A 57,671-nucleotide genomic window follows, 5' to 3' on the forward strand; every position below is an offset into this window, starting at 1 on the left:
GGCGTTTGTCTGCATCTCTGCCTGAACAGGCGACACACCGACGAAAAAGTTGGTTGCGGGGGCCGGATTTGAACCGACGACCTTCGGGTTATGAGCCCGACGAGCTACCGAGCTGCTCCACCCCGCGTCCGAGGTGGCCAATAATATGCGCCAACGCACAGATTGCAAGTAAATCTATCAAAAAAAGTTTATTAGGGGATTAATTGGACAAAAGGTGTGGGCTTTCACGGCATCTTGCTGTTTTTTCAGGCAAACGAGTCCGAGCCAGAGGCAGGCACTACACTAAGCAGGGATCGGTTTTGCCACCTTGGGTAGGTATCTTATGCGTATTTCCGCCGGCCATTGCCGTCAGTTGGGGGCCACCCCCGACCAGCACGGCGTCAATTTCGCCATCTGGGCCCGGCTGGCCAGCCGGGTTGAACTGCTGCTCTTTGCCAGCCCCGAAGACAGCACCCCGGAGGTGATCCCCCTCTCACCCCGACTCAACCGCACCGCCTACTACTGGCACATCCATATAGAGGGCATTGCGATCGGCCAGCGTTACGCCTACCGCATCCAGGGGCCCTGGCGTCCCTACTGCGGCACCCGCTTTGACAGCGAAAAAGTGTTGCTGGATCCTTACGGCCGCAGCATCGAGCTGGAGCCCCATTATGATCGCCGGGCCGCCGCCCGCCCCGGCAGCAATCTGGCCTGCTGCGCCAAGAACCGGGTGGTGGATACCCACGACTACGACTGGGAAGATGACAAGCTGCCGGCCCACTCTCTCTCCCGTTCGGTCATCTACGAGTTGCACCTGGGAGGATTCACCAGATCGCCGCACTCCGGCGTCGACCCTGCCCTGCGCGGCACCTATCTGGGCTTGATTGAGAAGATCCCCTATCTGCAATCTCTCGGCGTCACCGCCGTCGAGCTGCTGCCAGTGTTCCAGTTCGATCCCCAGGATGCCCCCGAGGGACTCTCCAACTACTGGGGCTACAGTCCCATGTCGTTTTTTGCCCCCCACGCCCAATACGCCTGCGGCGATGATCCCCTCACCGAGTTTCGCGACATGGTCAAGGCGCTGCACAGGGCCAATATCGAGGTGATCCTGGATGTGGTCTACAACCACACCGCCGAGGGGGGCGAGGATGGCCCGACCTTCTCCTTTCGCGGCATCGACAACGAGGTCTACTACATCCTCGACAACCAGCACAGGGACACCAACTACTCCGGCTGCGGCAACACCTTCAATGGCGCCCACCCGGTGGTGCTGCGCATGATCATGGACAGCCTCCACTTCTGGCGCCAGGAGATGCACGTCGACGGCTTTCGCTTCGATCTGGCGGCCATTTTGTCCCGTGACGAGTCTGGCCAGCCCCAGGCCAACGCCCCTACCCTGCGCACCATAGACACGGATCCCAACATCGCCGACATCAAGCTCATCGCCGAGGCCTGGGATGCAGGGGGCCTCTATCAGGTGGGCTCCCTGGCTGGCGCCCGCTGGCGTGAGTGGAACGGCCAGTTTAGGGACGATGTACGCAGCTTCCTGCGCGGTGACGAGAACAGCGTCACCGCCTTTGTCGAGCGGCTGTGCGGCAGCCCGGACATCTACCACTACCACCATGCCGATCCCGAGAAGAGCATCAACTTCGTCACCTGCCACGACGGCTTTACCCTCTGGGACTGGACCAGCTACAACGGCAAGCACAACGAGGCCAATGGCGAGCAGAACCGCGACGGTTGTGACCATAACTTCAGCTGGAACCACGGCCACGAAGGGGCCACGGACGATCCCCAGATCAAGGGCTTGCGCGTACGCCAGGCCAAGAACATGATGGTGGCCACCCTGCTCTCGGTCGGCTCCCCCATGATCCTGATGGGGGACGAGGTGCTGCGCAGCCAGCAGGGCAACAACAACGGCTACTGCCAGGACAACGACACCTGCTGGATGCCCTGGCAACCCACCACCAGCGGTCAGGAGATGTTCCGCTTCATGAAGGAGCTGATCCAGTATCGCAAACACCTGTTCCAGCGCCCGGAGCAGGAGAGCATGCCGCTCTCGCTCACCGAGATCCTGCGCCACAGCGAGATCTGCTGGCACGGGGTCAACGCCATGCAGCCGGATTTCGGCTCCCACTCCCACGCCATCGCCATGTCGGCCCTCTCAAGCGAAACCCGGCTGGCCCTCTATGTACTGTTCAACGCCTACTGGGAACCGCTCACCTTCAACCTGCCAAGCCCCCCCAAGGGGGTCGGCGGCTACTGGCGCCGGATCCTGGATACCGCCCTGCCCTCGCCCCAGGACATCTGCACCTTCGGCATGCCGCTGCAGGGACTGACCCGGGAATATCTGGCCCAGCCTCGCAGCAGTTGCCTCTTTATCTGCGGGGCCGATGACTTCTATTGATTGATGAGGACGGCCAGCAACGAAAAAGCCCCCCGAGCCAGGCTCGGGGGGCTTTTTTTGGCCCTTGTTACGCCAGAGTAGCGGTCGCGTCAGACCAGTTGATGCAGCACGCTGGTGGCGGCGATCTGGGCGATGATAAGCCCGCACAGGGAGGTCGAGACGACGACGGGAGCCGTCTCCTTGCGCTGGTAGATAGGGCTGAACCAGAGCAACAGGGAGGCCACCAGCAACACCGCCTGGGTCACCACCGCCGGGATGAGATCATCCAGGTTGGCGGCACTGCCCTGCCAGCCCACCAGCACCGCCAACCAGATCAGGCTGATGAAAGCCCCCACCAGACCCGCCAGCGGCAGCAGGGTGTTGAACGCCTGCAGACGATGGCGGGCCCGCAGCAGCATCAGGTGGGCAAAGGCCGCCCCCAGCATGCACATTTGCATCAGGCCGCTGATCCAGCCCTGGATCTGCAGCAGTCCCACGCCATAGAGGGCCAACGGCAGCGCCGGCAGCCATAACAGAGTGGACGGAACGGAGCGCTTGCCCTCCAGCCGCGACTGGGCCAGCGACAGGCAGATCCCCAGCACCAGGCTCGCGCCGCCACACCAGATGAGCCAGCTGGCGGCATTGGCCTCGACGGCCAGCATCAGGGAGAGGCCGGTGATCACCCAGATGGAGAAGAGTTGCTGGCTGATCCTGGAGCGCTGGCCCGGACAGATATCACCGCGCCACAGCACGATGCCGAGGGCGATCAGCGCCCCCAGCGCCATCAGGCCGGTCAGGGGAAAGAGCCAAAAAGGGAGTTGGACGAACATGATGCCTCCAGCAGAGAGTTGCAACGGGCGCCCTCACGGCGCCAGAGAGGGGGCGAGTATACCCAAACCCGCCCCTATCCCCAATCTCTGTGCATGTTCCGGATGCGCGGCAACCGACTTGGGAGGTGTACGGCCTTAACCCTGGCCGCGAGCCAGCGCCACCACCCGGGAAAACATCTGGCGCAGCACTGGCGGTATGTGATCGGCACCGAGCCGCTCTGCCTCCTCCACCACCGCCAGCGCCATGCCCGGCTTGCTACGCTTGTGGATCGCCTTGCTGATGATGTGGCTGGCACTCAGCATGGTACGCCCGCCCACCCCGGCTTCGCGGCGAAACACCCCCTCAAAGCCGTTGTGATAGAGGTAGTGCTCTATGTCCGCCGCCGGCAGCTGGGTCAGGCGATCCCGCTCCCGTTCCCCCTTGAGCAGCGAGCGGGCCGAGGTGGCATACTTGACCCCCGCCTCGTCGCCGTCGGTGAGCAGATGCCACTCGATGCCAAAGTCGCGGGCCACCTTGATGAGCGGTGACTGGCCGCACTGGGCAAACTCGATGATCCGCACTCCTTCCGCCCGCAGGCTGTAGCCGCAGATCTGGGCCAGTTCCGAGAGCAGCCAGATCTCGGTTTCCCCCTCCACCAGCAGCCAGCAGCGGGCAAACAGCGACATGGGGCGGTTGATCCGTACGTGGAAGGCAATCTTGCGCAGATCGTCGCTGCTGTAGCGCTCGCCGCCAATCTGGTGGCAGACGATGTCCTGCTGCCGGCGCACCAGCCGCCGCACCTGGTTGAGCGGCAGGGAGGAGAGCAGATCCCCCGAGTTGGTGGTGAGCAGTTTCTGGCCCGGCAGCTGCTCCAGCAGGCCCCAGGCCAGCGCCAGCATGGTGGGGTGCAGGCGACTCTCGGGGTCTTCCAGGATCATGATGGGGCGCGCGCCCTCCTCCAGCTCGCGGTTGCCACGCGCCTGCAGCAGGGTGGCCGCCATGCCCGCCATGGCCAGTTGCAACGCCCGGTTGTCGGCATGGCGCAGCAGGGTGTGCAAATTGCCCGGGTTGCGCAGGGTCATGGGGCGATTGATGATGTCCCGCTGACTGCGCGGCTTGTTCTTCTTGATGGGGGCCAGGGCGTTGAAGTAGTGATCCATCAACTGGCGCACCGCCTGCAACGCCTCTTTGAGCTCGGGCTCGCCAATGCGCTGGGGCTCGTCGATCAGCTTGTCGGCCAGATGACTCAGGCGGTTCTCCGACAGATCCCCCCACTGCAGCGTCTCCACCCCGTGGCGGGCGCTGCGGGCATCACGCAGACGAAACACCGGGTTCATGGTGATGAGCAGGCAGATAAGCTCCCGGCTATTGTCGATGGGCAAGCTCTTGCCGATGCCGTCGAGAAAATCGTGGGTGGTCACCACGGCGCCGTCATCCAGCAGCTCGGCGCTGGCACGATAGTGGATGCGGTTGAACTTGTCCTTGTGCAGCACCCAGGCGGGGCACAACCGTGCCAGGCGGCGCGAATGCAGACACATCTGGGGTCTGTGCTCACTGAAGGTGAGCACCAGTTGCAGATGACGGGCCGGTTCGAGCTCGGGATCTTCCGGCTGGTGAAAATCCTCGGCGGTGAATTGGTAGGGCTCGGCATCCTGCCCCAGCAGGCACCAGAGTGCCCGCAGCAGGCTCGATTTGCCCCAGGTGTTTTCGCCGATCAGTACCGTGGTGTGATCCAGCCCGAGCGAGAGCCGATTTATGCCACGAAATCCTTTGACTTCAATACGTTCCAGAAACATGCAGCCATGTCCACTTCATCCTGATGGGGCAATAGTGGCAAAGTTGCCGCAAAAAACCTATCGGCGAGTCGGGATTTTCAACGGGAACTGTGAGGCACTGCAGGTTCGGGCGGGGTGGGCGCGGCGATACGCCCCTCTGGGGCATTCCAGTGATTGAACCACAGATGACGGGTACGGATCTGGCGTTTGCGATGATTCATGGCGACTCCTGTCAACATGAAGAGGGAACGCCCCTCTCCTGACCCCGAGTCTCACGCATGTCTGTGACAGACGGATGACAACTGGGCCCGCCACTGGCCGGGGGAGAGGCCAAAGGCCTCCCGAAAGCGGTTGCCAAAGTGGCCCTGGGAGGAGAAACCGCACTGGATGGCGATGCTGGCCAGGGGCTCGTTCCCTGCCAGCAGCTGCTTGGCCCGCTTGAGCCTAAGCTCCAGCAGATAGCGATGGGGAGGACAACCCAGGCTCTGGGCAAACATGCGGGCAAAATGGTATTCGCTGAGCCCCGCCTCTTGCGCCAGCTCGGCCAGGGTCACCGGCTCGGCCAGATGGGCCAGCAGATACTCCTGCACCCGCCGGATCACCGCCGGGGCCAACCCCCCGCGCAGGGGCGGCAGGCCCGGCGCCTCCAGGGTATGGTGGCGGTAGGCGTGCAGCATCAGCATCCAGGCGCCGTGGGAAAGGGCCATCTTGTCGATGCCATGCTGCCACTCCAGCTTCATCAGCTGGGTCTGGACCAGGGCCGCTGCCAGGGGATCGTCGATGAAGGTCTTGTCCACCAGCTGCAGATGACGGCCCTCCTTGTCACATACCTCTTCGGCAATGCGGGTGAGGTGGGCCGGGGTGAAGTAGAGGTGGAAGAAGCGAAACTCCTCGCGCACCAGCCACTCGGATCTGTGGTGATCCGGCATGATGCACACCTTGCCGGTGCCGCCGTGGCCGCCCGGCCCGTCGAGCCGCTCGGTCTGCTCACCCCCCTGCAGATAGACGCTCACCGTGTGGTGCCCCGGCTTGTGGTAGCGGGTCTGATCGTAGCAGTTGCGCCAACTGGCGACGCCAAGGCCGGGCTCCAACCAGCAGGCATCCTCCAGCCGGGCGCCAGTGCTCACCAATGCATCGAATACCCCTGCCCTCTTCATCTCTTCCCGTTACCCTCGTTAGCCCACAGCGCCGGTGCGCATGCCATCCATCTTACCGACAGCGCCCCGGGATGACAGCCAGGGGCGATGAAAAACCGCAAGATGATGCAAGCCAGCTCCCTCGAGCGGCCGTCATGCTGATCTTCACTTCTTCTGACAGCGGGATCCCCCATGAATCTGATGCTCTACCTTGCCACCGTCCTTATCTGGGGCAGCACCTGGATTGCCATCGCCTGGCAGCTCGGCCCCATCCCCATCGAGGTGTCGGTGCTCTATCGCTTCATGCTGGCGGCGCTGGCCCTGTTTGTCCTGCTAACCGCCAGCGGCCGCTTCCCGCGTCTGCCCTGGCACGGCCAGCGTTACGCGGCCCTGCTCGGCGCTCTGCTGTTCTCCACCAATTTTCTCTGCTTCTACCACGCCACTCTCTACATCCCGAGCGGCCTGTCGGCGGTGATCTTCGCCAGCGCCAGCATCTTCAACGGGATCAATCTCTGGCTGTTCGAGGGCAAGCGGCCGGGCCTGCGCTGGCTGCAGGGGTCGCTGCTGGGTCTGCTTGGCACCTTACTGCTGTTCTGGCCCGTGCTGGCGGATGCGCAACTGGGTGCAAACGGTTGGAAGGGGCTCCTGCTGGCCTCTGGCGGTACCCTCTGCTTCTCGCTGGGCAACCTGGTGTCGGCCCGGGGCCAACGCCAAGGCTATCACGTGCTGCAGCTGGTGCCCTGGGGCATGGTGTACGGGGTGGTACTGCTGCTGGGCTGGGTCACCCTGCTCGGCCAGTCGTTGGTGATCCCGACCGATGGCCACTATCTGGCCGCCATGGTATATCTCGCCCTGTTCGGTTCAGTCATCGCCTTCACTGCTTATCTCACCCTGGTGGGCAGAATTGGCGCCAGCAAGGCGGCCTACGCCACCGTGCTGTTTCCTCTGGTGGCCCTCACCCTCTCGACCTTCTACGAGGGCTTCGTCTGGCAGACGGTCTCAGTGGTGGGCGTGGTGGTGAGCCTCATCGGCAACCTGGTGATCTTCGCCCCGCCCCTGCGGGAATGGCGCCTGCGCCCGGCCAGGGCGGTGAAGGGTGCTTGATCCCGACCCCGCCTGCCCCTAAGGTAACGCCTTCCAACGGAGATGACGGGAGGCGATATGTTACTGGAAGGGCTGGAGACGCTCTGCCTGCTGGCAAGCGAGGGCACCATGGCCAAGGCGGCCAGCCGGCTCTACATCAGCCAGTCGGCGGTGAGCAAGCGGATCGCCCAGCTCGAGCAACGCCTTGGCAAGAAGCTCATCGAGCCGGACGGGCGCCAGACTCGCCTCACCCCGCAGGCGCTGGAACTGCTCGCCCGGGTGGCGCCGAGTCTGGCGGAGATCAAGGGGGTGCTGGCGGACAACCAACCCCTGACGGATCAGACCCCGCTGCCCATCGCCTGCTCCGAGACCCTGCTGGCGGGCTACCTGACCCGCTTCATGCACGACTACCTGCGCCGCGATCCCCATCTCGCCCTCTCCACCCACCACACCCCGGTGATCCTGGCGCGGGTGCGCAGCGGCGACGCCCTGCTTGGCATCTGCGCTGGCCGACTGCCTCCCGGCCACGGGCTGGGGGCCGAGCTGCTGCTGGAGGAGCCCTTCTATCTGGTGGGTGACGATCAGCAAGCGGCGTCAACGCCGGATCAGGGAAAAGGAGAAGCGGGAGCCATGCGCAAGATCCTGACCATGGATCTGGAGAATCCCTCCAACAGCTATCTGCGCGAACCGCTGGCTGAACTCGGGCTGGCACCTGTTATGGAGCTCGACTCCTATCTGGCGCTGATCGAACTGGCCAAGGCGGGCATAGGCCCGGTGCTGCTGCCGGCGGGCCTGCTGACCCTGGTAGGCGAACAGGGTCACAAGGCGCGTCCCCTGCCGGGGTTGGGACGCCCCCTGCACCTCATCTACCGGCCAAACAGCCTGAAGCGGGCACGGATCGCCCAGCTGGTGAGCGCGCTGCGCGCCCACTTTCAACCCCTGTCAGGGGTGATTCAATAGACCCAGGCGAACAGCTCGGGATACTGGCTCCAGACCAGTTTGGCGGACATCAGCAGGGAGACGGTGACCAGCAGGGGCTTGATCAGCTTCACCCCTTTTTGCAGCACCATCTTGGAGCCGAAACGGGCGCCGATGAACTGGCCAAGGGCCATGGCAAAGCCGACGCTCCATACCACCTTGCCCCCCAGGGCGAAGAACAGCAGGGAGGCGATGTTGGAGGTGAAGTTGAGCAGCTTGGTGTGGGCCGTGGCCCGCGCCATGCCAAAACCGGCCAGCGCCACGAAGCCGATGGCAAAGAATGACCCGGTGCCGGGCCCGAAGAAGCCGTCATAGAAACCGACCCCGCCCCCCACCAGCAGGGCGAACACCATGGGAGTGAGCCTGCGGGTACTCTCCGCATCGCTCACCCTGGGAGAGAAGAGGAAGTAGCAGGCAAACGCCATCAGCAGGAAGGGCAGCAGCCGCTCCAACACAGCGGCATCTATGGTCTGCACCGCCAATGTGCCCGCCGCCGCCCCGATGAAGGTGCAGATCACCGCAGGCCAGATCATGGACCATTCCAGCAACCCCCGACGGGCGTAGAACCAGGTGGCGGAGAAGGAACCGAAACTGCTCTGCAGCTTGTTGGTGCCAAGCACCAGGGCCGGCGGCATGCCGGTGGCCAGCAGGGCGGGTACCGTCAGCAGACCGCCGCCTCCGGCGATGGCATCGATAAAGCCGGCGACAAGGGCCACGCCAAACAGGGCGACCAGGGTTAACAGTTCCAATTCCATCCTTAGACCTCGTGAGATGATGAGCAAGCGCCACGGTGCCGAACAAAGGGCGTTTGGCGTGGCGATCAGCCAGATACTGGGTACAGGACGCTATCCTAGCGAGGGTGAGTCCATGAATCTAACGAAACAGTGTCAGACAACCCATTCCTGATTTTCATCAATATATTCCCTGCCCCATGGCTGGCTGCGGTGGCCTTATGGCTCCTGCGGTCTCTCCCGAATTGTTGACAGAGCCTGTAGCAGGGGGGCTTCATCCTCGCCGGGGGCGCGGCTCACCCGCCCCGCCATGTAACGACTGCTGAACAGGTTGAACCAGAGCTGCAGCGCCTGACCCACCGCGGGCTGGCCCGCCACCTCCAGCACGCAGGCCGCCACCTCGGCGGTGCAGAGGTGTTCGTCGCAATTGGCCACCCGCATGCCATAGGTGGAGAGCGCATCCGGCCTGATGGCAAGCACGGGGAAGCCGTCCAGATAGGGGCTCTTGTTGAACATCTTGCGCGCCTCGGGCCAGGTGCCGTCGAGCAGGATGAAGAGCGGCTTCTTGCCCGGTACCAAGACCACCTCGCCGGTCACCCGCACCGGATCTTTCTCGCAATCGGGGAACACCACATAGGGCTGCCAGGCGGGATCCGCCAGCAAGGTCAACAGCTCCGGATGAGGCCGCGTACGGGACCAGAGAAAGGCCCAGGTGGAATCCGGCAGCACATCGGCAATCAAACGCCCCGTGTTGGAAGGCTTCATCGGCTCGCTGTCATACATCAGCAGACAGAAGCCGGCCTCGGCTTTGAGTTCGGGGCGCCAGGCGCAGGCACACCAGTCATGGCGCAGCTGGCAGGCAGGACAGCGGGGCAAGGTGCCGCCACGGGCGAGAAACGGTCGGGTAGAAATACTCTTGCGCCAGGCCCGCAGGCGATTGACGGCATGATCGGGAACAGGGGTCATCTTGCTTCACTGAATGGAGTCACACGCTGAGGGCCGCGCAGGCCCCCCGAAAAGCGCAGGATTGTACCCAGTTGTGCGGTCTCAGAACAGCACTCCCTGCCGTTTTCAGCCCCGCAACAGCTCCAGCAAGAGGCTGCCGTCGCGCAGCGCCTTGTGCACCTGCACCGAGGTGGGCTTGGTGGGATCTTCGTAGAAGTGGGTGGATTCGATCTGCAGGCGCACCAGATAGTCGGTGGGGAGCTGGCTGGCCAGCGACTGGTGCAGCATGGGGAACAGCAGCCGATCGGCGCGGGTGATCTCCCCGCCCAGCAGCAGCTTGCCCGGATTGAGCAGGCAGATGAGGTTGGAGAGCACCCGGGAGAGGCGGCCCGCCGCCTTGTGCAGTATGTCCTGGCAGAGGCTGTTGCCCGCCAGCGCCAGCTCGCACAGCTCGCGAATGTTGACGCTCTCGGGCAGATCGTACTCCTGCATCCGCTCGCGCAGGTCCCGGTACTGCGCCTCCAGCGCCTGGTTGGTCACCAGGGTGCAGGCACAGCCAAAGCCGCCGCAGTAGCAGCGCTGGCCATAGGGTTCGAGCTGAAGATGGCTGAGATCCCCGAGCAGCGCACTCTCGCTCTCGATAAGCTGGCCGTTGACCACCATACCGACACCGATGTCGTTGTGGACGAACACCAGCACCGCATCGGAGCAGTTCTTGGCCGCCCCCCACTCCCGCTCGGCCTGGATCCAGGTACGCACGTCGCCACTGACCAGCACGGTCACCCCGAACGCCGCCTGCAGGGTGGGCCCCAGCGGCCAGTGGTGCAGATCGTAGTAAGGGAAGTGCTTGACCATGCCGGAGTGGCGTTCCACCTGCCCCGGCAGACAGAGGGCAATGCAGGCCAGGCTCAGGGCCTTTTTGGGCAGAAACGCCTTGATGGCATGCACCAGGCTGCCCAGCAGATCGCCGCGCTCCTCCTCGCTGAAGAGGTGGCGCTGGCGGGCCAGGGAGCGACCGGTGAAGTCGAACAGCGCCATGTCCACGTAGCCACGCCCGAGACGCATGGAGAGAAACTGGAAGCGGCGCTCGTTGATGCGCAGCAGGGTCTGGCGTCGACCCCGCCCCACCGAGCTCTCGCCACAGGGCACCACCAGACCGCCGTCGAGCAGCTCGCGGGTGATCTTGGTGATGCTGGCAGGAGAGAGGCCGGTCAGGCGGGAGAGATCGGTGCGCGACAGCTCCTTGTGCTCTTCCAGACTGGCATACACCAGGCCGTAGTTGAGCTGCCGGATCAAGTCGATACTGCCTTTCACGATCTCATTCATAGGATATGGGTCAAGCACGGAAACAAAGGCCCTGATTTTCACACATTATTGGCCAATTCCCAAATAAACTGCGGCCTGCACGGGAGCAGGCCGCCCTGAACTGACGCCGGTTTGGGGCCAGAGAGAGTCAGTAACGGAACTGGGAGACCAGTTTGCGCAACTTATCACCGGTATCGGCCAGTTCGCGAGTCGTGTTGTTCGACTCCTCCGCCCCGTTGGCCAGTTCGCCGACGATGTGCTGAATGGCCACCAGGTTCTTGTTGATCTCCTCGGAGACCGCATGCTGCTCCTCGGCCGCCGCGGCAATCTGGATATTCATGTCGTTGATGGTGCTGACCGCCGACACCATGCTGTCCAAAGAACTCGCGATATGGCTCGCCTCCTGCACCGTCTCCTGGCTGCGGTCCTCGCTCGCCTGCATCACCTCCACTGCCTGTTTGACGCCACTTTGCAGCCGCTGCAGCATCTCGTTGATCTCCTTGGTGCTCTGCTGGGTGCGGCCGGCAAGCGATCGCACCTCGTCCGCCACCACCGCAAAGCCGCGCCCCTGCTCTCCCGCCCGGGCCGCCTCGATGGCCGCGTTGAGGGCCAGCAGGTTGGTCTGCTCGGCAATGCCGCGGATCACTTCCACCACTGTGCCAATCTTGGCGGTCTCCTGAGCCAGCTGTTCGATGACATCGGAGGCGGTGTGCACCTCGTCGACCAGCCGGTTGATGCTGTTGATGGCCCCCCCCACCACACCACGGGCAGCATCGGATTCACGCGCCGCATCGCTGGTGGCATTGGCGGCATTGGAGGCACTGGACGCCACCTCCTGGGCGGTCGAGCTCATCTCGGTCACGGCGGTGACTACCTGATCCGTCTCCCGGCTGTGGCCCTGCATCTGGTGATCCACCTGCTCGCTCAGATGGTGCAGCTTGTCGACGGCCACGAAGAGATGATTGCTGGTCTCCCCGACCTGGCTCACCACCGACTGGATCCTGGTCACGAAGCGGTTGAAGGCGGTGGCCAGCTGGCCGATTTCATCCTGACTCTGCACCTTGAGGCGCTGGGTCAGATCCCCCTCCCCGTCGGCGATGTCGTTAAGGGCCGAGACCGCATCCACCAGCGGCCGGGAGACCCGGTTGCCGATCACCACGGTCACCGCCAGGGTCACCCCCAGCACCAGCAGGATCAGCAAGACGCTGTTTCGCACCGACTCGTGCATGCTCTCTTCGCGCTGGGTGCGCAGCGCCGCCAGTTCGGTATCGATATCGTCGATATAAAAACCGGTGCCGATGATCCACTGGTATTTGTCGAGCACCACATTGTAGGAAAGCTTGGGCGCATCCCGTCCGATGGAGGGCTTGGCGGTCCAGTATTCGGAGAAGCCATCTCCCTCACGGGCCGCCTTGACGATCTCCTGGATCAGCAGCTTGCCCTTGGCATCCTTGTCCTGCCAGCGGTTCTTGCCCTCCATCTCGGGACGGGGGGGCAAGAGTATCACCGAGCCCTGAAAGTCGTAGACGAAGAAGTAGCCGTCGCTGTTATAACGCAGCGGGCGCAGTATGGACTTTACCTTCTCGCGATTCTCCGGGGTATCGGGCTGGGCGTAGACATCGGCGATGGCGGTTTTCGCCAGCATGATGTAGCTGTCGAGCAGGGCCTTGCGCTCATTCATCGCCCGTTCTCTGGCAACCACCAGGCTGCTCTCCAGATCGCTTTTTGACAGCAGGTAATTGCTCAGGTTGACCACCAGGGCCATCAACAGAACGGGCACGGCCCCTAACAGCAGTATTTTCTGTTTCAGCGTCATCTTTATCATCCTTGCGACATATTGTTGTAGTGATGTGTTCCCACCTTGAGAGTGTAGACAGGCCCCATTGGAAGTGGTTGGCGGGCGCCGGTTTTGGCAAAATGCCCCCATTGATGTGTTACCGGCCCCGGAGCCCCTTTTTCATGAACAATTGTCCTTGCGGTTCAACCCTCTCTCTCGATGTCTGCTGCGGTGCGCTCCACCATGGCGCCCCCGCCGACACCCCGGAGCAGCTGATGCGCTCGCGCTACAGCGCCTTTGTGCTGGGTCTGGGGGAATATCTGGTCCATAGCTGGCACCCTGATTATCTGAATGGACTGACCGCGACCGAGCTCTCCCAAACCGACACCCGCTGGGATGGCCTCGAGATCCTCGCAAGCCAAGGAGGTCCGGATGATGAAACCGGGATGGTGGAGTTCAAGGCCTGGTTCCTGGAAGGAGATGAGCGCCACTGCCTGCACGAGCGATCCCGCTTCGTGCGCTACCAGGGGCGCTGGGTCTATACCGATGGCGAGCAGGATCCGGCGCAGCCAAGGGTCGGGCGCAACGATCCTTGCCCCTGTGGCAGCGGCAAGAAATTCAAGAAGTGCTGCGGCTGACAACGCAAACAGCATGAGCAAGCAGAACAAGGGGCAACAAGGCCCCTTTTTCATATCTGGCTGGCCGGATGGGATCACCACACGGGATACATTTGCAGCGTGACCATTGTCACATAATGCTCATAAATGGCCATCACCATGAGCGTTTGCGAACATTAACTTGGCCAACATCAAACATTTTCACTCAAAAGTGCGCCACACTGGCCTCATCTGGAAGAGATGAGACGGGCACAATGAAAAGAATAACCACACAAGTCGTCATCATAGGCGGCGGCGCCACCGGCGCCGGCATCATGCGCGATTGTGCGCTGCGCGGCATCGACTGCATCCTGCTTGAACGGGATGATATCGCCGCCGGCACCACCGGCCGCAACCACGGTCTGCTCCACTCCGGCGCCCGCTACGCGGTGACGGATCAGGAGTCCGCCCGCGAGTGCATTCAGGAGAACCGCATCCTCAAGCGGATCGCCAGCCACTGCGTGGAAAACACCGGCGGCCTGTTCCTGACCCTGCCGGAAGATGACATCGGCTTTCAAAAGACCTTCATGGACGCCTGCGCCCTGGCCGGTATCGAGACCCGTCAGCTCGATCCCCGCGAGGCGCTGCAGCTCGAACCCAATGCCAACCCGGCCATGATAGGGGCTGTTCAGGTGCCGGACGGCACGGTCGACCCCTTCCGCCTCGCCGCCGCCAACGTGCTCGACGCCAAGGAGCACGGCGCCCGCATCTTCACCCACAGCAAGGTGCTGGGGCTGCTGCGTACCCAAGACAGAGTGCACGGGGTCAAAGCCATCAACACCCGCACTGGCGAGGCGTTCGAGGTGGAGTGTCAGGAGGTGATCAACGCCGCCGGCATCTGGGGCCAGCAGATCTGCGAGTACGCCGATCTCGGCATCCGCATGTTCCCGGCCAAGGGCTCCCTGCTCATCATGGATTACCGCATCAACCAGCTGGTGCTCAACCGCTGCCGCAAGCCGGCGGACGCCGACATCCTGGTGCCGGGCGATACCATCTCTCTCATCGGCACCACCTCAAGCCGCATCGATTACAACAAGATTGATCAGCTCACCGTGGAGCCGGAAGAGGTGGAAGTGCTGCTGCGCGAGGGGATAAAACTTGCCCCCATCATGGCGCGCACCCGCTTGCTGCGTGCCTACGCCGGGGTGCGCCCCCTGGTGGCGGTGGATGGCGACGAGTCGGGCCGCAACATCAGCCGCGGTATCGTGCTGCTCGATCACGCCGAGCGGGATGGTTTGCAGGGCTTCAACACCATCACCGGCGGCAAGCTGATGACCTATCGCTTGATGGCGGAGTGGGCCACCGATCTGCTGGCGAAAAAACTGGGCAACAGCAAACCGTGCCGCACCGCCGAGCTCAACTTGCCCGGCTCGCGGGATCCGGAGAAGGTCTCCGCCCCCGGCCTCTCGGCACCGGCCGAAGGATCTGCCCAGTATCGCCATGGCGAGCGGGTCATCGCCTTCTTCCGTGACAATCCCAAGGCCAACGCCCTCATCTGCGAATGCGAGATGGTGACCGCAGGCGAAATCGAGTATGCCCTGCGCGAGCTCGACGTGGACAACCTGGTGGATCTGCGCCGTCGCACCCGTCTGGGCATGGGCCCCTGTCAGGGTGAGCTGTGCGCCTATCGCGCCGCCGGCCTGATGCAGGAGTACGGCAAGGCCGATGGCCGCCAGGCCTGCGTCATGCTGCGCCAGTTCCTGGAGGAGCGCTACAAGGGTACCCGTCCCGTGCTGTGGGGAGATGCCCTGCGCGAGGCGGAATTTACCTACTGGATCTATGAAGGCTTGTTTGGCCTGAGTGAATGGACGACGCCCCGTCTGGTAAGCGACGCCGCCCCCCAGAGCCATGCCACAGAGACAAACGAGGAGACGCCCCATGAAATTTGACACCATAGTGATTGGCGGCGGCATGGCAGGCCTCTCGGCGGCCCTGCGTCTGGCCGAGGCTGGCCAGAAGGCGCTGCTGATGGCTTCCGGCCAGAGTGCCTTGCATTTTTCCTCCGGCTCGGTCGATCTGCTGGAGAGCGAGGGGGATCCCCGCGCCGCCCTGCCCGCCTTCATGGCTGCCAACCCTCATCACCCCTACGGCAAGGTGGGGATGACCCATATCGAGGCGAGCCTCGCCGATCTGCAGCGCCATTGTGCAGAAGAGGGGTTGTCGCTGTTTCGCCAGGAGCAGAACCACCAGCGCCTGACCCCCATCGGCACCCTGAAATCCACCTGGCTCTCCCCCGAGACCTGCGCCTGCGTCACCGATGCCCCCGTGCCGGATACCCTGCTGCTGGCCACCCTGGAGGGTTTTCGCGACTTTCACCCGGCGCTGGCGGCGGCAAATCTCGCGACCCACCCCCGCTTCGCTCACTGCCGCATCCTGACCGGTGAAATTCGCATTCCCCAGCTGGCCGAGTTCAGCCGCAATCCCCACGAGTTTCGCTCCGCCGACATCGCCCGCCTGTGCGACAAGCACCATCTGCTGGCGGATCTGGCCCGCGAGATCAGCCGCATGGTGATGGAGTGCGGCGAACCCGGCTGCCGCCATATCGTACTGCCCGCCTGTCTGTCGCTGGGGCTGGTCGGCCCGCGCCTGAGCGATCTGGAAAAGCGCACCGGCTGCACCATCCGGGAGGTTGCCACCATGCCGCCATCACTCATCGGCATGCGGATGCAAGAGGCCCTCAAACGCCGCTTTATCGCCCTTGGTGGCACCTTCCTTACCAGCGAGCGGGTGCTGGGCGCCCGCTACGAGGGCAACCGTGTCGTCGGCGTGCACACCCAGAACGGCGATGATCAGCTGTTCGAGGCGGACAACTTCGTGCTCGCCTCCGGCAGCTTCTTCAGCCGCGGGCTGGAGTCGCGCCTGCGCGGCATTCGCGAGCCCATCTTTGATGCCGACGTATTGAGCCTCAAAGAGCGCGACACTTGGGCCGGTCGCCGACTGTTTGACCACCATCCCTTCATGGGCTTCGGGGTCAAGACCGACGAGATGTTGCGGGTGCTGCGCGGCGGCAAGCCGCTTGCCAACCTCTATGGGGCGGGCAGCGTACTGGCGCACTATGACCCCATAAAAGAGGGGTCAGGCTCAGGTGTCGCGGTTGCCACCGGCTGGCAGGCCGCCGGCCACATTTTGAGTTCAGCCCAATGATGATTTCGCCCCATATCCCGTGCCTTCAATCTCGACGGGAGGAGAACTGACATGCTACTGGATCACGCCAACCAAACTTTCGATCAGTGCATCAAATGCACCGTCTGCACCGCTTACTGTCCGGTGGCCAAGGCCAATCCCGCCTACCCGGGCCCCAAGCAGGCGGGCCCGGACGGGGAGCGGCTGCGGATCAAGAGCCCCGAGCTCTTTGACAGCGCCCTCAAGTACTGCACCAACTGCAAACGCTGCGAGGTGGCCTGCCCGAGCGGGGTGCGCATCGGCGACATCATCGCCAAGGCCAAGCATCAATACAGCGGCTTCAAACCCGGGATCCGCGAATTCGTGCTCTCCCACACCGATCTGATGGGCAGCATGTCCACCCTGATGGCCCCAGTCGTCAACTTCACTACCGGCCTCAAGCCGATGAAGCTGGTGCTGGACAAGGCGCTCGGGGTCTCCTCCCACCGGGACCTGCCCAAATACTCCCAGGGCACCTTCCGCGGCTGGTACAAGAAGCAGAAGGAGACCCAGGCCAGCTTTGCGCGCCAGGTCGCCTACTTCCACGGCTGCTACGTGAACTACAACCACCCTCAGCTCGGCAAGGAGCTGGTGCAGGTGCTCAACGCCATGAACATCGGCGTGCAGCTGCTTGAGCGAGAGAAGTGCTGCGGCGTACCGCTGATTGCCAACGGCTTCATGGACAAGGCCAAACAGCAGGCGGCCTTCAACATCAAGCAGCTGGAAAACAGCCTGCTTGGCAACGAGATGCCGCTGCTCACCACCTCCTCCACCTGCGGCTTCACCCTGCGGGATGAATACCCCCACCTGCTGGAGCAGGACAACCACAAGGTGCGCGATCGCATCTCCCTGGTGACCCGCTTCCTGTGGAACGAGTTCTACAAGGGCAACAAGCCGGCCATGAAGCCGCTCGGGCTGCACATCGCCTACCACACCCCTTGCCACATGGAGAAAATGGGGGGCGTCATCTACACACTCGAATTGCTGCGTGCCATCCCGGGGGTCAAGGTGACCGTGCTGGAGTCCCAGTGCTGCGGCATCGCCGGCACCTACGGCTTCAAGTCGGAGAACTACGAGACCAGCCAGACCATCGGCGAGGGGCTGTTTGATCAGATAAACCGCCTGAGACCGGATCTGGTCATCACCGACTGCGAAACCTGCAAGTGGCAGATCGAGATGAGCACGGCGTTTCGCTGCGAGCATCCCATCCATCTGTTGGCTCAAGCGCTGGCCTGACGGACGATCAGATACTGAATAAGTCAGACAAAGAGAAAACCAAGAAGATCAAAAAGATAAAAAAGAGCCGGCACTTGCCGGCTCTTTTTATGGCTGCTCCCCCGCTCAGGGGTGCTGGGTGATCAGGCTATGGTTATCCAGCATGTTCTGCAGGATGTCGTGGGACGTTGTCCCCGTCAGACCCCAGTTACCGAGATCCACATCCTTCAAGGTGATCTGCTGGGTTACCTGGCCATCCCCGGCTGGCGAGACCGAGAGATTCACATTGCTGAGGCCATTGCTGCCGGCCGTCACCGAGGCCGAGAGGTGGCCAAGCAGGCCATCGACACTGTTGCTGCTGACTCCGCTCAGCATGTCCGCCAGATCGATCCTGTCCCCCTCCTCCGGATGGAAGTCGGTGATGGTGTCGATGGCGGGCAGGCTGGCGCTCCCCTCATCCCCCTTCTGCCAGACGAAGAGATCACTGCCAGCCCCCCCGGTGAGGATGTCATTGCCCTGTCCACCCAGCAGGCGATCATCGCCGGAGGCACCGAACAACCAGTCCCCCTGAGCCGAGCCCAGCAGCTCATGGCCACTCTGGGTATGGATAGTGATGGTGTCGAGCTGGGTGCCAAGGGTGGTGCCACCCGCAGTGGACTCGGCGCTGACTCCCAGCACCTGATCCCCCGCCGTCAGGCCGCTCAGATAAAGCGGCACCGAGTGATCCCCGGGGATCAGCCAATCCCCCTGACCGTCGGCCTGACCGACCATCTGGCCCTGTTCATCCTGTACCTGGGCGCTGCCCAGGCCGCTGATGCGAATGGCGAGCTCGCCGTCGACCGGGTTTACCACGCTGGCGTTGAGGCCAAGGGGGATCACCGCTCCCTGCAGGGCGATGATCTCGTGGGCTCCCACGGTCAGGGTCGGCATATCCGGCTCGGCCGTCACCGTGATGGGGACCTGATCCGTGTCGCTCATGGCGCCGCCAAGCCCGATGTTGCCCTGATCCGTGGTGGTGATGGTGAGGTTGTCCTGGCCCCAGAAATCCGCCGCAGGTTCATAGTGCAGCTGGCTGTCGAGTAGCTGGTTGATGTCGCTCAATGAGCCCACCAGGAGGATCTCGTTGCTGCCCGCCCCCTGCACCGAGACGGCGCCGGCGCTGCCCAGCAGGGTCAGGATGCCATGCTCGACCCGCAGCGCCATGGAGATGGGGGCACTGCCCGCATCCACATCCTTCACGCTGATGCCAGAGAGGGAGAGAGCGCCATCCTCTTTGACCGACAAACTGGCCGGCACCTGGTTGACCGGGGCATCGTTGACCGCCTGCACCTCGATGGGCAAGACATCGGTATCGCTCAGGGGCCCGCCACTGCCGGTGTTACCAAGATCATCGGTGACCATGGTAAGCCGATCCTGGCCATTGAAGTCTTGGACGCCTTGATAGGTCACACCACCACTGAGCAAGGCGTTAAGATCGGCCAGAGTGCCGGTCAGCACCAGGGAGCCGGTGCCATTGCCGACCACGGTCACCCCGCTGCCGGCCGGCAGGTTGAGGGTGCCGTGTTCGACCAAGAGGCGCACCTCGATGGGGCTGTTACCCGCATCCACATCCTTCACCTGCAGTCCCCGGATGACAAAGGGGGTATCCTCCTGCGCTACCTGGGGATCCGTCGGCAGTACATTGACCGGCGCATCGTTGACCGGGCTGATATCCAGATGGATGTTGCCGCCCACCTCGGGGCCGAGGGCGCCGTTGTCCAGACTCTGGGCCGTCACCTTGAGATCCACAGTGCCATTGATGTCGTTGGTCACCAGCTCCACCGCATCGAGCTTGCCGCCATCCGTGGTGATCTGCCAGACGCCGCCCCCGAGATCCACCACCGTGCCGGCGATCCCGTTTGGCAGACGCACCTCTGCTCCATCGGGGACCCCTTCGATAGTCACGCGTACCTGCTCCGTCCCGTTTTCGTGCACATTGCCGGCACTGCCACCGGTGGCCTGGGTATCCCGGGTCTCCAGACCCAGGTTCAGGGTGATCACGTCCCCCTCCGTACCGCTCGCCTTGTCCTGAATATCGGCAACGATGGGATCCCCCACCGGGTTGACAGTGACGGTGAAGCTGCCGCGGGTTTCAAGGGGCAGAGTGAGCCCCTGATCCAGGGTAAAGGCGCTCAGGGTGAGATCCACGCTGCCGCTGAAATCCGCTGGCGGGATCAGGGTCAGTTTGGCGAAATCTGTGCCCACCGGCACCTGCCAGACGCCGCCGCCATTGTTGACCGCGGGGGCCGAGAGGGTGAAGCCATCGGGCACCCCTTTTATCTGCAGCGCCACTATCTGCTCGGAGCCGTCGTTGTCCACCAGGGCGGCATCGAAGCCTGCGAGGCTGACGCTGCCATCCTCATCACCTGTCACGTCGTGCACGGTGAGCGCCGCCGGATCATTGACCGGCTTGACCTCGAAATTCACCTGGCCACTCCAGCTGCCGCGATCCGTGCCCGTGGTGGCGGTGTCGAGAATATCCACCGTCACCACGAGCGGCACCTGACCGCTGAAGTGCTCTTTGGGCACAAACACCAGCTCCTTGAGACCATTGGCATCCACCACCAGCGACTGGACGGAATTGCCGTTGCCATCGAGGAAGTGGCCGTACCTGGCATCGACGGTCACGGTCACCCGCTCCACCGTCTCGAGACCGCCATCGGTCACCGAAGGGCTGATATCGGCGAGTTTCACCGAAAGATCGAGGTGGATCTCGGTGTCTTCCAGATTGTCCGGCTGGCCGTCGCCGTTCACATCCTTCACATCCAGCTGCAGGCTCGGCATGCCATCACGACCACCGTTGACGTCCACCTCGGGGGTGATGGAGAGCGACACGTCCTTCTCCACCACCTTGGTGTCGCCACTCACCGTATCCGTGTTGACCAACCGCACATTGAAATGCAGGCCATCACCGGCGTAGTCCTCTGGCAGGGTCAGGGTCAGGCTGTCAAGATCGCTCAGGCCATTAGGTAATTTGATCAGATACTCGCCGTTGACAAAGTCAAAGGTGAGCCCCTGCACATTGACGCCGGCTGGCAAGCCGGTGATGACGATGCTGAGCTCGTCATCGCCGTTGTCCGTGTTGCCCAGGGTCGCCAGTTGCCTCAGCTGGGCGCCAAAATCGACGCTGTGGTCTTCGACACCCGTGATGGGTTTGGTGTTGTCAAAATCGATAGTCGCGGCCACCTGACTGCCGTTGCTCGCGACATGGAACTCGGCGCTGGTGTTGAGCTCCCGGTACACAGGCACACTGATATCCCCCTCGCCGTTGTCGCCAAGATCGATCACCCTGGCGCTGACCTTGAAGGTGACGGTACCGGTAAAACCGTCCGGCGCGTGCAGCGCATAGCTGCCAAGAGCGCTGTTCGGCACTGTCCAGTTGCCCTTGCCATCGCTGATGCCCCCCACCACCACAAAGCCCGGCGGCAAGTCGCTGATGACCAGATAGTCGATGACCTCACTGCTGCTGGGATCGAGATCCTCGAAGGTGAACACGTCCTTGAGCGGGATATCATGCCCGTCCTGGCTATCCAGCTGGCCGGTTTGTACCAGCTGGCCATCGGGCTCCACCACAGCCCGAATATCCACGTGCAGGGTGCCATCGATCACCTTCTGGGCCGTGGCACTGGAGTCCACATCATGCTGGGTGATGGTGACATGGCTCTGGATGCGGGTGTCCCTGTCGCTGTCTTCGGGGGGTTTGACCAACAGCTGGCCGCCATTGAGCAGGTTCTGCAGGTCGGCGTCGCTCAAGTCCACGGCACCACCGTTCACGGTTAACTGGGTATCCACTCCCCCGACCCGGATCCAGATTTCATAACCGGGTTCGATGCCGGAAAGGCTGAGGTGAGTGACATGCTCGGCGCTGTCGCTCAGGTCCGGATGCCAGTTCAGCACCACAAACTCATCTTCCAGACCATGGCTGGTCTTGGCATAGTCGCCGGCATCGATCTCGGGCTCCACCTTGATGGTGAGCGGCACATCGAAGCGCTTGTGATCCCCGTCATTCTCGGTCACTACCACATGACCGATAAGGTGTATATCGGCGGTGCTGTTGGGAGGCGGCTGGATCTGCAGATTGCCAAGGGATGACACATTCACCTGATAGAGGGGATTGCCCTGGCCATCGAGCCCGGCAAAGGTCAGGGTCAGCTCCTTGCCGCTGCCGTCAAACACCTTGGCCCCGGCCGGCAAGCCTTCCAGCACCAGGTTGAGGGTCTCCGAGGTGTCCAGCGGCGTGTCGACCTTCTCCCCTGACTCCAGCCGGAAGTCGAGCGGCGCCCGGCCATCTTCCTTGATGGTGATGGTGTAGCCGTCGCCCTCCTGGGTCCAGTCCGTGGTATTGAGATCAAAATGCGGTTTATCCACGACCCCGACCAGATCCACGTGCAGGCTCTGGCTACCGGTCTCCTTCTCGTTCACCACGGTATGGGTCTGGCCGTTGGCATCGGTCAGGGTGGCGGTGTCCTTCACCACCCCCTTGATGGTCAGATCAAAATCGACGTTGCTGTTTTTTGGCGGCAACAGCTTGAGGTCATTGATGCGATCGTAGGGCACCTCGTAGTAACCATTCGCATCCAGGGTCACCACTACCCCGCCCAGCAGCAGGGTGGCACCGGCGGGCAGGCCGCTGATACGCACAAACAGCTGCTCGGAGCCATCGGTTGTGTCCCCCAGATGGCCGAGCACTATCTTGCTACCAAGGTTGAGCTGGGTGTCTTCCTTGCCCTGGATCTCGCGCACGGTCAGCTTGGCGTCATCGGCGAGCGGATTGACGTTGATCACCACCTCCAGCGGATCGCCGAGGGCCGTCTCCTTGCCGGTCACCACCGGGGTCTTCTCCGTGCTCACCGGGGTCACCACCAGCTTGATGTCACCGCTGTAGTCCTTACCGGGCACCACGGTCACCTTGTTGATGTCGCCACCGGCCACCGTATAGAGGCCATTCGCCCCCGGAGTGAGCACCTTACCGTTCAGGGTCAGAGCCCCTTGGCCGGAGGCCCACTCGATCTGGTAGCTCAGGGTCTCGGAGCCATCGATGTCGGTGAGGTTGGCATGCACGTTGAGAGCAACGCCACTGTCATCCTCATTGATGCTGTAATGCTTGTCGCTACTGCCATCCCATACCGGCTTGTCGGCAATGCCCTGTACCGTGATGTCTAGGTTGCCGTTTAGCACCGGAGGCTTGCTCCCCTCAGTGACACCTACCTGCAACTTGACCGGGAAACTCAACGGACTGCCTCCGTTGTTGTAGCTCGAGTAGTCGTGGTTTGGCACGAAGGTGACACCGGTGAGCTGGAACTTGTCATCGGTGTTGGCCACCACCACCATGGCCGCGGGCGGCACCTGATACCAGGTCTTGCCACCCTGGGTGATAGTGGTCAGTGCGACGCCGTTAAAATAGAAGGTGCCCTGGGCATTGGCAGGCGCCTGGATAAGCAACTGCTCCACATGTTCGCCCCTATCAAAATCGCCGATATCGAGCGCCATGTTGATGGAGATCCCCTGGCCCGGATCGCTCGCCCCAGCATCCTCCTGGCCGGTGACCGCGCTCACGGTGAGCTTGCCAGCCTCGTCCTTGATGGTCAGGGTCAATACCCCATCATCGGTGTCCCCATCCCCATCCACCAGATGGAACGCTATCTGCTGCACCAGGGTACTGTTGCTGTGATCGATGCCGGATTTCGCAGTGAAGCTGTAGTTACCCTCAGCCTTGATCACCAGGGTACCGATGATTTGCCCCGTACTGTCGGTAACCGCAATGGTGGTGTTACCGCTGGCGGCGATGGGGTGTTCGGTGCCATTGATGGTCACCGATCTCACCACCGCATCGTCCGCCCCCTCACTGGCGGGGGCCAGAAGATCGCCGGTCACTTTCGCACCTTCATACAGGGTCTTGCTCGCATCCACGGCCACGGGAACATCGTCCTGCACGCTCACATGGCCAATCACTTCGGCACTGAGGTCCCCGTCACTGTCCCGCGCCTGCAATGGCAGCTGGATATCCAGCAGATCCTTGCCCTGGACACTGTGATCCAGATTGCCGGTGAGCTCGAAGGTGTAGCGGCCGGACACATCCAGGGTCAGCTTGAAGATGAGCTTGCCTGCGCTGTCCTTGCCAAGGTAGACACCCGGCTGGCTGTCTGCGCCCAGGGTGACCGCCTTGCCCCCCGACGTGAGGGTATTGAGGGCGTTGAAGCGGGCCACATCCAGTTGCAGGGAGGCAACCCTGTCACTCCCGGCGGCGATCGTCACTTGGCCGATGGCAACCTCTCCCGTGCCTGACGGGCTGGTGCCCCCATGCTGGCCACTCCCCCCGTTGAGATCCGACTCCTTGACGGTCACCCCCTCAATGGCGCTAATGACGGGATCGGCGGCATCGGTGATCACGGCGGTGGTGCTGCCGGTGATCACCGAGCCATCGCTGTCGGTGACCTGTACCGGCAGGGTCAGATTGAGAGTGTCGCTCGTCTTGTGATCCAGGCTGGTATGGACCGTCACCTGATACGCCAGGGTAGCCTCGGTATGGGCTTCGATGCGCCCCGGCACGCTCGGCAGGGTCACGCTCAGCACCAGGGAGCCGCTGGCGGTGACCGCCTGGAAGCTGTGGCCGTTGCTGCCCGGCACCTCTTGCCAGGTGAGCGTCTCCCCGTTGTGGGTCATGGCCTTGCCGCTCGCATCCACCACCTGGCCAGCGAGCGTCAGCCGCACATCCGTCACGGGATCGGAATCCGCCTTGATGGTCAGGGTCCCGCTGGCATGTTGATCGTCGCCGGTCTGGTTGCTGGCGGCACCATCGAAGCGCCCCTCGCTCAGAGTCACGCCGGTGAGATTCAGGGTTGGATTGTCCCCTTCCGCAATGGTGACGTTGAGGGTGCCCGTGGTGCTGTCGTTGTTGCCAGATCCCTTGTCGCTATCAATGACATTGACCTTGAATGGCAGCTCGGTGGCGTTGCCACCGCTCTGATGTACCCCTTCGAACAGGGTCACCTTGTAGTCGAAACCGTTGCTAGTGGCGTTGTCGAGCTTGCCAACCAGTTCCACCTGCAACACCTCAATGCGCTGACCAGCCACCTCCACATAACCCTTAAGGATCTGACTGCCCGGGATGGCAGGATCCCCATCCACCAGTTCGTATTTCACCGGCTGACCCAGGGCTGTCAACGCCGGTTGTTCGGAAGGATCGGCAAACGACACCTCGCTCACCCGATCCGAACCGGCGCTGATCTGAAACTGGCCCGTGCCGGTGAGAGGATTGTGACCATCGAGGTTGCCCTCATCCAGGCTGACGCCGCTACCCGCGACAAAGGCGGGGGCACCACCATCCTTGATGACCAGTGGCAACTGGGTAGAGACCCTGTCGCCATCTTTATCCGTGAGCGTCACCGCCAGCGGCAGATCCAACGACTCGTTGCCCTGATGATCCAGCTCGCCGCTCAGGGTGACTTTGCTGGTGACGCTCCAGTTGCCATTGTTCTCCACCAGATCGAGCTCGGCCCGCAATACCTCGCGACCGTCCGCACTGGTGCCCACCAGATCGCCGTTGGCATCCAGGGTGAAGGTGACTGGACTGCCGTGGCTGCTGTACTTGCCATCCAAAGTGCTCTGGATCGCCGAGAGGTCGAACTTCAGGCTGCTCGCATCAAGCGCATCTGAGCCATGGCTTACGGTAAAGCTCATGGTGCTGACGGCGGCGGCCTCCCCTTGCGCCATCTCTGTGATGGCGGTGCCGGTCACGGCGCTGATGACCGGATTGGCCCCGTCACCGATGGCGACGCTCAAGCTGGAGGAGACGGTATCACCGTCGCTGTCGAGCAGGGTAAACGCGGCTTTAAGCAGGCTGTCAGCACTACCCTGATCGAGCGGCTGATGGAGGGTGAAGTTATATTTGCCGTCGTTGCCAAGAGTGAGGGTGAACACCAGCTGGCCATCCGGCGTGCGCCCTTCGATAAGGTGATCGGCCACCGTAACGGCCACACTCTGCTTGCCGGAGGTCAACCCCTGCAGCCCGGGCTGGCTGGCATCGAAGGTAATGCTGCTGAGCGGATCGCTGCCCGCAGTGATATTGAGATCCCCCGAAAGGGTCTGGGCCGCGCTCCAGTCGCTGTCTTCCGTCAAGGTCAGGGTGACCGGATCGACCAGGGGCAACACACCATCCGTGATATGAATATTGAGGGTGCCGAGGTTGCTCTTGTCTCCGTCAAAGTCGCTGCCCTGCACCTGCAATCCCAGGTTGACGCTGTTGGTACCCACCGGCTGATCCAGCACGCCATCGAGCGTGAGATGGTACTTGCCATCGAGATCCAGGGTAACGGTCAATATGCTCTTGCCCCCCGCATCGAAGAGGGTAATAACGTTGCCGCTCACCTGGTAACTGGTCGGCTTGCCGCCGCTGGTGAGGCCGTCGAGCCTGGGTTGGCTTGCCTCGAAGTTGAGGGACACCAGGCGATCGCTGCCCACATTGACCGGCAGCTGACCATCCAGAGTCTGACCTGCCGACCCCTCTTGCAGCGTCACACCACTGTCGATGCCAAGACTCGGGTCGACACCATCGTTGACGGTCACTACCAGATCGGCGCGGGTCTCGTCCCCATCTATCTCTTTGGCCGACACGGTGAGCCCCAATGAGAGCGCATCGCTCCCCTGATGATCCAGCGGGTCGGTCAGGGAGACGGTCACAGTGCCATCGACATCGCTGCCGGACTGACTGGCGCTCAGCTCGGCCTTGAGCACCTCGACCCGCTTGCCATTGCCATCCAGGTAGTAGCCGGTCAGCAGGCGATCCCCGGAAAATTCAAAGGTGAGAGCATGGCCGTCGCTGCTCATGCCGCTGCCGTTGAGGCGCGTCAGGGTATCGCCCTGATTGGCGAAGATGACAGAGTCCGCCAGCAGGGGGTCGGCCTGGTGACCAACCACAAAGTGGCTCTGCCCCACCACGGCCCCGGCGTCGGTAAAGGCATCCTCGGTCAGGGTGATGGATGGCAGGGTAAAATCGGGGGGCGTGCTGTCCACCAGATTGACATCAAGGGTGGCGCGAACCAGATCCCCGTCGCTGTCGCGATACTCGAGGTTGAAAGGCAGGCTCAGGTTGTCCTGGCCGTGATCCAGGCTCTGGTTCCAGACGATGCGATAGCTGCCGTCATTGGCCAACGTCAGAGTAAAGACGGTGACCCCGGCGGCACTGGCCGTGAGGGTCTGGCCGCTGGTCTGATAGCTCAGGGGTGAGCCATGGCTGCTGAGGCCAAGTCCCTCAAGGGCGCTCTGACCGACGGCAAACCCGACCTGCAGGTTGCCATCCAGGCCGGCGCCGGTATGCAGGGAGCCGGTGGCGCTGACGGGCCCTTTGGCCAGTTCCGCCTCGGAAAGAGTCAGGGTATCGCTCTGCCCGATAAGGGGAGCACCATCTATCACCCGGTTTCCCGCCAGATCGGTCACCTCGGCGCGCACCTCATAGGATCCGGTAATGCCGGAGAGATCCAAGCCCGCGAGTTGCCAGCGCCCGTCACTGTCCACCAGGGCGCTGCCGCTCAAAAGCGTCTCGCCACTCTGGCCGATGAGGGTGATGGTGACGCTTTGACCGGCTTCCACTTCCGTGGTGGTTCCGCTCAGGGTGACACCGCCCTGACCCAGAATAAGCCCCGTGTCGAGATCGTCGATATCGATGCCGGCCCGGGTGTCGACGGTCACGGTCAGGGTATCGCTGGCCCGGTTGCCGGCGATGTCCACCGCATTGACCTCAAAGGTATGCTCGCCATCGGCCAGAGTATTGGGGATCTGGTACTGCCAGTTGCCCGCCGCATCTACTGTCAGCACGGTGAGTACATTGCCGCCAAGAGAGAGAGTCACGGTAGCGCCGGGCTCCCCCTTGCCTTGCAACAGTGGCGTATTGTCGCGAGTCAGATCGTCGGTCTGGCTGGCGCCCGTGTCACTCTCGTCCGCCAGATCCAGGGTAATGGTGGTGATGGTATCGAGCAGAGTCTGGCCGAGATCGCTGGCACGGTTGCCCGATACATCCTGGGTGTCCGCCTGTATGGTGAGCGGGCCATCCACCAGCTTGCCGGTCAGATCGCCAAAGTTGGCCTCCCAGACCAACCCGGGCAGTACAACCGTGGTCACCGTCAGCGAGTTACCCGCCTGATCAGTCAGGGTCACGGTCACCGGCTGGCCGACCTCTACGTCGTCCACCGTACCGCGGATGATGACCCCGGTCGCCTCGGCGCCGTTGATGATGTTGTCGTCGGTCTGGGGTTCTGTGATGGTGATGGCCGCGAAGAAATCGCGCGCCTCGGAAAAAAGCAGCTCATCGGTCGCAATACTGGCCCCATGATCCGTATCGAATCCGGCCTCGGCCAGGGTGGCATCATTGATGCGATCGACGATGACGAAGCCACCCTGGCTGGAGCCGGCAACCCCACCTGCGTTGCCAGCCCCTGCGGCGGCATTGCCCGCGGCCGTCTCCTGAAACTGTTGCGTCGGGTCTATCCCCTGACGAATGGCCTCTTGCAACGAAGCGAGATCCGGATCCAGCGGCTGCTCGTTGCCATTGACTGCGGCGGCGTCGGCACTGGCCTGTGCCTCAGGCTCTGCTGGCACTTCGGGGTCGGCCATCTCGACCTGCGCCCCTTGCGCCGTTTGCAGGCGATCACCGGGAACCAGCGCCATCCCGGCCTTGGCTGGTGTGACAGAACCATCTGCACTGATGACAAACGCGGGGCCCTCGACTCGAGCGATCACCGTGGATTTTTCAATTTGCAACTCTGCCATACCACCTCCGGCAAGAATGGAATCAAGCACACGGGTGTTAACAGGGTGCTCATCTGGTGAGCGATCATAAAGCAATCGCCATCACGCTTCTTTTCACTATTTTCGACATAAACCCCTAAAAAATGGCCGTTACTTACTATGTTGTGCATATGAGGGACCTTGAACCACCATGCGGGTCTCAAATGACACATTTAGCGCGCCATTACTGACTGAACTGTTCATTGCCATGCGATCATATTTGTCGTCAGATTGGCCAGATTCCAGGCGTCCAATGCTTGAAGATAGTGCTGTTTCAACCCGTCTCCACCATGGCCAACTCGGGTCTCATCTACCTAAAAATGAATAAATAAACCACGAGCGGAGATTGGCGCTCCAACCAGGCATGAGTGTCAAAGACACATTGGAGTCGTGTGACTCAGAAAACGAGTGCCCCTGATCGGCCCTTGTGCCTTCACCACCAGAGCGGGTAACCCCCTGACAAGCCATGGAGTTTCCAGCAAAAATTTAACCGAGATCTCATTTCGACCGATTGCCTCCCGCGACGATTGATCTAGCGCAAACCCACTCCCGATAAATCATCATTGCCTATACCTATTTGGTAATGTATTCGGCGAGCAATCGCATAAAAAATCGGTTTATTCACCGTCAACAAGAGATTGGTCTGCCCACTCCCGCGCCCTGCGGGTGTTGATGTCCACGCAACAAGATGGAACGGGTCAGACCGCACCAAGACATTTATCTGGGAGTGATGATCGTGGGTTCACATAACAAACAAACCAGGCTGGGGCTCGCCGCCCTGCTACTGACCGGTCTGCTTGGCAGCAGCTGGGCTCAGGCCGAAGAGAGCACCAAAGGCAAGATAGAGGCACGCAACGAACTGTTTGCCAAGGATCACGCCGATCAGTTCAGCAGTTGGAAAGCCACCAGCGACAGCAAGGAGCGCAGCGACGCCCTGGCCGAGGATCCCAACATGGTGGTGCTCTGGGCCGGCTACGCCTTTGCCAAGGATTACAACAAGCCCCGCGGTCACTTCTATGCCCTGACCGACGTGCGCGAGACCCTGCGCACCGGTGCCCCGAAAACCGCCGAAGATGGCCCCCTGCCCATGGCTTGCTGGAGCTGCAAGAGCCCGGACGTGGCACGGGTGATCGACGAGCAAGGCGAGGATGGTTACTTCAAGGGGATGTGGGCCAAGGGCGGCCCGGAAATCGTCAACACCATCGGCTGCGCCGACTGCCATGACACCGCCTCGAAAGAGTTCAAGGAGGGCAAGCCTGCCCTGCACCTCTCCCGTCCCTATGCCGATCGGGCCATGACCGCCATCGGCAAGCCGTTCAAGGAGCAGGGCCGCTTCGATCAGCAATCCCAGGTGTGCGGTCAGTGCCACGTGGAGTACTACTTCACCGGCCCCACCAAGGCGGTGAAATTCCCCTGGGATGATGGCACCTCGGTCGAGCAGATGGAGGCCTACTACGACGAACTGGGCTTCTCCGACTGGACCCACGCCGTCTCCAAGACCCCCATGCTCAAGGCCCAGCACCCCGAGTACGAAACCTGGCGCGCCGGCATTCACGGCCAGAACAATGTGGCCTGCGTCGACTGCCACATGCCCAAGGTGCAAAACGAACAGGGCAAGGTCTACACGGATCACAAGATTGGCAACCCGTTTGATCGCTTCGAGCAGACCTGCCGCAACTGCCACACCCAGAGCAAGGAGATGCTGCAAGGCATCGTCAAGCAGCGCAAAGACGCCGTTGTCGAGACCAAGCTGAAAGTCGAGAAGCAGCTGGTACGCGCCCACTTTGAAGCCAAGGCCGCCTGGGATGCCGGTGCAACCGACGCCGAGATGAAAGATATCCTGCAAGACATCCGTCACGCCCAGTGGCGCTGGGACTATGCCATCGCCTCCCACGGGGTACAGATGCATGCCCCGGAAGTGGCCCTCAAGGTCCTGGGCAGTGCCCTCGACAAGGCCGCCGACGCCCGCACCAAGCTGGCACGCCTCCTGGCCGCCAAGGGGATCAGCCAGGAGATCGCCATTCCTGACATCTCCACCAAGGAGAAGGCCCAGGCCGCCCTTGGCATGGACATGAAGCAGTTCAACAGCGACAAGGCCCAGTTCCTCAAGACCACTGTTCCCGCCTGGGATGCCGAGGCCAAAGCGGCCGGCCGGCTGGCACAGTAACCGATGGCTGCGGGCCCGCCGGTCGGGCCCGCAGCAGGATGGAGGCTTCATATGGGTGATTTGACGATGGATTTCTTACGACTGATGCTGATGGCGGCCATGCTGCTGACCAGCGTACAGGGCCAGGCCGCCGAGCAGACAACCGCTCCCGCTGCCGTGCCCCCCACCCACGAGGTGGAATTCTTGCGCAGCGCCGACAAGGCCTGTACCGACTGCCACAAGGATCAGGACGACGTCATGCACGGCAAGCATGGCAAGGCGACCAATCCCAACAACCTCAAACCGGTGACCTGTACCAACTGTCACGGCCAGCCCTCGCCCAAACACAGGGAAGGGGTCAAGGATGTGATGCGCTTTAGCAACAGCTTTAGCGACAAGAAGAGCACCGAGGCGTACCCCATCGTGGAGCAGAACAGCGTCTGCATGAGCTGCCACGAACCCAAGCCCCTGCGCGAGGCGCTTTGGGCCCACGACGTGCACGCCACCAAGCTCACCTGCACCAGCTGCCACGCTCTGCACCCGGCCAAAGAACCCATGGTGGGGATCCCGGAAAAATCCCGCATCAAGCTCTGCGTCGACTGCCACAGCAAACAGCATGAGGCGGCCAAGGCCAAGGTCGAGGCAAACCAGGCCAAAGTGGCCCCGGGCAAGGAGGCATCATGAGCTGCTCTCGCCGTCAATTCATGGCGGGGATGAGCGCCGGGGCCCTCATCATGATGACGGGGCCGACCCGCTCGCTCGCCAGCTCCCTCGCCCACACCCAGACCATCGACGGGGTGCGCTACGGCATGCTGCATGATGAGCAGGCCTGCATCGGCTGCACCGCCTGCATGGACGCCTGCCGGGAAGTGAATCAGGTGCCGGAGGGGGTCTCGCGCCTCGAGATCATCCGCTCCGGCCCCGTTGGAGAGTATCCCGACGCCGAGTACCACTTCTTTCGCAAGTCCTGCCAGCACTGCGACAACGCCCCTTGCGTCCACGTCTGCCCGACTGGCGCCTCCCATATCCGTATGGAGGATGGCATCGTCGATGTGAACCCGGATCTGTGCGTCGGCTGCATGTATTGCCTGGCCGCCTGCCCCTATCAGGTGCGCTTCATCAACCCGGTCACCCGGGTCGCCGACAAGTGCGACTTTTGCCGCAAGACCAACCTGGCCCAGGGCAAGGAGCCGGCCTGCGTGGAATCCTGCCCCACCAGGGCGCTGGTGTTTGGCAACCTGGATGATCCCAACAGTCCGCTCTCCCAACGGCTGGTGAAGGAGACCACCTATCGCTACAAGCAGGCGCTCGGCACCTCGCCCAAGATGTACCGCGTGCCCAAAGGGGAGATAAAGTCATGACGATGCAAGAGGCATTTCACTTCCCTTCTCTCGTTTGGAACTGGCCGATCGCCATCTACCTGTTCCTGCTCGGCATCTCCGCCGGGGCCGCCACCCTGGCTGTGCTGCTGCGCCGCAAGGGGGCTGGCAGCGAGAGCGGTATCATCAAGGCGACCGCCATCCTGGCACCCGCGAGCGTGATCCTGGGCTTGTTGATCCTCATCTTCCACCTGGCCCGTCCCTGGACCTTCTGGAAGCTGATGTTCCACTACCAGTTCGACTCCGTGATGTCGATGGGGGTCATGCTGTTCCAGCTCTATATGGCAGTGCTGTTCGCCTGGCTGGCAGTGGTGTTCAGAAGCGAGATCGAGGGGCTGCGCGTCCGGTGGTTTCAGGATAAGTTCGCCTTTGTGGATAGCCTGATCGCCTGGCTCGCCCGCCTTGAGCGGCTGCTGGCCCCCGTCCTGCTGCTGCTGGCGGTGCTGCTCGGGGCCTATACCGGCTTCCTGCTCTCGGCGCTCAAGACCTATCCGCTGCTGAACAACCCGGTATTGCCGGTGCTGTTTCTGGTCTCGGGCATCAGCTCGGGCATCGCCTCTACCATCTTGCTGGCGGTGACCCTGTTCAAGGAGAACCACCACAGCCAGGGGGTCAGCTTCGTGCACCGCTTCGAGCGTCCCATGCTGGCGGTAGAGATCCTGCTGCTGGTCTGCTTCTTTACCGGCCTCTACTTCGGTGGCGGCCAGAAAGAGGTGGCCATGTGGGCCGCCATCGGCAGCGGTTTCTGGGCCCAGGTGTTCTGGGTAGGGGTGGTGGGTATCGGCATGGTGTTGCCCCAGCTGATCGCCTTCCTGACCCCGGCTCCCCTGCGAGAGAAGAGCGGCCATCTGGTGCTGGTGTGCAGCCTGACCCTGGTGGGGATCCTGCTGCTGCGCTACTTCGTGCTTTATGCCGGCCAGATGACGGTTGTTTAAAGGTATGATCACCAGCGCCAGCCGCCCCTCGGGCGACTGGCGCTGGTTTGTTGTTGGCCCAATGGATTTCTGGTGATGCCACACCCGCTGCCTGCCGAGCCCCCGCCAAACGGGAGACGACGCGGCGTGTGTGCCATGACATGAATGACATCGAAGAGTGAACCTGGAGGTTGTGTGCTGGCGGAGTTCGGCTATCTCTCACTGTTGCTGGCAACCCTGCTCTCCCTGATGCAGGGGTTACTGCCCTGGCTCGGGCTGCGGCTCGCCTCCCCCCCCTTGCTCGGCTGTGCCAGGCCATTGGCACTGCTCAATGCCGCCCTGCTTGGCGCTTCCCTGGTGCTGCTCGGGATCTGCTTTGCCCAGAATGACTTCACCCTGACCTATGTGGCCCAGCACGCCAACAGCGCCCTGCCCCTGGGCTACAAGATAGCGGCGGTATGGGGCGGCCACGAGGGCTCCATGCTCTTCTTCGTCTTCGCGCTGGCCCTGTGGGGGGCGCTGGTAGCGCTGTGCTCCAGGCGGGTCGACCCGCTGATCCTGGTGCGGGTACTGGCCATTATGGGACTGATTGTGGGAGGCTTTGCCCTCTACACCCTGGTTTTCTCCAGCCCCTTCGATCGGATTTTTCCGGGGCCGCAGGAGGGGCGCGACCTCAACCCCATGCTGCAGGATATCGGCCTGATCCTGCACCCGCCGCTGCTCTATCTGGGTTACGTCGGTTTTGCGGTCAACTTCGCTTTTGCCATGGCGGCGCTGCACTCGGGCCGGCTCGACGGGGCCGTGGCCCACTGGAGCCGCCCCTGGGCGCTCGGCTCCTGGGTGTTTCTCACCGCCGGTATCGTGCTCGGCTCCTGGTGGGCCTACTACGAGCTCGGCTGGGGCGGCTGGTGGTTCTGGGATCCGGTGGAAAACGCCTCCCTGCTGCCCTGGCTGCTCGGCACAGCCCTCTTGCACGCCCTGGTGGTATGCGAGAAGCGCGGCGCCTACGGTCACGCCGTGCTGCTGCTCTCCATTTTCACCTTCTCCCTGAGCCTGCTCGGCACCTTCGTGGTGCGCTCCGGCGTGCTCACCTCGGTGCACGCCTTTGCGGTGGATCCGGATCGCGGTCTCACCCTGTTGCTGCTGCTCGGCCTGCTGCTCACAACAGCGTTGACCCTGTTTGCCCTGCGGGCCGACACCCGCGCCCCCTACGCCCGCTTTGGCTTACTGTCCAAGGAGGGGCTGCTCGGCGCCGCCATCCTGCTGCTCTGCGTGGCCTGCGCCAGCGTGCTGCTCGGCACCTTCTACCCCATGGTGTTCAAGTCCCTCCATCTGGGATCCCTCTCGGTGGGCGCTCCCTACTTCAACACCATCTTCGTGCCGCTGGCCCTGCTGCTGATGGCCTTGATGACCCGGATCCCGCGCCTGCGCTGGCAAGGCTTGAGTATTGACACCCGCCTTACCCGCTGGCTGCCGCCGCTCTTTGGCCTGCTGGGCGGGGGGCTCTTGACCCTCGCCTATCGGGAGTTCGGCCCCTTGAGCTGGATGGGACTGGTCGCCAACGTGCTGAGTCTCTGGCTGGTGGCCAGCCTGCTGATGAACTTCTCGTTCAGACAAGGACATGGAAGGGCCAGTCGGCTGGGTAGCCTGCTCGCCCACCTCGGGGTGGCGGTGTGCGCCCTCGGCATCGCTCAGGTGAGCCACTACAGCCAGGAGGGTGGCACTGTGCTTGAAGTAGGCAAGCCCTACCGGCTCGGTGCCTATGAGTTTCGCTATGAGGGGAGCGAGCCGCTGCTCGGCCCCAACTACACCGCCGAGCGCATCACCCTGAGCGTGCACAAGGGGGGCCAGGAGGTGGCACGCCTGATGCCGGAGCGGCGCCACTACAGCGTGCGCACCATGAACATGAACGAGCCCGGCATCGCGTGGGGGCTGTTTGGCGATCTCTATGTGGTGCTTGGCGAGAAGATGGGGCCACACGCCTACGCCATGCGCCTGCACTACAAGCCGCTGGTACGCTGGATCTGGCTGGGGGGCATGTTGATGATGGCGGGTGGCGCCCTGCGCCTGCTCGCTCGCCGTCCCCTGCTAGCCTCTCGCCCGGCTGCGGCTACCTCGCCTCGCCCCCGTCTCGAACAGGAGTCCCTATGAGATCCCGCCTGCTCCTCTTTCTGCCCCTGATCCTGACTCTGGGCCTCGGCGCCCTGCTCCTGCTCGGTCTTGGCAACAACCCCTACAGCCAGGATGAGGCTACCCTGGGCCGCACCCTGCCGGCCTGGCAAAGTGAGAACTTGCTGGGAGGGGCGGCCATTGACACCGCCAGCCTGAAAGGGGAGCCCTTTGTGCTCAATGTCTGGGCCAGCTGGTGCCCCAACTGCCGCACCGAGCATCCGTTGCTGGGCGAGCTGGCACGCGCTGTGCCCCTCTACGGCCTCAACTATCGGGACAAGGGGAATGCGGCCCGTGCCTGGCTGATGGAGGCGGGCAACCCCTATCGCGCCGTGCTGGCCGACCCGGACGGCAAGCTGGCCCTGGAGCTCGGCGTCTATGGTACGCCGGAGACCTATCTGTTCGATGCCGACGGCACCCTGCTCACCCGCCACACGGGTCTGCTCACCCAGGAGATCTGGCAGCGCCAGTTTGTGCCCCTGCTCGACCAGGCCCGCGCCAACGCGCAAATAAAGGCTGCCGGGCCTGCCCCATCGACCCGGGAGACACAGTCATGACGTGCCGTCCTCTTGCCGCTGCCCTGCTGCTCCTCGGCATGTGCCTGAGTGCGAGCTCGTTTGCCAGCGGGGTCGATACCTATGAGTTTCGCCACCCCGAGCGGCAGACCCGCGCCCAGGAGCTCGCCCGCGCCCTGCGCTGCCCCCAGTGTCAGAACCAGAATCTGGTGGAGTCCAACTCCCCCATCGCGCGGGATCTGCGCCTCGAGGTCTACCGCTGGGTCGACGAGGGGCAGAGCGATAAAGAGGTGATAGCCCGCATGACCCGCCGTTTTGGCGACTTCGTGCGCTACGATCCCCCCTTCAAGGCCAGCACGGCGCTGCTGTGGGGCGGTCCTGCCCTGCTGCTGGGGCTGGCACTGCTGACGCTCGGCCGCCGCCTGAGGATCAAGGGGGCTCAAGCCATTGCCATTGAGGGCGACACAGGCCGCGCCAGTGTCGATCATCGCGGCGCGCTGAACCGCCGGATCATGGCCGAGCAGCAAGCCGGGCTCTCCCCCGATCTTCCTCTCTATCGGGAGCTGACCGCCGCCAATCTGGCCAATGCCACCCCGACCTCCGAGCTGGCGCTCAAGGCCCGGCTGGCCCTGGCCCCCAGAGCCCACCATGCCCGCTACATCTGGCTGCTTGGCGCTCTGCTGCTGGCAGGGATCGCGAGCTTTTACGCCAGCACAGGCCGCTATCAGGCGTGGCAGGCGCATCTGTCTCGCCCCGATCCCCTGGGGGGCCTGAGCCCCCGGGATCTGCAGGACAAGGAGCTGGGGGCCCTGCATCAGAAGCTGCAGACCAATCCCGCCGATCTCGACAGCTGGGCGGCGCTCGGCCAGCTCTATCTCTATCGGGATGAATACGACAATGCCTGGCTTGCCTACCAGCGACTGGCGCTGCTCGAAGGGGGAGCCAGCGCCGCCACCCTGGCCGCACAGGCCACTGTGCGCTACTACCAGGCGGGCCAGCAGCTCACGCCCGAGGCCCGTCGCCTGCTCGATGCCGCACTTGAGCTCGACAAGGGGGAAGTGAGTGCCCTGATGCTGCTCGCCTCCGATCACTTCCTGCACGCCCGCTACCGCGAAGCCATCGCCCTGTGGCAACAGCTGCTGGATGAGGAGCGCCCCCGCATCAACCGCGCCGCCCTTATTCAGGCGATCCAGACCGCGAGGATGATGGGGGGATGACCGTCAGATTGGGGGAGCGACAGGAGATAAACCGCCATCCTCTGCGGCCACCTATCGTCCCCTCCCCTTTACGCTGGATACACACACGCCCCCATACGGGGGCGTGTTGCTTTTCAATACCAAGTTTTTTGCCAAGGCCCGCTTATGGTCGCTCGCCGGCCGCCAGACGGCGGTTGATATCGGCGATGACCGGGGCGATGTTGGCCAGGGTATCAATCACATAGTGCGCCCCCGCCGCCCGCAGTTTGGCCTCAGCCGGTGCGCGCCGGGCGGCGATCTCGGCTTCGCTCATGGCGACGAACTCTTCCCAGGTGGCACCAAACTCGTTGCCGGAAACCGACAGGCCCACCGTCCACATGCCCGCGTTCAACCCCTCGCTGATGCCCGGCACGGCATCATCCACCTTGATGCAGCGATGCACCGCGCTCACTCCGAGCTCAATCACGTTGGCCAGTGCCATCCAGGGGCCGGGGCGGCCGCCCGCCTTGAGATCGTCGGTGGCGACCCAGTGATCCGGGCGATAGCCGTGATCGGCCGCAGCTGGCACCAGCGCCTCCATCACCGGGCGGGGGTAGCCCGAGCAGGAGCCGATGCGCAGCCCTTGTGCTCGCAGCCCATCCAGCACCGGCAACACACCCGGGATGGGGGCGGCGAAGCGGGTCACCGCGGCAATCTGCAGCGGCATAAAGGTGTGATAGAGGTGGTCCACCTCGGCGTGGCTCATGGGGTGGCCGAAGCGGGCCTGCCAGCGTTCATCCACCGAGGGCAGACGGCCAAGCGCCGCGATATGATCCCACTTGCCCAGCCCCATGGGCTGGCGCGCCTCATCCAGAGTCACAGAAAAGTCATAGGCACGAGCAAAGGCCTCGACGAAGATGGAGGTAGGGGCGAAGGAGCCGAAATCGACGACGGTACCGGCCCAGTCGAGGATCAGCGCCTCTACGTCGGTGGTCGGGTGGATGGCAATCTGCAAGTCAGTCATGGTGATCTTCCTGTTTCGGTGAAGACGTGATCTCGCCGAGGGCGCGATCGAGAATGGCGATAGCGCGCACCAGATCGGCGCGGGCGATATTGAGCGGGGGCGAGAGCTGGATGACGTTGCCCTGGGAAACCTTGAAGCTGAGCCCGAGCTCCAGGCAGCGGTAGAGCAGCCGCTCAGCGGCCTGGCTGTTTCGAGCTCGACTCTGGTGATCGACCACCAGATCGAGGGCCCACAGAAGGCCGATACCGCGTACCTGGCCGATCAGCGGGTGGCGCTCGGCAAGCTTTGCCAGTTCGCACTCCATAAAGCGGCCATCTTCCCGCGCTTTTTCCAGCAACCCCTCTGCACGGATGGTGGCGATGGTGGCGAGCGCCGCCGCGCAGCCGATGGGGCTCTTCTCGTGGGTGTAGTGACCGAGCGAGATGGCCGCTGCCTGATTGAAACGATCGCGGGTGATGAGCGCGGCAAACGGCACCACCCCACCCCCCAACCCCTTGCCAAGACAGATGATATCGGGCTCGATGCCGAACTCTTCGAAGCTGAACCAGTGGCCGGTGCGACCCAGGGCATTGGGGATCTCGTCGACGATCAGCAGCACCTTGTGGCGATCGCAGATCTCCCGCACCCGCTGCCAATAAGCCTTCGAGGGCACCTGCACGTCGGTGCTGCGAATGGGCTCGGCGATAAAGGCGCCAATGCCCCCCTCCTTCTCGATGACGTACTCCAGATAATCGGCGTAGTGCAGGTCATCCCCCTCCCCGCGATACCAGACGCCGCGATAACGGGTGGGGGGAGGAATGCGCTCCACTCCGGCCATCAAGGGGCCCATACCGGCGCGAAAACAGGCCTCGCCACCGACCGAGATGGCATCGAGGGAGGCGCCGTGAAAGGCATCCCACAGGGACACCACCTTGCTGTTGCCGGTGATAAAGCGAGCGAGTTTCAAGGCAATGCCCACCACTTCGCTGCCGCCGGGGGCGAACAGCACCCGGTTGAGATCGCCGGGGGCCAGCTCGGCCAGGGTGCGGGCGCAGTCGATGGCGACCCGATGGGTGTAGCGGCGGGGCACAAACGGCAGATCGGCGAGTTGCTGCTGCAGCGCGGCCACCACCCTGGGGTGACCGTGGCCCAGCTGATGGACGCTGTTGCCGTGAAAATCGAGGTAACGCGCACCAGATACGCTGGTCAACCAGCTCCCCTGCGCCCCCTCAAGCAGATCGAGACAGGGGGTGGAGAGCGCCTGATGGAGAAAGTAGCGGCTATCCTCCGCCAATCCGGCCTGTACCTCTTCGCTCTGACCTGCCCACCAGCGCGCCCGACCCTCGCCAAGGTTGATATCCCCTTCGCTGTCGGCGCGGCCGCTGCCGTGCAGCTTATGGTCACGCTGCTCGCGACCCTGAGCCAGCATGCTGGTCATCGCATGTTCTCCTGCCAGTAGCAGGCGCTGGCCATGGCGGCGAGCAGATCGCGCACCCGCGCTGGGGTCACGTCACCGATATTGCCGATACGAAAGCAATCGGCCTGGGAAACCTTGCCCGGATAGATGACAAAGCCCTGCCCCTTGAGCCGCTGGTAGAAGTCGGCAAAGTGGTAGTCCGGGTGGGCCGGAGAGTAGAAGGCGGTGATGATGGGGGATTGCCATTTTTCTGGCAGCAGCGGCGCAAAGCCGAGGGCGACCATCCCCGCTACCAGGGTGCGCTGGTTTTCGCGGTAGCGCCGATGGCGGGCGGCGATGCCCCCCTCTTCTTCCAGCTCGCGCAGGGCCTGGGCAAAGGCCAGCACTGTGTGGGTGGGAGAAGTAAAACGCCACTTGCCCCCCTGCTGCTCCATGGTCTGCCACTGGGCATGCAGGTCGAGGGAGACCGAGCGGGCGCGACCTGCGCAGGCCATCAGCGCCACGCGGCGGGCGATGACGAAACCAAAGCCCGGCACCCCCTGGATGCACTTGTTGGCAGAGCTGATAAGAAACTCGATGCCAAGGCGGCCCATGTCGATGGGGATGCCGCCAAAGCTGCTCATGGCATCGACGATCAGGTGGATGCCGCGGCGCTGGCAGAGCGCAGCCACCTCGTCGAGCGGGTTGAGCATGCCAGTGGTGGTCTCGCAGTGCACCATGGCCAGATGGGTGATCTCGGGGTGGCGCGCCAGCATGGCCTCAATGGCAGCGGGTTCGGGGCGGGTTGTCTCGCCGCAGTCGAGCTCATGGTGACGCAGGCCAAGGCAGCGGGCCATCTCCCCCATGCGGGCACCGTAGGCACCGTTGTTGATGATCAGCAGACACTCGTCGGCGCCGATGGCCGAGCCCAGTACGCTCTCCACCACATAGCTGCCGCTCCCCTGCAGCAGCACGGCGCTGTAGTCGCTTTGATATTCAGGGCCAGTGGCGAGGCGCACCAGCTCGCGGCGGATGGGCTCCACCACACCCTGGTTGTAGTCCGCATCCCAGGTGCAACTGTCTTGCAGCATGGCGGCACGCACCGTGGCTGTGGTCGAGAGGGGGCCCGGGGTCAGCAGCAGGTAATCGACAGCGGCAGGGGCCGCAGGAATATGGGTCATGACGTTGCTCCTTTTGGTATATACCAGAATGAGCGCATTGTGGGTAACTGCCCCGCCAAGGTCAAAGGGGTAGCCCTACGTGCAACAAAAAATTCATTTACGGCGCCGGGATCGCGATAATCTAGGAAGCCTGAACAACAGGGGGCAAACTGGTATCTACCAATGTATGTTGATGCCGCCGTTTAACGGCCGGGCAGATGACCAGTACTGTACCCAACCCATTGCACAATTCATTGCAAAACCAGGGATTTTCATGAGCAAACCCCAATACCTGCAGATCAAGGATGCCCTCGCCAACCAGATCCTGGCGGGGGGCCTGACCCCCAACGACAAGCTCCCCTCCGAGCGGCTGCTGGGGGAGCTCTATGGCACCACAAGGGTCACCATTCGCGAGGCTCTGGTGCAGCTGGAGGCGAACGGCCTTATCTATCGGGAGGATCGCCGGGGCTGGTTCGTCACCCCGCCCCGCTTTCGCCTCAACCCAAGACGCACCTCCAACTTTCACCAGATAGTGCGGGAGCAAGGGGGCGAGCCGCGCACCGAATTGCTGGAAAAAAGCCGCCAGGCGGTGCCCCCGGCGCTGATGGCACGGCTGCAGCTCAAGCCGTTCGACAGCCTGTTTCTGCTCAAGCGGCTGCGCTACGCCAACGGGCGCGCCATCTGCTATTGCGAGAACCATTGCCTGCCAGAGCGGGTGCCCGGCCTGCTGGAGCTGGATCTCAACGGCAGCCTGACCGAGATCTATCAGGCCCATTACGATCTTCACTACGCCCGCATGCAGGTGCGCTTCTTCCCCACGGCCCTGCCGGACGAGGTGGCCAAGGCGCTGGGGGCCACCGCCGGTCTGCCCGCCCTGCGCCTTGAGCGGCTCAACTTCGATCAGCACGGCCGGGTGCTCGACTTCGATCTGGAGTACTGGCGCCACGACAGTCTGGAGATAGAGGTGGATACCCAGGATTAGTCACGAACAAATCAGGAACGGGAAATCGCACACGGCAAAACGTCACGGGGCCGTCACGGTCACGTCATAAAAATCCCCTAGCCTCTCTCTCGACCAATCTGGTTTATACCAAGCCAACTTATATGGAGAAGAGGATGAAACAGGGAACCCATCTGCTGGCCGCCGCCGTGTTGGCTGCCACGACAGCCCCGGCACTGGCCGCAACCGATCTCACCGTCTACACCGCCTTCGAACCGGAGCAGCTCAGCGAGCTGAAAACCGCGTTCGAGCGCCAGCATCCGGACATCAACATCAAGTGGGTGCGTGACTCCACCGGCGTGGTCACCGCCCGCCTGCTGGCAGAAAAAGCCCAGCCCAAGGCAGACGTGGTATGGGGACTGGCGGCTACCAGCCTGATGCAGCTCGATCAGCAACAGATGCTCAATGCCTATGCCCCGAAAGGGCTGGAAAAGCTCGACAGCCGCTTTCGCGACAGCAAGGCCGAGCCGCACTGGATCGGTCTGGACGCCTTCTTCAGCGCCATCTGCTTCAACAAGGTAGAGGCCGAGAAACAGGGGATCCCGGCCCCCACCAGCTGGGCCGACCTCACCAAGCCCATCTACAAGGGCAAGGTGATCATGCCCAACCCCAGCTCCTCCGGCACCGGCTACCTGAGCGTCGCCGGCTGGCTGCAGACCATGGGCGAGCAGCAGGGCTGGCAATTTATGAACGGCCTGCACCAGAACATCGACCGTTACACCCACTCGGGCTCCGCCCCCTGCAAGCTGGCCGCCAGCGGCGAGACGGTGATCGGTATCTCCTTCGACTTCCCGGCTACCAGCCTCAAGGCCAAGGGGGCCCCCATCGAGGTGGTGTTCCCGAAAGAGGGTTCGGGCTGGGACATGGAAGCCGCCGCCATCATCAAGGGCACCCCCAAGCTCGAAGCCGCCAAGCAGCTGCTCGATTTTGCCGCTACCGAACAGGCCAACGCCCTCTATAACAAGTCGTTTGCCGTGGTCGCCATCCCGGATGTAGCCAAGCCCAGAGCGGGCTATCCGGCGGATATCAAGGGTCAGATGATCGACAACGACTTTGGCTGGGCAGCCCGCGAGCGCAACACCATCCTGGCCCAGTGGAGCGCTAGCTTCGACGGCAAGACCGAAGCCAAGCAGTAAGCGTCAAGGGCTGCGGTTTGTTCACGCCCCACAAACCGCGCCCAATAAACTGCTTGTCGAAGGCCAACAAGTGTTGGCCTTCGCTTTTTGGCATCGCCCCCATCCACACGCTGCCAAGCCATCTGCTGATGACCAGGCGTCATCTGACTGTCATCAAGCCGTCATCCCGCCATCACCCAACCGTCATATTTCATCCGCAAACTGGTATATACCAAATCAGTAGCGAGTCGCACCATGACCCAGCCCTATCTGGACATCCAACACCTCAACAAGCAGTTCGGTGCTTTTCAGGCCCTCAAGGGGATCTCTCTGACCATTGAGCCGGGGGAGTTTATCTGTTTTCTCGGTCCCTCCGGCTGCGGCAAGACCACCCTGCTCAGAGCCATCGCCGGGCTGGATCTGCCGGACAGCGGCGAGATCTGGCAAGGGGGGCGCAATATCTCCCGCCTACCGCCCCAAGAGCGCGATTTTGGCATCGTGTTTCAGTCCTACGCCCTCTTCCCCAACCTGACGGTGGCCCAGAACATCGCCTTCGGCCTTGAGAATCAGGGACTGGCGCGCGATGCCATCAAGGAGCGGGTGGATCACTGGCTGGGGCTGGTGGATCTCACGGCCCAGTCCCACAAATACCCGAGCCAGATCTCCGGCGGCCAGCAGCAGCGAGTGGCGCTGGCCCGGGCCTTGGCCCTCTCCCCCGGTCTGCTGCTGCTGGACGAACCGCTCAGCGCACTCGATGCGCTGGTGCGCACCCACCTTCGCAGCGAGATCCGCGCCCTGCAACAGCGCCTCGGCATCACTACCATCATGGTGACCCACGATCAGGAAGAGGCGCTGACCATGGCCGATCGCATCGTGGTGATGGAGGGCGGCCGCATCGTGCAGGTGGGCACCCCGCAGGCGATCTACCACCAGCCTGCCAACCGCTTCGTGGCAAGCTTCGTCGGCACCATGAACTTCCTCGACACCCTGGTGCTGAGCCCCACTCAGGTGCGCCTCAACGAACAACCGCTACAACTCGCCAACCGGGCTGCGGCCGGCAGCAAATTGCAGGTGGCGATCCGCCCCGAGGCAATCACCCTGAGTGCGCCGAGCGAGCCCTATCTTGGTCAGCACGGCGTTGAAGCAACCATCGATCAGGTGGAGTTTCTCGGCGCCGCCCAGCGCCTTATCTGCACCGCCGACACCTATCTGGGCCCGCAGCAAATTCTGGTGGAGCGCCCGACCCACGAGCGGCCCCGCCACGAGCAGAGTGGCTGGCGCAGCGGCATGCGCTGCTCGCTGCACTGGCCCGCCGGGGCGATGCAGCTGTTTGAAGGAGAGCGCCCATGACAGCCCCCCTTGCGACCTCCTCCCTGTTGCCGCCAGCGACAGCCCGCCAAGACTCTCGTTGGTCGCGGCTTTGTCGCGGCTGGAGCCGGGATCAGCTGCTGCAACTGATCCTGCTGGTGCTCGGCATCACCCTGCTCACCGGCGGCTTGCTGCTGCCGCTGCTCACCATGCTGCAAAAGAGCCTGCAGGATGAGTACGGCCTCTGGGTGGGTCTTGCCAACTTCAGCGCCTACTTCGACTCCACTCATCTGGGGCGCACCATCGGCAACACCCTCTGGCTCGGGGTGCTGATCACCGCGCTCGTGGTGACCATCGCCTTTGGCTACGCCTATGCCCTCACCCGCACCTGCATGCCGGGCAAGAGCCTGTTTCGCCTCATAGGTTTGATCCCGCTGTTGATGCCCTCCCTGCTGCCCGCCATCAGCCTGGTCTACTGGTTTGGCAATCAGGGGATCGCCAAGGGGTTGCTCGGTGGCGAGAGTATCTACGGTCCCATCGGCATCGTCATTGGTCTGGGCTTCTGGTGCTTCCCCCACGCCCTGATGATCCTCATCACGGCACTCGGTCAGAGCGACGCCCGCCTCTATGAAGCCTCCCGGGTGCTCGGCAGCAGCGGCTGGCGCACCTTTGTCACCGTCACCCTGCCCACCGCTCGCTACGGTCTTTTGAGCGCCGCCATCGCGGTCTTCACCCTCACCATCTGCGACTTCGGGGTGGCCAAGGTGATTGGCGGCCAGTACAGCGTGCTGGCCACCGATATCTACCGGCAGGTGATCGGGATGCAGAACTTCTCGCTGGGCGCCGTTGCCAGCGTCACCCTGCTGCTGCCGGCGCTCTTGAGCTTTGCGCTGGAGCACAGGGTACGCAGCAAGATGCAGGAGCAGAGCAGCACCAAGGCGGTGCCCTATTGCCCCAAACCCCATCGGCTGCGGGATCTGCTGGCGCTCGGCTGGTGCACTCTCTGGGCCCTGCTGTTTCTGGCGCTGGTGGGCATGGCGGTTTACGGCTCCCTGGTGCAGTTCTGGCCCTACAACCTTGGGCTGACGCTGGATCACTACGCCTTTGACAGCAACAGCGTCTACGGCTGGCAGCCCTTTACCAACACCCTGCAGTTGGGTCTTTTTACCGCACTTATCGGCACAATGCTGGTGATGGTGCTGGCCTGGGCCCAGGAGAAGGGGCGCCACTTCCCATGGCTTCGCCAGTTGTTGCATCTGCTCGCAATGCTGTCGCTGGCGGTGCCCGGCATGGTGCTGGGGCTGGGTTACATCTTCTTTTTCAACGGCAATCCGCTGTTTGGCGGCCTCTACGGCACTCTCTATGGCACTCTGCCGCTGATGGTGCTCTCCTGCGTCATCCACTACTACACGGTGGGTCATATGACGGCGCTGACCAGCCTGAAACAACTGCCCAAGGAGCTGGAGCTGGTGGCCATCTCATTGCGCATTCCGCTCTGGAAAGCGTTCTGGCGCGTCACCCTGCCCGCCTCCCTGCCAGCGCTCTTGGAAATCTTTATCTATCTGTTCGTCAACGCCATGACCACCACCTCGGCGGTGATCTTCCTCTATTCGAGCGACAGCGTGCTCGCCTCCATCGCCGTGCTCAACATGGAGGACTCCGGCGATACCGCCGCAGCCGCCGCCATGGCCACCCTGATCCTGCTGGCCGCCGCCACCGTCAAGCTGCTCCAGCTCTTTTTGAGCCGCACCCTGCTGGATCGCACCCAGCGCTGGCGCCACCCATAACCTTATCGAGGAGTCATCATGCCCACTCTCCCCTTCTGGCTGGCCGAAGCGCTCGCCGCCGAACAACCCGCGCCACCCACGCCCCTCGTCGGCCACCACGAGGCCGATGTCTGCATCGTCGGCGGCGGCTTTACCGGGCTGTGGAGCGCCATCGCCCTTAAACAGGCCGAGCCACACTTGCGCATCCTGGTGCTGGAGAAAGATCGCTGCGGCAGCGGCGCCTCCGGGCGCAACGGCGGCTGTCTGCTCACCTGGTCGGCCAAATATTTGACGTTAAGGCGCCTCTTTGGCGAAGAGCAGGCCGCTTGGCTAGTGCAAAGATCCGAGCAGGCGGTGCACGAGATCGCCCGTTTCTGCGAAACGCACAACATAGAGGCAGAGCTGAGGGTCGAGGGCACCTGCTACACCGCCACCAGCGAGGCCCAGCGCGGCCTGATGGATCCGGTATTGCAGGCGCTACAGCGAGCCGACCTTAACCAGTGGCAGGCGATTGAAGAGGGTGAACTGGCGAGCCAGAGCGGCTCCCACGTTCATCTGGAGGGGCTCTACAGCCCCCACGCGGGCTCGGTGCAACCGGCCCTGCTGGTGCGCGGCCTGCTGCGGGCAGCGCGAGAACTGGGGGTCGAGGTCTATGAAGGCTCCCCCATGCAGCGCCTCGAAGGGGGCCAGCCTGCACGGGTACAAACACCACGGGGTGAGGTGCGTGCCCGCAAGGTGGTGCTGGCCCTCAACAGCGCCATGGTGCAGCACTTTCGCGAGTTTCGACGCAGTATCGTGCTGGTCTCCTCCGATATGGTGATCACCGACCCTGCGCCACAGGCGCTTGCCGCCCAGCAGCTTGAGCACGGCCGCTCCGTGGTGGATGGCCGCACTTTTGTCCACTACTACCGCTCCACTCCGCAAGGGCGGCTGATGCTCGGTAAGGGGGGCAACACCTTTGCCTTTGCCAACCGCCATCTGGCCGAGTTCGATGCCCCCAGCCGTTATCTTGCCCCCCTCACCCGCACCCTGCGCCGCTTCTTTCCGGCCCTTGCAGAGGTGCCCATTGCCGCCAGCTGGTGCGGCGCCTCCGACCGCTCGGTGGATGGCCTCCCCTTCTTCGGCCACTGGCGAGGGCAGCCCAACGTGGTCTATGGCCTCGGCTATTCCGGCAACGGGGTGGCCCAGAGCTGGATGGGCGGCCAGATCCTGGCGGCCCTGGTGAGAGATGAAGTACAGGAGGAGGACAAACCGTGGCGTGACTGCGCCCTGGTAAGCGGCCCGCGCGGCTATTTCCCACCGGAGCCGTTTCGCTGGCTGGGGGCCATGGCGGTGCGCAATGCCATCCGGCGCAAGGAGCGGGCGGAAGATGAAAACCGCCCGGTGGCCTGGTATGACAAACAACTGGCCAAACTTGCCGATGCGGCGGGCAAGGCGGACAAATAGGCCCCTCTATTCCCATTGCTCCATTGGCCCATTTGTCACGCAGCCAATACGGCCCCAGGTGCAAATGGCAAAGCCCGTTCGAATGCGCCCCGGTTAGAAGAATTGTCAACCCCCCACCATGCCGGCCCCAGGGTCGGCATATTGCGTTCAGGCCAATAGGCTGGCAATGCGAGCCCACCACCAACGCCTCCTGAAACTGTCGTAGCCAGCACTGGATGACCGCCATCTCTCCTCGCCCCTGACAACCCTCCCTTGACATTGGATATAGCTCCAACGTTTAGCTTCTCTCACGCGCCCTAAGCCATACAGGGCCATATCCCACCCTATTCGAGATCTGGAGGAGCAATGAAGAATGTGTGGAAAATAACCTTGGTCACGCTATGGAGTGGGCTCATTTGGGGGATTTACTGGCTACTACAAGTTCTGCCTCAATGGGTGTCTGCCGCGCTGGACAAGGTGGCAAGTCTCGAGTCAGGGGAGCTGGCGAGTACTACGGCGACGTTTTGGCCCGAGGGAGGGTTACCTATCCCCACTCAGTGGGTCAGCTGGGCGATGGAGATTTACCCGATGCTGCTGCCATTTGCTTCTGCCCTGTTGTGGGTGATTTGGGGGATAGGCGTGTTGTGCTTGTGGGGAGTGTTGCCACGCCTCGTATCCTGGAGGAAGGGGCCATGAGATCCATGAAGAAATACGTGAGGCACGCGCGCTCATCGCTGTCCTTTATGAAGCAGTTCGTTCGCTCACCCCGGGACGTAGGGGCTGTCTGGCCATCCTCCCAGTGGCTCTGCGACGGCATGATGGCAGGCATTGATCTGCAACGGGCCAGGTATGTGGCGGAGCTGGGTGCGGGGACCGGGGTGCTCACCCGCACGCTGTTACAGGCGCTGCCTGACAATGCCAGGCTCGATGCCTACGAGATCCACCCAGGCTTTATCTCTGTGCTGGAAACCATCCCGGATCCCAGGCTGGAGGTCTGCATGCAACCCGCCCAACAGCTGAACAAATCCTATGAGGTGATCTTCTCCGGCTTGCCCCTGCTGGCATTTACGCCCGCCCAGCGGCAGGCTGTGCTGGCCCGGGTCAAGGCATCCCTGCATCCAGGGGGGTACTTTATCCAGTTCCAGTACACCTCGCAGATAGAGCGCGAACTGTCCCATCACTTTGACTGGCAACGCCGCCGTGTCTGGCTCAATATGCCGCCAGCCTGGGTCTATCAATGCAGCTTCGGCTCCCCTGAAGGGAAATAGCCGGCTTGCAATCACACCTTGGACTTGATGCTGGTTCTGCCACTGCGAACGGCTCAGGTTGCTTATGCCAGTAGGCGACCGTGGCAACACCGGCATCAAGTCCAACCTGCGACATAAAGGGTTGCGGCTGCCAATATGCCACGTCCCTCCCGATAGAGGCCAAGCCTGACTAATATCCGCACTGATGCTTGATTGTCAGACGCTATCTCAGCTTCGATGTGGCCAAGGCTAAAGGTGGAATATTTCCGTATTTCATAAATTCAGTGTCTGAAAATCTCTCGAACAAATTGAATATAACCCCCCCCCTAAGCCATGGGGGATTCATCTGTCACATCTTTACGCTTGAACGAGTCAATTATTCTATTCAACAAGTACTGAGACTACGAAAAATATATGCGGTGCTAGATGAGCTTTCCCCCTATTCTGTTTCAGTGATCTTGAATTTACTGTCAAGAGAGCCCAACCCGGATGACCAGTACCAATAGCCATATCGTTGGAATAAACCCATATTAAACCGTCCTTTATCCCCAACTACCAAAGAAAAATTGACATCTTTATTTAAAGCTATTCCGTTTGATTCTTTATCCATTTTGCCAAAATAATCCTTGTTAGGGTATATCTGTTTGAATGTGACATCTACAGGTATCCAGCCAATATTCTCAAGATAAAATTCAGACCACGCATGGAATGTATTGTCAGCCCGAATAGCCACAACATGTCTGGCGGGAATTTGCTTTATCCTGAGTAACGTAATATATATACTCGACAAGTTTCCACAATCACCACCACCAGAATCCATAACTTCATTTAAGGGATGTAATCCCGTATTAGCATTTATATAGCTAAAGTTAAGCGGAACATACTCGTACGCCATTCGAGCATAAGTCAAGATATCTGCCTGACTCTTTTCCCATAGTTTATTTGATATGGCTTGCAGTTTCTTATTTGACAGATTGATATATGGTAAATTATCCCTTGTGTAATTAATAAAATTAGCCCCCTTTTTATTGTATGGTTCTATCTTTTTTATCTTTAGTAGATTATAAAATTGATCATAGGTTGTCACCTGATAAGATACCGCAGACAATATATTCTCTCCGTTTTTCGGCGAGCTTTTTTCATCATAGACAAAGGATGCGTAACGCAACTCGCCATCATTAATTACTACCCCATTGTTTGTTTGGATATACTTGACATCCTGAACTCTATTTTGCAGTGGTAGCGGTATATTGACTATTAAATCCGATAAGGCAAGACCATTGTTTTTTGTATTTACACTCACTGTTACCGTGTAAGTTCTTGGATTGCTTTTGCTTAAATATGGTTCTTGCGCAAAAACAAAGCTGAAAAATATAAAAATACTAATGAATGTCATTTTTTTCATTCTTCCCTCTCCCCCAAAATATCGTCCTGCGCCTTGCCAAGAGGCTGACAACGCGCCCCCGTCAATTCAATCGCAACCACCTCTCTCCAAAGAGGTCGCTATCACATACAAGGTAAAAAAGCAATCGGTATCCACTTGTCACAAGGGCTAGCGTCCCGCTGCCTACCCTGCTCCCACTCCCCCATTGGTTGCGCAGTCAATGCTGCTGTCATCCATCATCGATCTTGTTTTGGGCATGACAGACTGGGTGGTATGTGTTGCACACCATCAGGACGTCCAGAAATTGTCGCACAGAGCGTTGCATGACCGTCGTCAATTTCCGGGCGGGCCCCATTCATTCAGTGCCGTATTTTACCCGCCTGTTTGCTGTTATTTCGGCCTCGCAGCTATACAGGGTCATATTCTTTCCCTTAGCAATCTTAAGGTGCGATACAGGATGAATTGGAGACATGGTTGATTAAACCAGGATATGGGTTCATAAGGGGGGTGGCCCCTTCAAAATATGAGACTGCCTGATCATCATCTTGGTCGTTTTATATCGATAGTGGTTGGCCAGAGTGGCCGTTTTTAGTTTTTATGGGTGAATAGAAGTATACGAGCCACATCTATGGGGAAATAAGGCATACGAGTTACATCATATATCTCGGGTGCACTGCTTTAATTCCATGTTTTCTTTCCAACCAATAAAACATACAAGGATGCGCAATGAAACTTTCGTTACTCACGTCTGCCTTGCTGGCAACCTCCTTATTTTCTGCAGCAACACTGGCTTCCGAGCCACCCATTCGCCTGGTGATCCACGGCGGCGCCGGCACGATTGCCAAAGCAACCATTACGCCGCAACAGGAAGCCGAATACAAAGCCAAATTGGATGAAGCATTGCAGGCAGGTTACAAAGTGCTGGAAAGCGGTGGCGCCAGTCTGGAGGCGGTGCAGCGGGCCATCAACGTGATGGAAGACTCGCCGCTGTTCAATGCCGGTAAAGGCGCTGTCTTTACCCATGATGGTCGCAACGAGCTGGATGCATCCATCATGGATGGTAAAACCTTGGCAGCAGGCGCGGTGGCTGGCGTGACCACCATTAAAAATCCTATCAATGCCGCTTATACCGTCATGACGCGCAGCCCCCATGTGTTGATGGTGTCAAAAGGCGCAGAGGTATTCCTGAAGCAAGAAGGGTTGGAGACGGTTGATCCCGCCTATTTCCGCACTGACTATCGCTGGCAGCAATTGCAAGAGGCCATTAAAAAAGAGCAGGTGGTGCTGGATCACGATGGCAAATCGGCTTACACCTACGATCCGCTGATGTATGACTACAAATTTGGAACCGTGGGGGCCGTCGCCCTGGATAAAGAAGGCAATCTGGCGGCGGGTACATCGACTGGCGGCATGACCAACAAGCGTTATGGCCGGGTTGGCGATTCTCCGCTGATTGGAGCAGGCACCTACGCGGACAACAATACGGTGGCCGTATCAGCCACAGGGAGTGGCGAGAAGTTTATCCGCACCGCAACGGCGTACAATATCGCCTCACAGGTGAAATACAACAAAGCCCCTCTGGCAACAGCGGCAGCCAATGCGCTCAATGAAGTGAAAGCCATTGATGGCAGTGGCGGAGTCATTGTGCTGGATGCCAAAGGCAACTACACCATGCTCTTTAATACAGTCGGCATGTATCGTGGTGCAATTGGCAACGATGGCAAAAAAGAGATTGCGCTGTTTGGGGAGTGATTTGGTTATCACACCTTGAGAGTGACTTGCGGACACAATGCTACCTCAAGCCAGGTGCCGCAGGTCATTCACCGTCAAAAGGTGGGAACCTCACGGTTTTCGATGCATGCTGACGATACAGGCTGATCCAAGAACTCCTGCCCCGCTATGCCGATAGACAGGCGTTTATAACAACCATAAAGCGTGCCGACCTAATGGTCGGCATTTGTCGCTCTGGTCTCATTATCAGGGATAATAATACGTCAATGAACTCGTTTCGCATCACGTCACTATTGGTCGCCATCGACTATTTAATTATCTGCCGTCTCTTCGTGCCCGGAAAATAGCGATGCCGGTTTCCGATCATTGTCACAGCTAACCACAGACTATCACAACTTATCACAATATTGAGATTGACCTTGGAGTATAGCCAAAGGTTTAGCCTTCTCTCTGCATTTTAAAAATTCCTATAGAGGGCAGGCATTATATGAAGAAAACGTTATTTATTTCTGTCTGTTTAATCTGGGGCACCACCTGGCTTGCGATGGCCATTGCGGGACAATCTATCCCCTCGTTAACGGCTACTGCACTACGTTTTATGGTGATGTCTCCCTTGTTGATACTTATCGCGCGCAAGGATAATGTGCCACTGCTGTTTCCTAGGGGGAAGCGGCATTATATTCCGATCGTAGCCCTCTTCTATTTTGCCATTCCGTTCTGGTTTATGCTGGAGGGAGAAAAATATATTTCATCGGGTCTTGCTGCCATTATTTTCAGCTATATGCCGATCGCCATCATGCTGCTCTCGTATTTCATCACAAAGCAGCATTTCAGCCTGCGCCAGATCTTGGCCCTGCTGGTAACCTTGTTGAGCCTCGCCAGTATTATCTCGATAGAGTCGGATATCTCGGGTAGCAACTATCTCGTTGGCATTGTGCTGCTCACAGGGGCCGTGCTGCTGCATGCAATCATCTATATATTGAAGCAACACCGACTTGGCCATATTCATGTGCTCACCTTTAGCACCATCCCCAGCGGGATTGCCTCCCTCTTGTTGCTAATAGCCGGTTTGGTGACAGAACCTTTGGTACTCGCCGATATGCAGCTCTCCTCCCTGCTCGCCGTCCTTTATCTTGGCAGCATCGCAGGGGTCGGGGGGATAGTCGCGTATTTCAGGCTCAATGCCCTGGTCTCCCCGTTCAAGGCCTCGCTCTGCTTTCTTATCTTTCCGGTGATTGCCGTGGCGCTGGAGGCGGTGGTCACAGGACGCAGCCTCTCCCCCTATTCCCTGCTTTTTATCCTGCCGCTGGCTGGCGGCATCTACCAGTTGATCAAACCCAAACGTGAAAACCCCAAAACCATCAGCGTAAAGCAAGGGGCAAACTGACTATCAGGCGGGGTATGATATTACTCACCTTGAGCCTCCGATTACGCTCCGCTATTCGAACCGACGCGCCTATTCGACCCCATGCGTTGTCACTCAGGGCGATAGCGTAACTTGTAGGTTGGCGCAGAGCGCAGCGAAGCCCAACAGACGAGCATTATTGCGCCAACCAGAGCGGGATAAACAAGGATGTGGCTAAGCCGTAAAACAGATTTACAGATATATTTCACGGTAAACGTTGGGCTTCACTTCGTTCAGCGCCAACCTACCATTTTTAGCCCAAGATACGAGATGGCTATCAGGCGGGGCATGATATTACTCACCTCGAGCGTCCGAATACGCTGCGCTATTCGAACCCCACGGCCCTTGGTCCACCATCAACAGTGCCGACCCGCGGGCCGGCATTTTGTTACCTGAAATTATTTATTGATCGTTGGTAGTTTTTTGCCCGCCACCGGTTGTACACCCCATCTTATGTTGGTTAATATAGTTCAATTGAAAACATATCAGGCAGTAACCGCAGTAATGTTGGACGGTGTTTTCCACAAAAATGGATAGGCTTGATAGCAGCTTATTAAAAGTCCCGAACGTCAGAATACGCTTCACGACTCGAGCCTAAGCACTGATAATCACTTAATAGGTTACAGAAAAATACTCTTGTTATCTATTAGCTAGCATGGAGGCATAAGTGAAAGATAAAGAAAAAATTGCAGTGTTTATTGATGCTGATAACGCGCCAGCAGGTAAGATAGATATAGTTCTATCTGAATTAGCTCGATACGGTGTTGTTAATATTAGAAAGGCATATGGAAACTGGAAAAATCCAAGCCTGAAGCCTTGGGAAGATGTATTACACGACTATGCTATACAACCCGTGCAACAATTTGACCTTACAAAAGGAAAAAATGCGACAGACATGGCATTAGTCATCGACGTGATGGATGTTTTATACACAAAGGATATAGACGTAATATGTTTAGTATCCTCAGATTGTGATTTTACACCTTTAGTTACCCGAACTCTTGCCGATGGAAAATTTGTTATAGGATTTGGAGAGCGTAAAGCTCCATTGGCATTTGTCAATAGCTGCTCTAGATTTCTGTATTTGGATGCAGAGCCAATCATGGAACAACCCATTCAAAAACAAAGTAAAAATATAAAAGGTGACACAAAGCTTATTAATTTACTCCGACAAGCAATAGAGGCAATTGAAGAAGATGATGGCTGGGCAATGCTCGGTGAAATAGGAAATCATATTTCAAACCATGCCTCATTTGATCAACGTAATTACGGATTTAGAAAACTCAGTGATCTATTCCAATCCATAGATCTCTTCGAAATGAAAAAGACTAATGGTTCAGTTATATGGGTTAGAGACAAAAGAAGATCAAAACAATTAAATAAACCAAAACAAACCTTACAACCTGCAATAGGCCAAGCCTAATAAATATTAGCTCTTCCTATGGGAAAGTTATGCAAGCGTAGATTCGAATCACGAAGTGTATTCGGACGCTCGCGAACAAAAAAATTAAAATATCCCCATAAAAAATGCCGCCCTAAGACGGCATTTTTATTAGAGATAACAGGCTAGGAACAATTACCAGCCGGTCACTTCACGCAGTGCCTTGCCGATATCGGCCAGGGAGCGCACGGTTTTGACACCGGCATCTTCCAGCGCGGCAAACTTCTCGGCGGCGGTACCCTTGCCACCGGAGATGATGGCGCCGGCGTGGCCCATGCGCTTGCCGGGAGGCGCGGTGACACCCGCGATATAGGAGACTACCGGCTTGGTGACGTGGGCCTTGATATAGGCGGCCGCGTCTTCCTCGGCGTTACCACCGATCTCGCCGATCATTACGATGGCTTCGGTCTGCGGGTCGTTCTGGAACATCTCCAGGATATCGATAAAGTTGGAACCCGGGATGGGGTCACCACCGATACCGACGCAGGTGGACTGGCCAAAACCTTCGTCCGTGGTCTGTTTGACCGCTTCGTAGGTCAGGGTGCCGGAGCGCGACACGATGCCCACCTTGCCCGGCTTGTGGATATGGCCAGGCATGATACCGATCTTGCACTCGCCCGGGGTGATGACGCCGGGGCAGTTCGGGCCGATCATGCGTACGCCGGTTTCCTGCAGCTTCACTTTCACGTCCAGCATATCCAGGGTCGGGATGCCTTCGGTGATGGTGACGATCAGCTTGATGCCGGCGTCGATGGCTTCCAGGATGGCGTCCTTGCAGAACGGGGCCGGCACATAGATGACGGAAGCGGTGGCGCCGGTGGCTTCCACGGCGTCACGGACTGTGTTGAACACCGGCAGGCCCAGGTGGGTGGTGCCACCCTTGCCCGGGGAGACGCCGCCAACCATCTGGGTACCGTAAGCGATGGCCTGTTCGGAGTGGAAGGTACCCTGACCGCCGGTAAAGCCCTGGCAGATCACCTTGGTATCTTTGTTGATCAGAACGCTCATCAGTTGGCCTCCGCTGCTTTGACGACTTGCTGCGCGGCATCGGTCAGACTCTTGGCCGCAATGATGTTGAGGCCGCTCTCGGCCAGCTTGATACCACCCAGCTCGGCGTTGTTACCCTCCAGGCGCACTACCACGGGGACCTTGACCCCCACTTCCTTCACGGCGCCGATGATGCCTTCGGCGATCATGTCACAGCGCACGATGCCGCCGAAGATGTTGACCAGCACGGCTTGTACCTTGCTGTCGGAGAGGATGATCTTGAACGCTTCGGTCACGCGCTCCTTGGTGGCGCCGCCGCCGACGTCCAGGAAGTTGGCCGGTGAACCGCCGTGCAGGTTGACGATGTCCATGGTGCCCATGGCCAGACCCGCGCCGTTGACCATGCAGCCGATGTTGCCATCGAGGGCCACATAGTTCAGCTCCCACTGGGCGGCGTGCGCTTCGCGGGGGTCATCCTGAGACGGATCGTGCATCTCGCGCAGCTTGGGCTGGCGATAGAGGGCGTTGGCGTCGATGTTGATCTTGCCGTCCAGGCAATGCAGGTTGCCCTTGTCGGTGATGACCAGGGGGTTGATTTCCAGCAATGCGAAGTCGCAATCCAGGAACATCTGGCCCAGGCCCATGAAAATTTTGGTGAACTGCTTGATCTGATCGCCGACCAGACCGAGTTTGAAGGCCAGTTCGCGAGCCTGGTAGGGCTGCGGGCCCACCAGCGGATCCAGGGTGGCCTTGTGAATGAGTTCCGGGGTTTCGTGGGCGACTTTTTCAATCTCCACGCCACCTTCGGTAGAGGCCATGAAGACCACGCGGCGGCTGCCACGATCGACCACGGCGCCCAGATACAGCTCCTTGGCGATGTCGGTGCAGGACTCCACCAGGATCTTGGTGACCGGCTGGCCGTTGGCGTCGGTCTGGTAGGTCACCAGGTTCTTGCCAAGCCACTGCTGGGCGAAGGCACGGATCTCGTCCTTGCTCTTGGCGAGCTTGACGCCGCCCGCCTTGCCACGGCCGCCGGCGTGGACCTGGCACTTGACGACCCAGGTGTTGCCGCCAATCTTGTCGGCCGCTTCGGCCGCTTCCTGCGGGGTAGCACAGGCATAACCTTCGGAGACCGGCAGGCCATACTCGGCAAACAGCTGTTTTGCCTGATATTCATGCAGATTCATAGATGCTCTATCCGTGTTGTAGGTATTTCCGTCCGGGGCAGAGGTTTCTCAATCCCCTGTATGGGGGGCCTCAAGGGCCCCTTGTTATCTTTCTTACGCTCGGGTTGACTCAGACGTCCAGCAGCAGACGGGTCGGGTCTTCCAGCAGCTCCTTGACGGAGACCAGGAAGCCGACTGACTCGCGGCCGTCGATGAGACGGTGATCGTAGGAGAGCGCCAGGTACATCATCGGCAGGATCTCGACCTTGCCGTCGACGGCCATGGGGCGGTCCTGGATCTTGTGCATGCCCAGAATGGCGCTCTGGGGCGGGTTGATGATCGGGGTGGACATCAGGGAGCCAAACACGCCACCGTTGGTGATGGTGAAATTGCCGCCAGTCAGCTCGTCGACGGTCAGCTTGCCATCGCGGCCCTTGCCGGCCAGATCCTTGATGGCCTTCTCGATGTCGGCCAGGCTCATGCTGTCGCAGTCGCGCAGCACCGGGGTCACCAGACCACGGGGGGTGGAGACGGCGATGCTCACATCGAAGTAGTTGTGGTAGACGATGTCGTCACCATCCAGCCCGGCGTTCACTTCCGGATAGCGCTTGAGGGACTCCACGACCGCCTTGACGTAGAAGGACATGAAGCCGAGCTTGATGCCGTGCTTCTTCTCGAAGATTTCGCCGTACTGCTTGCGCAGCTTCATGATGGGCGCCATGTTGATCTCGTTGAAGGTAGTCAGCATGGCGGTGGTGTTCTTGGCCTCCAGCAGACGCTCGGCGATGCGCTTGCGCAGACGGGTCATGGGCACGCGCTTCTCGCTGCGACCGGCCAGGGTCGCCACAGGTGCAACCGGCGCAGCAGCGGCAACCGGGGCAGCGGCAGCTGCCTTGCTCAGCCCCTTGATGTAGGCTTCCACGTCTTCCTTGGTGATGCGACCACCCTTGCCGGTGCCGGACAGCTTGGCGACATCGATGTCGTGCTCGCCGATCAGGCGGCGCACGGAGGGGCTCAGGCCCTCTACGGCGTCATCGGCCACTACTTCCACCGGCTTCTCGGCAGTCTCTTCACCGGCCA

General features: G+C 61.1%; 39 protein-coding genes and 1 tRNA gene (1 of these 40 running past the window's edge). 23 read left to right on the plus strand and 17 right to left on the minus strand.

Annotation, left to right across the window (positions count from 1 at the left end; all coding sequences use genetic code 11):
• Window positions 1-50: 50 nt before the first annotated feature.
• Window positions 51-127, minus strand: a tRNA-Met gene (locus BN1123_RS18285).
• Between the two features lie 195 nt (window positions 128-322).
• On the opposite strand from BN1123_RS18285, the gene glgX reads away from it, so the two are divergent.
• Entirely contained in the window at window positions 323-2,386 is a 2,064-nt protein-coding gene (glgX, locus tag BN1123_RS18290; protein ID WP_042028835.1) for a glycogen debranching protein GlgX, read from the plus strand.
• 89 nt (window positions 2,387-2,475) lie between these two features.
• On the opposite strand, the gene BN1123_RS18295 is transcribed toward glgX, so the two are convergent.
• The 4 genes from BN1123_RS18295 to BN1123_RS18305 all read right to left on the minus strand — a co-directional run bounded on the left by BN1123_RS18295 (window position 2,476) and on the right by BN1123_RS18305 (window position 6,107).
• Window positions 2,476-3,195 carry a hypothetical protein gene (locus BN1123_RS18295; protein WP_042028837.1) on the minus strand — a complete coding sequence of 240 codons (720 nt, stop codon included), beginning with the start codon at window positions 3,193-3,195 and terminating at the stop codon, window positions 2,476-2,478.
• Window positions 3,196-3,330: 135 nt separating this feature from the next.
• Complete coding sequence (locus BN1123_RS18300; protein WP_042028839.1) at window positions 3,331-4,971, minus strand: ATP-dependent endonuclease; 1,641 nt, start codon at window positions 4,969-4,971, stop codon at window positions 3,331-3,333.
• A gap of 77 nt (window positions 4,972-5,048) precedes the next feature.
• Window positions 5,049-5,171, minus strand: a complete 123-nt coding sequence (locus BN1123_RS21920) for a hypothetical protein (RefSeq protein ID WP_268746130.1) — start codon at window positions 5,169-5,171, stop codon at window positions 5,049-5,051.
• Window positions 5,172-5,222: 51 nt separating this feature from the next.
• Window positions 5,223-6,107, minus strand: coding sequence for a helix-turn-helix domain-containing protein (locus BN1123_RS18305; RefSeq protein ID WP_042028841.1), 885 nt, complete (start codon window positions 6,105-6,107; stop codon window positions 5,223-5,225).
• 171 nt (window positions 6,108-6,278) lie between these two features.
• On the opposite strand from BN1123_RS18305, the gene BN1123_RS18310 reads away from it, so the two are divergent.
• Both BN1123_RS18310 and BN1123_RS18315 read left to right on the plus strand, forming a co-directional pair.
• Window positions 6,279-7,190, plus strand: a complete 912-nt coding sequence (locus BN1123_RS18310) for a DMT family transporter (protein WP_042028843.1) — start codon at window positions 6,279-6,281, stop codon at window positions 7,188-7,190.
• A gap of 57 nt (window positions 7,191-7,247) precedes the next feature.
• Window positions 7,248-8,129: a LysR family transcriptional regulator gene (locus tag BN1123_RS18315; protein WP_042028844.1), complete on the plus strand. Its 882-nt coding sequence runs from the start codon at window positions 7,248-7,250 to the stop codon at window positions 8,127-8,129.
• On the opposite strand, the gene BN1123_RS18320 is transcribed toward BN1123_RS18315, so the two are convergent.
• The 4 genes from BN1123_RS18320 to BN1123_RS18335 all read right to left on the minus strand — a co-directional run bounded on the left by BN1123_RS18320 (window position 8,123) and on the right by BN1123_RS18335 (window position 12,944).
• A complete protein-coding gene (locus tag BN1123_RS18320; RefSeq protein ID WP_042028846.1) occupies window positions 8,123-8,902 on the minus strand; it encodes a TSUP family transporter in 780 nt (259 codons plus the stop codon). The two genes, BN1123_RS18315 and BN1123_RS18320, sit on opposite strands and share 7 nt — an antisense overlap.
• 195 nt (window positions 8,903-9,097) lie before the next feature.
• Window positions 9,098-9,844: a tRNA-uridine aminocarboxypropyltransferase gene (locus BN1123_RS18325; RefSeq protein ID WP_042028848.1), complete on the minus strand. Its 747-nt coding sequence runs from the start codon at window positions 9,842-9,844 to the stop codon at window positions 9,098-9,100.
• Between the two features lie 105 nt (window positions 9,845-9,949).
• Window positions 9,950-11,149, minus strand: coding sequence for an ROK family transcriptional regulator (locus BN1123_RS18330; RefSeq protein WP_042028849.1), 1,200 nt, complete (start codon window positions 11,147-11,149; stop codon window positions 9,950-9,952).
• A 127-nt stretch (window positions 11,150-11,276) separates the two neighbouring features.
• The gene (locus tag BN1123_RS18335; protein ID WP_042028852.1) at window positions 11,277-12,944 is read right to left on the minus strand and encodes a methyl-accepting chemotaxis protein; all 1,668 of its coding nucleotides are present in this window, start codon (window positions 12,942-12,944) and stop codon (window positions 11,277-11,279) included.
• Window positions 12,945-13,087: 143 nt separating this feature from the next.
• On the opposite strand from BN1123_RS18335, the gene BN1123_RS18340 reads away from it, so the two are divergent.
• The 4 genes from BN1123_RS18340 (at window position 13,088) to glpC (ending at window position 17,959) form a co-directional block, all read left to right on the plus strand.
• Window positions 13,088-13,543 carry a YchJ family protein gene (locus BN1123_RS18340; protein ID WP_082037572.1) on the plus strand — a complete coding sequence of 152 codons (456 nt, stop codon included), beginning with the start codon at window positions 13,088-13,090 and terminating at the stop codon, window positions 13,541-13,543.
• Between the two features lie 233 nt (window positions 13,544-13,776).
• The gene (gene glpA / locus BN1123_RS18345) at window positions 13,777-15,450 is read left to right on the plus strand and encodes an anaerobic glycerol-3-phosphate dehydrogenase subunit A (RefSeq protein WP_042028857.1); all 1,674 of its coding nucleotides are present in this window, start codon (window positions 13,777-13,779) and stop codon (window positions 15,448-15,450) included.
• The gene (gene glpB, locus BN1123_RS18350; RefSeq protein WP_042028858.1) at window positions 15,440-16,705 is read left to right on the plus strand and encodes a glycerol-3-phosphate dehydrogenase subunit GlpB; all 1,266 of its coding nucleotides are present in this window, start codon (window positions 15,440-15,442) and stop codon (window positions 16,703-16,705) included. Before glpA ends, glpB begins: the two co-directional genes overlap by 11 nt.
• Before the next feature lie 51 nt (window positions 16,706-16,756).
• On the plus strand, window positions 16,757-17,959 hold the full coding sequence (glpC, locus tag BN1123_RS18355; RefSeq protein WP_042028859.1) for an anaerobic glycerol-3-phosphate dehydrogenase subunit GlpC: 1,203 nt from the start codon (window positions 16,757-16,759) through the stop codon (window positions 17,957-17,959).
• A gap of 105 nt (window positions 17,960-18,064) precedes the next feature.
• Here the strand turns inward: glpC and BN1123_RS18360 are convergent, their stop codons facing one another.
• Window positions 18,065-28,741 (minus strand): retention module-containing protein, encoded by a 10,677-nt coding sequence (locus BN1123_RS18360; protein WP_042028861.1) that lies wholly within the window; start codon window positions 28,739-28,741, stop codon window positions 18,065-18,067.
• 748 nt (window positions 28,742-29,489) lie between these two features.
• On the opposite strand from BN1123_RS18360, the gene nrfA reads away from it, so the two are divergent.
• The 7 genes from nrfA (at window position 29,490) to nrfF (ending at window position 37,099) form a co-directional block, all read left to right on the plus strand.
• On the plus strand, window positions 29,490-30,926 hold the full coding sequence (nrfA, locus tag BN1123_RS18365) for an ammonia-forming nitrite reductase cytochrome c552 subunit (protein WP_042028959.1): 1,437 nt from the start codon (window positions 29,490-29,492) through the stop codon (window positions 30,924-30,926).
• A 51-nt stretch (window positions 30,927-30,977) separates the two neighbouring features.
• The gene (gene nrfB / locus BN1123_RS18370) at window positions 30,978-31,589 is read left to right on the plus strand and encodes a cytochrome c nitrite reductase pentaheme subunit (RefSeq protein ID WP_042028862.1); all 612 of its coding nucleotides are present in this window, start codon (window positions 30,978-30,980) and stop codon (window positions 31,587-31,589) included.
• The gene (nrfC, locus tag BN1123_RS18375) at window positions 31,586-32,266 is read left to right on the plus strand and encodes a cytochrome c nitrite reductase Fe-S protein (RefSeq protein ID WP_042028863.1); all 681 of its coding nucleotides are present in this window, start codon (window positions 31,586-31,588) and stop codon (window positions 32,264-32,266) included. Before nrfB ends, nrfC begins: the two co-directional genes overlap by 4 nt.
• A complete protein-coding gene (nrfD, locus tag BN1123_RS18380) occupies window positions 32,263-33,219 on the plus strand; it encodes a cytochrome c nitrite reductase subunit NrfD (protein ID WP_042028865.1) in 957 nt (318 codons plus the stop codon). The genes nrfC and nrfD overlap by 4 nt, the downstream gene beginning before the upstream one ends.
• A 174-nt stretch (window positions 33,220-33,393) precedes the next feature.
• Complete coding sequence (gene nrfE / locus BN1123_RS18385) at window positions 33,394-35,349, plus strand: heme lyase NrfEFG subunit NrfE (RefSeq protein ID WP_042028866.1); 1,956 nt, start codon at window positions 33,394-33,396, stop codon at window positions 35,347-35,349.
• Window positions 35,346-35,924, plus strand: coding sequence for a DsbE family thiol:disulfide interchange protein (locus BN1123_RS18390; RefSeq protein WP_042028867.1), 579 nt, complete (start codon window positions 35,346-35,348; stop codon window positions 35,922-35,924). The genes nrfE and BN1123_RS18390 overlap by 4 nt, the downstream gene beginning before the upstream one ends.
• Window positions 35,921-37,099 carry a heme lyase NrfEFG subunit NrfF gene (nrfF, locus tag BN1123_RS18395; protein WP_042028869.1) on the plus strand — a complete coding sequence of 393 codons (1,179 nt, stop codon included), beginning with the start codon at window positions 35,921-35,923 and terminating at the stop codon, window positions 37,097-37,099. Before BN1123_RS18390 ends, nrfF begins: the two co-directional genes overlap by 4 nt.
• 142 nt (window positions 37,100-37,241) lie before the next feature.
• Here nrfF and phnX read toward each other — a convergent pair whose 3' ends face one another.
• Genes phnX through phnW form a run of 3 tightly spaced genes read right to left on the minus strand, consistent with a single transcriptional unit; the run spans window position 37,242 to window position 40,637 of the window.
• A complete protein-coding gene (gene phnX / locus BN1123_RS18400) occupies window positions 37,242-38,081 on the minus strand; it encodes a phosphonoacetaldehyde hydrolase (RefSeq protein ID WP_042028870.1) in 840 nt (279 codons plus the stop codon).
• Entirely contained in the window at window positions 38,074-39,498 is a 1,425-nt protein-coding gene (locus tag BN1123_RS18405) for an aspartate aminotransferase family protein (protein WP_042028872.1), read from the minus strand. Before BN1123_RS18405 ends, phnX begins: the two co-directional genes overlap by 8 nt.
• Window positions 39,495-40,637 carry a 2-aminoethylphosphonate--pyruvate transaminase gene (gene phnW, locus BN1123_RS18410; protein WP_042028873.1) on the minus strand — a complete coding sequence of 381 codons (1,143 nt, stop codon included), beginning with the start codon at window positions 40,635-40,637 and terminating at the stop codon, window positions 39,495-39,497. Before phnW ends, BN1123_RS18405 begins: the two co-directional genes overlap by 4 nt.
• A 253-nt stretch (window positions 40,638-40,890) precedes the next feature.
• Here phnW and phnR point away from each other — a divergent pair, with 253 nt between their 5' ends.
• From phnR to BN1123_RS21740, 6 genes are all read left to right on the plus strand, one after another.
• The gene (phnR, locus tag BN1123_RS18415; protein ID WP_042028876.1) at window positions 40,891-41,598 is read left to right on the plus strand and encodes a phosphonate utilization transcriptional regulator PhnR; all 708 of its coding nucleotides are present in this window, start codon (window positions 40,891-40,893) and stop codon (window positions 41,596-41,598) included.
• Between the two features lie 134 nt (window positions 41,599-41,732).
• On the plus strand, window positions 41,733-42,752 hold the full coding sequence (locus BN1123_RS18420; RefSeq protein ID WP_082037573.1) for a putative 2-aminoethylphosphonate ABC transporter substrate-binding protein: 1,020 nt from the start codon (window positions 41,733-41,735) through the stop codon (window positions 42,750-42,752).
• 234 nt (window positions 42,753-42,986) lie between these two features.
• Complete coding sequence (locus BN1123_RS18425) at window positions 42,987-44,081, plus strand: putative 2-aminoethylphosphonate ABC transporter ATP-binding protein (protein ID WP_042028880.1); 1,095 nt, start codon at window positions 42,987-42,989, stop codon at window positions 44,079-44,081.
• Window positions 44,078-45,826, plus strand: a complete 1,749-nt coding sequence (locus tag BN1123_RS18430) for a putative 2-aminoethylphosphonate ABC transporter permease subunit (protein WP_042028881.1) — start codon at window positions 44,078-44,080, stop codon at window positions 45,824-45,826. The genes BN1123_RS18425 and BN1123_RS18430 overlap by 4 nt, the downstream gene beginning before the upstream one ends.
• 18 nt (window positions 45,827-45,844) lie before the next feature.
• On the plus strand, window positions 45,845-47,251 hold the full coding sequence (locus BN1123_RS18435) for an FAD-dependent oxidoreductase (RefSeq protein ID WP_042028882.1): 1,407 nt from the start codon (window positions 45,845-45,847) through the stop codon (window positions 47,249-47,251).
• A gap of 722 nt (window positions 47,252-47,973) precedes the next feature.
• Complete coding sequence (locus tag BN1123_RS21740; RefSeq protein WP_167335327.1) at window positions 47,974-48,498, plus strand: class I SAM-dependent methyltransferase; 525 nt, start codon at window positions 47,974-47,976, stop codon at window positions 48,496-48,498.
• Window positions 48,499-48,916: 418 nt separating this feature from the next.
• On the opposite strand, the gene BN1123_RS18450 is transcribed toward BN1123_RS21740, so the two are convergent.
• Window positions 48,917-49,882 (minus strand): transglutaminase-like domain-containing protein, encoded by a 966-nt coding sequence (locus tag BN1123_RS18450; RefSeq protein WP_082037574.1) that lies wholly within the window; start codon window positions 49,880-49,882, stop codon window positions 48,917-48,919.
• A gap of 705 nt (window positions 49,883-50,587) precedes the next feature.
• Here BN1123_RS18450 and BN1123_RS18455 point away from each other — a divergent pair.
• From BN1123_RS18455 to BN1123_RS21085, 3 genes are all read left to right on the plus strand, one after another.
• Window positions 50,588-51,613, plus strand: a complete 1,026-nt coding sequence (locus tag BN1123_RS18455; RefSeq protein WP_042028885.1) for an isoaspartyl peptidase/L-asparaginase family protein — start codon at window positions 50,588-50,590, stop codon at window positions 51,611-51,613.
• A 466-nt stretch (window positions 51,614-52,079) separates the two neighbouring features.
• Window positions 52,080-52,979, plus strand: a complete 900-nt coding sequence (locus BN1123_RS18460; protein ID WP_042028886.1) for a DMT family transporter — start codon at window positions 52,080-52,082, stop codon at window positions 52,977-52,979.
• 685 nt (window positions 52,980-53,664) lie between these two features.
• Window positions 53,665-54,420 carry an NYN domain-containing protein gene (locus BN1123_RS21085; RefSeq protein ID WP_082037575.1) on the plus strand — a complete coding sequence of 252 codons (756 nt, stop codon included), beginning with the start codon at window positions 53,665-53,667 and terminating at the stop codon, window positions 54,418-54,420.
• A gap of 153 nt (window positions 54,421-54,573) precedes the next feature.
• Here the strand turns inward: BN1123_RS21085 and sucD are convergent, their stop codons facing one another.
• From sucD to odhB, 3 genes are all read right to left on the minus strand, one after another.
• Window positions 54,574-55,446 (minus strand): succinate--CoA ligase subunit alpha, encoded by an 873-nt coding sequence (gene sucD / locus BN1123_RS18465; RefSeq protein ID WP_042028888.1) that lies wholly within the window; start codon window positions 55,444-55,446, stop codon window positions 54,574-54,576.
• Complete coding sequence (sucC, locus tag BN1123_RS18470) at window positions 55,446-56,612, minus strand: ADP-forming succinate--CoA ligase subunit beta (RefSeq protein WP_042028889.1); 1,167 nt, start codon at window positions 56,610-56,612, stop codon at window positions 55,446-55,448. Before sucC ends, sucD begins: the two co-directional genes overlap by 1 nt.
• Before the next feature lie 109 nt (window positions 56,613-56,721).
• Window positions 56,722-57,671: the 3' portion of a 2-oxoglutarate dehydrogenase complex dihydrolipoyllysine-residue succinyltransferase gene (gene odhB / locus BN1123_RS18475; protein ID WP_042028890.1), read on the minus strand. 241 nt of this gene lie beyond the right edge of the window; the window shows 950 of its 1,191 coding nt (coding positions 242-1,191); its start codon lies off the right edge, out of view; it ends in the stop codon at window positions 56,722-56,724.

It is taken from the genome of Aeromonas enteropelogenes, from assembly GCF_000819845.1.
GTDB classification, from domain to species: Bacteria; Pseudomonadota; Gammaproteobacteria; order Enterobacterales; family Aeromonadaceae; genus Aeromonas; species Aeromonas enteropelogenes.

Bases quoted from the DNA above. Each gene is read 5' to 3' on its own strand.
- sucD (WP_042028888.1), bottom strand. From the start codon at position 55,446: ATGAGCGTTCTGATCAACAAAGATACCAAGGTGATCTGCCAGGGCTTT.
- BN1123_RS18460 (WP_042028886.1), top strand. From the start codon at position 52,080: ATGAAGAAAACGTTATTTATTTCTGTCTGTTTAATCTGGGGCACCACC.
- glpB (WP_042028858.1), top strand. From the start codon at position 15,440: ATGAAATTTGACACCATAGTGATTGGCGGCGGCATGGCAGGCCTCTCG.
- glpC (WP_042028859.1), top strand. From the start codon at position 16,757: ATGCTACTGGATCACGCCAACCAAACTTTCGATCAGTGCATCAAATGC.
- BN1123_RS18340 (WP_082037572.1), top strand. From the start codon at position 13,088: ATGAACAATTGTCCTTGCGGTTCAACCCTCTCTCTCGATGTCTGCTGC.
- phnW (WP_042028873.1), bottom strand. From the start codon at position 40,637: ATGACCCATATTCCTGCGGCCCCTGCCGCTGTCGATTACCTGCTGCTG.
- BN1123_RS18430 (WP_042028881.1), top strand. From the start codon at position 44,078: ATGACAGCCCCCCTTGCGACCTCCTCCCTGTTGCCGCCAGCGACAGCC.
- BN1123_RS18435 (WP_042028882.1), top strand. From the start codon at position 45,845: ATGCCCACTCTCCCCTTCTGGCTGGCCGAAGCGCTCGCCGCCGAACAA.
- BN1123_RS18335 (WP_042028852.1), bottom strand. From the start codon at position 12,944: ATGACGCTGAAACAGAAAATACTGCTGTTAGGGGCCGTGCCCGTTCTG.
- BN1123_RS18310 (WP_042028843.1), top strand. From the start codon at position 6,279: ATGAATCTGATGCTCTACCTTGCCACCGTCCTTATCTGGGGCAGCACC.
- BN1123_RS21920 (WP_268746130.1), bottom strand. From the start codon at position 5,171: ATGAATCATCGCAAACGCCAGATCCGTACCCGTCATCTGTGGTTCAAT.
- nrfD (WP_042028865.1), top strand. From the start codon at position 32,263: ATGACGATGCAAGAGGCATTTCACTTCCCTTCTCTCGTTTGGAACTGG.
- BN1123_RS18360 (WP_042028861.1), bottom strand. From the start codon at position 28,741: ATGGCAGAGTTGCAAATTGAAAAATCCACGGTGATCGCTCGAGTCGAG.
- phnR (WP_042028876.1), top strand. From the start codon at position 40,891: ATGAGCAAACCCCAATACCTGCAGATCAAGGATGCCCTCGCCAACCAG.
- BN1123_RS21740 (WP_167335327.1), top strand. From the start codon at position 47,974: ATGAAGCAGTTCGTTCGCTCACCCCGGGACGTAGGGGCTGTCTGGCCA.
- BN1123_RS18390 (WP_042028867.1), top strand. From the start codon at position 35,346: ATGAGATCCCGCCTGCTCCTCTTTCTGCCCCTGATCCTGACTCTGGGC.
- BN1123_RS18330 (WP_042028849.1), bottom strand. From the start codon at position 11,149: ATGAATGAGATCGTGAAAGGCAGTATCGACTTGATCCGGCAGCTCAAC.
- BN1123_RS18420 (WP_082037573.1), top strand. From the start codon at position 41,733: ATGAAACAGGGAACCCATCTGCTGGCCGCCGCCGTGTTGGCTGCCACG.
- glgX (WP_042028835.1), top strand. From the start codon at position 323: ATGCGTATTTCCGCCGGCCATTGCCGTCAGTTGGGGGCCACCCCCGAC.
- BN1123_RS18425 (WP_042028880.1), top strand. From the start codon at position 42,987: ATGACCCAGCCCTATCTGGACATCCAACACCTCAACAAGCAGTTCGGT.
- BN1123_RS18325 (WP_042028848.1), bottom strand. From the start codon at position 9,844: ATGACCCCTGTTCCCGATCATGCCGTCAATCGCCTGCGGGCCTGGCGC.
- BN1123_RS18450 (WP_082037574.1), bottom strand. From the start codon at position 49,882: ATGAAAAAAATGACATTCATTAGTATTTTTATATTTTTCAGCTTTGTT.
- BN1123_RS18305 (WP_042028841.1), bottom strand. From the start codon at position 6,107: ATGAAGAGGGCAGGGGTATTCGATGCATTGGTGAGCACTGGCGCCCGG.
- sucC (WP_042028889.1), bottom strand. From the start codon at position 56,612: ATGAATCTGCATGAATATCAGGCAAAACAGCTGTTTGCCGAGTATGGC.
- BN1123_RS18405 (WP_042028872.1), bottom strand. From the start codon at position 39,498: ATGACCAGCATGCTGGCTCAGGGTCGCGAGCAGCGTGACCATAAGCTG.
- phnX (WP_042028870.1), bottom strand. From the start codon at position 38,081: ATGACTGACTTGCAGATTGCCATCCACCCGACCACCGACGTAGAGGCG.
- BN1123_RS18295 (WP_042028837.1), bottom strand. From the start codon at position 3,195: ATGTTCGTCCAACTCCCTTTTTGGCTCTTTCCCCTGACCGGCCTGATG.
- BN1123_RS18455 (WP_042028885.1), top strand. From the start codon at position 50,588: ATGAAACTTTCGTTACTCACGTCTGCCTTGCTGGCAACCTCCTTATTT.
- nrfB (WP_042028862.1), top strand. From the start codon at position 30,978: ATGGGTGATTTGACGATGGATTTCTTACGACTGATGCTGATGGCGGCC.
- BN1123_RS18320 (WP_042028846.1), bottom strand. From the start codon at position 8,902: ATGGAATTGGAACTGTTAACCCTGGTCGCCCTGTTTGGCGTGGCCCTT.
- BN1123_RS18315 (WP_042028844.1), top strand. From the start codon at position 7,248: ATGTTACTGGAAGGGCTGGAGACGCTCTGCCTGCTGGCAAGCGAGGGC.
- nrfC (WP_042028863.1), top strand. From the start codon at position 31,586: ATGAGCTGCTCTCGCCGTCAATTCATGGCGGGGATGAGCGCCGGGGCC.
- nrfF (WP_042028869.1), top strand. From the start codon at position 35,921: ATGACGTGCCGTCCTCTTGCCGCTGCCCTGCTGCTCCTCGGCATGTGC.
- nrfA (WP_042028959.1), top strand. From the start codon at position 29,490: ATGATCGTGGGTTCACATAACAAACAAACCAGGCTGGGGCTCGCCGCC.
- glpA (WP_042028857.1), top strand. From the start codon at position 13,777: ATGAAAAGAATAACCACACAAGTCGTCATCATAGGCGGCGGCGCCACC.
- BN1123_RS18300 (WP_042028839.1), bottom strand. From the start codon at position 4,971: ATGTTTCTGGAACGTATTGAAGTCAAAGGATTTCGTGGCATAAATCGG.